This is a genomic window from Clostridium sp. D46t1_190503_E9 (genome assembly GCF_015555225.1).
Taxonomy (GTDB): domain Bacteria; phylum Bacillota; class Clostridia; order Clostridiales; family Clostridiaceae; genus Clostridium.
Map to the genome: position 1 here is coordinate 171,597 of NZ_JADNKB010000002.1, position 57,671 is coordinate 229,267.

The 57,671-nt window shown below is 27.5% G+C and carries 57 protein-coding genes, 1 pseudogene and 1 other annotated feature (1 of these 59 only partly in view); of the genes and pseudogenes, 11 read left to right on the plus strand and 47 right to left on the minus strand.

The window, feature by feature from the left end:
• The 6 genes and pseudogenes from I2E83_RS02715 to I2E83_RS02740 all read right to left on the minus strand — a co-directional run.
• Window positions 1–479: pseudogene (locus I2E83_RS02715) on the minus strand (DNA topoisomerase); the annotation flags it as partial.
• A 97-nt stretch (window positions 480–576) separates the two neighbouring features.
• Window positions 577–810, minus strand: a complete 234-nt coding sequence (locus I2E83_RS02720) for a hypothetical protein (protein WP_195428448.1) — start codon at window positions 808–810, stop codon at window positions 577–579.
• A 13-nt stretch (window positions 811–823) separates the two neighbouring features.
• Window positions 824–1,081 (minus strand): hypothetical protein, encoded by a 258-nt coding sequence (locus I2E83_RS02725; protein WP_195428450.1) that lies wholly within the window; start codon window positions 1,079–1,081, stop codon window positions 824–826.
• Between the two features lie 28 nt (window positions 1,082–1,109).
• Window positions 1,110–1,925, minus strand: a complete 816-nt coding sequence (locus I2E83_RS02730) for a radical SAM protein (RefSeq protein WP_195428452.1) — start codon at window positions 1,923–1,925, stop codon at window positions 1,110–1,112.
• A gap of 16 nt (window positions 1,926–1,941) precedes the next feature.
• Window positions 1,942–2,415 (minus strand): hypothetical protein, encoded by a 474-nt coding sequence (locus tag I2E83_RS02735; protein ID WP_195428454.1) that lies wholly within the window; start codon window positions 2,413–2,415, stop codon window positions 1,942–1,944.
• Between the two features lie 9 nt (window positions 2,416–2,424).
• Window positions 2,425–3,591, minus strand: coding sequence for an MFS transporter (locus tag I2E83_RS02740; RefSeq protein WP_195428456.1), 1,167 nt, complete (start codon window positions 3,589–3,591; stop codon window positions 2,425–2,427).
• A 379-nt stretch (window positions 3,592–3,970) separates the two neighbouring features.
• On the opposite strand from I2E83_RS02740, the gene I2E83_RS02745 reads away from it, so the two are divergent.
• Window positions 3,971–4,336, plus strand: coding sequence for an IS110 family transposase (locus I2E83_RS02745; RefSeq protein WP_243249536.1), 366 nt, complete (start codon window positions 3,971–3,973; stop codon window positions 4,334–4,336).
• On the opposite strand, the gene I2E83_RS17950 is transcribed toward I2E83_RS02745, so the two are convergent.
• Entirely contained in the window at window positions 4,302–4,595 is a 294-nt protein-coding gene (locus I2E83_RS17950) for a hypothetical protein (RefSeq protein WP_195428458.1), read from the minus strand. The genes I2E83_RS02745 and I2E83_RS17950 overlap by 35 nt on opposite strands.
• Window positions 4,596–5,293: 698 nt before the next feature.
• Entirely contained in the window at window positions 5,294–7,489 is a 2,196-nt protein-coding gene (locus tag I2E83_RS02755) for a DNA topoisomerase III (protein ID WP_195428459.1), read from the minus strand.
• A gap of 216 nt (window positions 7,490–7,705) precedes the next feature.
• On the opposite strand from I2E83_RS02755, the gene I2E83_RS02760 reads away from it, so the two are divergent.
• Window positions 7,706–8,104 carry a hypothetical protein gene (locus I2E83_RS02760; protein WP_195428460.1) on the plus strand — a complete coding sequence of 133 codons (399 nt, stop codon included), beginning with the start codon at window positions 7,706–7,708 and terminating at the stop codon, window positions 8,102–8,104.
• 239 nt (window positions 8,105–8,343) lie between these two features.
• Here I2E83_RS02760 and I2E83_RS02765 read toward each other — a convergent pair whose 3' ends face one another.
• From I2E83_RS02765 to I2E83_RS02775, 3 genes are read right to left on the minus strand one after another with little or no spacing between them, the layout of a single operon-like run.
• A complete protein-coding gene (locus I2E83_RS02765) occupies window positions 8,344–9,087 on the minus strand; it encodes an SDR family oxidoreductase (protein WP_195428461.1) in 744 nt (247 codons plus the stop codon).
• A gap of 26 nt (window positions 9,088–9,113) precedes the next feature.
• The gene (locus I2E83_RS02770) at window positions 9,114–10,046 is read right to left on the minus strand and encodes a dipeptidase (RefSeq protein WP_195265560.1); all 933 of its coding nucleotides are present in this window, start codon (window positions 10,044–10,046) and stop codon (window positions 9,114–9,116) included.
• Window positions 10,047–10,059: 13 nt separating this feature from the next.
• Complete coding sequence (locus tag I2E83_RS02775) at window positions 10,060–11,028, minus strand: metallophosphoesterase (protein ID WP_195428462.1); 969 nt, start codon at window positions 11,026–11,028, stop codon at window positions 10,060–10,062.
• A gap of 202 nt (window positions 11,029–11,230) precedes the next feature.
• Here I2E83_RS02775 and I2E83_RS02780 point away from each other — a divergent pair, with 202 nt between their 5' ends.
• Window positions 11,231–12,325, plus strand: coding sequence for an amidase domain-containing protein (locus I2E83_RS02780; protein ID WP_347708052.1), 1,095 nt, complete (start codon window positions 11,231–11,233; stop codon window positions 12,323–12,325).
• Window positions 12,326–12,488: 163 nt separating this feature from the next.
• Here the strand turns inward: I2E83_RS02780 and I2E83_RS02785 are convergent, their stop codons facing one another.
• From I2E83_RS02785 to glyA, 4 genes are all read right to left on the minus strand, one after another.
• Window positions 12,489–13,448, minus strand: a complete 960-nt coding sequence (locus I2E83_RS02785; protein WP_195265567.1) for an RsmB/NOP family class I SAM-dependent RNA methyltransferase — start codon at window positions 13,446–13,448, stop codon at window positions 12,489–12,491.
• Between the two features lie 53 nt (window positions 13,449–13,501).
• Window positions 13,502–14,314, minus strand: a complete 813-nt coding sequence (locus I2E83_RS02790; protein ID WP_195428464.1) for a cation transporter — start codon at window positions 14,312–14,314, stop codon at window positions 13,502–13,504.
• Between the two features lie 349 nt (window positions 14,315–14,663).
• Window positions 14,664–15,419 carry an exodeoxyribonuclease III gene (locus I2E83_RS02795; RefSeq protein ID WP_195428465.1) on the minus strand — a complete coding sequence of 252 codons (756 nt, stop codon included), beginning with the start codon at window positions 15,417–15,419 and terminating at the stop codon, window positions 14,664–14,666.
• A 223-nt stretch (window positions 15,420–15,642) separates the two neighbouring features.
• Window positions 15,643–16,878 carry a serine hydroxymethyltransferase gene (glyA, locus tag I2E83_RS02800; RefSeq protein ID WP_195265573.1) on the minus strand — a complete coding sequence of 412 codons (1,236 nt, stop codon included), beginning with the start codon at window positions 16,876–16,878 and terminating at the stop codon, window positions 15,643–15,645.
• Between the two features lie 217 nt (window positions 16,879–17,095).
• Here glyA and I2E83_RS02805 point away from each other — a divergent pair, with 217 nt between their 5' ends.
• On the plus strand, window positions 17,096–17,860 hold the full coding sequence (locus tag I2E83_RS02805; RefSeq protein ID WP_195265575.1) for a threonine/serine exporter family protein: 765 nt from the start codon (window positions 17,096–17,098) through the stop codon (window positions 17,858–17,860).
• A gap of 1 nt (window position 17,861) precedes the next feature.
• The gene (locus I2E83_RS02810) at window positions 17,862–18,335 is read left to right on the plus strand and encodes a threonine/serine exporter family protein (RefSeq protein WP_195265577.1); all 474 of its coding nucleotides are present in this window, start codon (window positions 17,862–17,864) and stop codon (window positions 18,333–18,335) included.
• A gap of 43 nt (window positions 18,336–18,378) precedes the next feature.
• On the opposite strand, the gene I2E83_RS02815 is transcribed toward I2E83_RS02810, so the two are convergent.
• The 3 genes from I2E83_RS02815 to I2E83_RS02825 all read right to left on the minus strand — a co-directional run bounded on the left by I2E83_RS02815 (window position 18,379) and on the right by I2E83_RS02825 (window position 20,448).
• Window positions 18,379–18,567 (minus strand): ferredoxin, encoded by a 189-nt coding sequence (locus tag I2E83_RS02815; protein WP_195265579.1) that lies wholly within the window; start codon window positions 18,565–18,567, stop codon window positions 18,379–18,381.
• 157 nt (window positions 18,568–18,724) lie between these two features.
• Complete coding sequence (gene asnA, locus I2E83_RS02820; RefSeq protein ID WP_195265581.1) at window positions 18,725–19,738, minus strand: aspartate--ammonia ligase; 1,014 nt, start codon at window positions 19,736–19,738, stop codon at window positions 18,725–18,727.
• Window positions 19,739–19,843: 105 nt separating this feature from the next.
• Window positions 19,844–20,103, minus strand: a binding site (T-box leader).
• 72 nt (window positions 20,104–20,175) lie between these two features.
• Entirely contained in the window at window positions 20,176–20,448 is a 273-nt protein-coding gene (locus I2E83_RS02825; RefSeq protein WP_195265583.1) for a metal-sensitive transcriptional regulator, read from the minus strand.
• 356 nt (window positions 20,449–20,804) lie between these two features.
• Here I2E83_RS02825 and I2E83_RS02830 point away from each other — a divergent pair, with 356 nt between their 5' ends.
• A complete protein-coding gene (locus I2E83_RS02830) occupies window positions 20,805–22,181 on the plus strand; it encodes an aldehyde dehydrogenase (protein WP_195428466.1) in 1,377 nt (458 codons plus the stop codon).
• 107 nt (window positions 22,182–22,288) lie between these two features.
• On the plus strand, window positions 22,289–23,455 hold the full coding sequence (locus I2E83_RS02835; protein WP_195428467.1) for an iron-containing alcohol dehydrogenase: 1,167 nt from the start codon (window positions 22,289–22,291) through the stop codon (window positions 23,453–23,455).
• A gap of 58 nt (window positions 23,456–23,513) precedes the next feature.
• Here I2E83_RS02835 and recQ read toward each other — a convergent pair whose 3' ends face one another.
• The 5 genes from recQ to I2E83_RS02860 all read right to left on the minus strand — a co-directional run bounded on the left by recQ (window position 23,514) and on the right by I2E83_RS02860 (window position 29,850).
• The gene (recQ, locus tag I2E83_RS02840) at window positions 23,514–25,946 is read right to left on the minus strand and encodes a DNA helicase RecQ (RefSeq protein ID WP_195428468.1); all 2,433 of its coding nucleotides are present in this window, start codon (window positions 25,944–25,946) and stop codon (window positions 23,514–23,516) included.
• 213 nt (window positions 25,947–26,159) lie between these two features.
• On the minus strand, window positions 26,160–26,846 hold the full coding sequence (locus I2E83_RS02845) for a TIGR01906 family membrane protein (RefSeq protein ID WP_195265591.1): 687 nt from the start codon (window positions 26,844–26,846) through the stop codon (window positions 26,160–26,162).
• Between the two features lie 271 nt (window positions 26,847–27,117).
• Window positions 27,118–27,468 carry a DUF1540 domain-containing protein gene (locus I2E83_RS02850; protein ID WP_195428470.1) on the minus strand — a complete coding sequence of 117 codons (351 nt, stop codon included), beginning with the start codon at window positions 27,466–27,468 and terminating at the stop codon, window positions 27,118–27,120.
• A 79-nt stretch (window positions 27,469–27,547) separates the two neighbouring features.
• Complete coding sequence (locus tag I2E83_RS02855; RefSeq protein WP_195428471.1) at window positions 27,548–28,327, minus strand: EFR1 family ferrodoxin; 780 nt, start codon at window positions 28,325–28,327, stop codon at window positions 27,548–27,550.
• A 185-nt stretch (window positions 28,328–28,512) separates the two neighbouring features.
• Complete coding sequence (locus tag I2E83_RS02860) at window positions 28,513–29,850, minus strand: APC family permease (protein ID WP_195265597.1); 1,338 nt, start codon at window positions 29,848–29,850, stop codon at window positions 28,513–28,515.
• 653 nt (window positions 29,851–30,503) lie between these two features.
• Between I2E83_RS02860 and I2E83_RS02865 the strand changes: the two genes are divergently transcribed.
• From I2E83_RS02865 to I2E83_RS02880, 4 genes are all read left to right on the plus strand, one after another.
• Window positions 30,504–31,790: an ABC transporter substrate-binding protein gene (locus I2E83_RS02865; RefSeq protein WP_195428472.1), complete on the plus strand. Its 1,287-nt coding sequence runs from the start codon at window positions 30,504–30,506 to the stop codon at window positions 31,788–31,790.
• Window positions 31,791–31,875: 85 nt separating this feature from the next.
• Window positions 31,876–32,742: a sugar ABC transporter permease gene (locus I2E83_RS02870; RefSeq protein WP_195428473.1), complete on the plus strand. Its 867-nt coding sequence runs from the start codon at window positions 31,876–31,878 to the stop codon at window positions 32,740–32,742.
• A complete protein-coding gene (locus I2E83_RS02875; protein WP_195428474.1) occupies window positions 32,742–33,617 on the plus strand; it encodes a carbohydrate ABC transporter permease in 876 nt (291 codons plus the stop codon). Before I2E83_RS02870 ends, I2E83_RS02875 begins: the two co-directional genes overlap by 1 nt.
• Window positions 33,618–33,689: 72 nt before the next feature.
• Window positions 33,690–33,962, plus strand: coding sequence for a DUF1294 domain-containing protein (locus tag I2E83_RS02880; protein ID WP_195265605.1), 273 nt, complete (start codon window positions 33,690–33,692; stop codon window positions 33,960–33,962).
• A gap of 21 nt (window positions 33,963–33,983) precedes the next feature.
• On the opposite strand, the gene I2E83_RS02885 is transcribed toward I2E83_RS02880, so the two are convergent.
• The 24 genes from I2E83_RS02885 to spoVE form a co-directional block, all read right to left on the minus strand.
• On the minus strand, window positions 33,984–34,940 hold the full coding sequence (locus I2E83_RS02885; protein WP_195428475.1) for a GNAT family N-acetyltransferase: 957 nt from the start codon (window positions 34,938–34,940) through the stop codon (window positions 33,984–33,986).
• A gap of 251 nt (window positions 34,941–35,191) precedes the next feature.
• Window positions 35,192–35,818 (minus strand): ABC-2 transporter permease, encoded by a 627-nt coding sequence (locus tag I2E83_RS02890; RefSeq protein WP_195265609.1) that lies wholly within the window; start codon window positions 35,816–35,818, stop codon window positions 35,192–35,194.
• A gap of 1 nt (window position 35,819) precedes the next feature.
• Complete coding sequence (locus tag I2E83_RS02895; RefSeq protein WP_195265611.1) at window positions 35,820–36,671, minus strand: ABC transporter ATP-binding protein; 852 nt, start codon at window positions 36,669–36,671, stop codon at window positions 35,820–35,822.
• A 2-nt stretch (window positions 36,672–36,673) separates the two neighbouring features.
• Window positions 36,674–37,048 carry a GntR family transcriptional regulator gene (locus I2E83_RS02900; protein ID WP_195428476.1) on the minus strand — a complete coding sequence of 125 codons (375 nt, stop codon included), beginning with the start codon at window positions 37,046–37,048 and terminating at the stop codon, window positions 36,674–36,676.
• 491 nt (window positions 37,049–37,539) lie between these two features.
• Window positions 37,540–39,324, minus strand: a complete 1,785-nt coding sequence (gene aspS, locus I2E83_RS02905; protein WP_195428477.1) for an aspartate--tRNA ligase — start codon at window positions 39,322–39,324, stop codon at window positions 37,540–37,542.
• A gap of 16 nt (window positions 39,325–39,340) precedes the next feature.
• Complete coding sequence (gene hisS, locus I2E83_RS02910; RefSeq protein ID WP_195428478.1) at window positions 39,341–40,588, minus strand: histidine--tRNA ligase; 1,248 nt, start codon at window positions 40,586–40,588, stop codon at window positions 39,341–39,343.
• Between the two features lie 13 nt (window positions 40,589–40,601).
• Window positions 40,602–42,026: a coproporphyrinogen III oxidase gene (locus I2E83_RS02915; RefSeq protein WP_195428480.1), complete on the minus strand. Its 1,425-nt coding sequence runs from the start codon at window positions 42,024–42,026 to the stop codon at window positions 40,602–40,604.
• 11 nt (window positions 42,027–42,037) lie between these two features.
• Window positions 42,038–42,640 (minus strand): MBL fold metallo-hydrolase, encoded by a 603-nt coding sequence (locus I2E83_RS02920; RefSeq protein WP_195265621.1) that lies wholly within the window; start codon window positions 42,638–42,640, stop codon window positions 42,038–42,040.
• A 14-nt stretch (window positions 42,641–42,654) separates the two neighbouring features.
• Window positions 42,655–43,104 (minus strand): D-aminoacyl-tRNA deacylase, encoded by a 450-nt coding sequence (dtd, locus tag I2E83_RS02925; protein WP_195265623.1) that lies wholly within the window; start codon window positions 43,102–43,104, stop codon window positions 42,655–42,657.
• Between the two features lie 12 nt (window positions 43,105–43,116).
• Window positions 43,117–45,309 (minus strand): bifunctional (p)ppGpp synthetase/guanosine-3',5'-bis(diphosphate) 3'-pyrophosphohydrolase, encoded by a 2,193-nt coding sequence (locus I2E83_RS02930; protein ID WP_195428481.1) that lies wholly within the window; start codon window positions 45,307–45,309, stop codon window positions 43,117–43,119.
• A gap of 100 nt (window positions 45,310–45,409) precedes the next feature.
• Window positions 45,410–45,928 (minus strand): adenine phosphoribosyltransferase, encoded by a 519-nt coding sequence (locus I2E83_RS02935; RefSeq protein WP_195265627.1) that lies wholly within the window; start codon window positions 45,926–45,928, stop codon window positions 45,410–45,412.
• A 92-nt stretch (window positions 45,929–46,020) separates the two neighbouring features.
• The gene (locus I2E83_RS02940) at window positions 46,021–46,872 is read right to left on the minus strand and encodes a DHH family phosphoesterase (RefSeq protein WP_195265629.1); all 852 of its coding nucleotides are present in this window, start codon (window positions 46,870–46,872) and stop codon (window positions 46,021–46,023) included.
• A 141-nt stretch (window positions 46,873–47,013) separates the two neighbouring features.
• Window positions 47,014–47,886 carry a protein translocase subunit SecF gene (gene secF, locus I2E83_RS02945; protein ID WP_195428483.1) on the minus strand — a complete coding sequence of 291 codons (873 nt, stop codon included), beginning with the start codon at window positions 47,884–47,886 and terminating at the stop codon, window positions 47,014–47,016.
• Complete coding sequence (secD, locus tag I2E83_RS02950; protein WP_195265633.1) at window positions 47,879–49,144, minus strand: protein translocase subunit SecD; 1,266 nt, start codon at window positions 49,142–49,144, stop codon at window positions 47,879–47,881. The genes secF and secD overlap by 8 nt, the downstream gene beginning before the upstream one ends.
• Before the next feature lie 402 nt (window positions 49,145–49,546).
• Entirely contained in the window at window positions 49,547–49,915 is a 369-nt protein-coding gene (locus I2E83_RS02955; RefSeq protein ID WP_195265635.1) for a TIGR04086 family membrane protein, read from the minus strand.
• A gap of 51 nt (window positions 49,916–49,966) precedes the next feature.
• Window positions 49,967–50,242 carry a preprotein translocase subunit YajC gene (gene yajC / locus I2E83_RS02960; protein WP_195265637.1) on the minus strand — a complete coding sequence of 92 codons (276 nt, stop codon included), beginning with the start codon at window positions 50,240–50,242 and terminating at the stop codon, window positions 49,967–49,969.
• Window positions 50,243–50,342: 100 nt separating this feature from the next.
• A complete protein-coding gene (gene tgt / locus I2E83_RS02965) occupies window positions 50,343–51,485 on the minus strand; it encodes a tRNA guanosine(34) transglycosylase Tgt (RefSeq protein WP_195265639.1) in 1,143 nt (380 codons plus the stop codon).
• Window positions 51,486–51,506: 21 nt separating this feature from the next.
• Window positions 51,507–52,535 carry a tRNA preQ1(34) S-adenosylmethionine ribosyltransferase-isomerase QueA gene (gene queA / locus I2E83_RS02970; protein WP_195428485.1) on the minus strand — a complete coding sequence of 343 codons (1,029 nt, stop codon included), beginning with the start codon at window positions 52,533–52,535 and terminating at the stop codon, window positions 51,507–51,509.
• A gap of 43 nt (window positions 52,536–52,578) precedes the next feature.
• Entirely contained in the window at window positions 52,579–53,604 is a 1,026-nt protein-coding gene (ruvB, locus tag I2E83_RS02975) for a Holliday junction branch migration DNA helicase RuvB (RefSeq protein WP_195265644.1), read from the minus strand.
• A 9-nt stretch (window positions 53,605–53,613) separates the two neighbouring features.
• Window positions 53,614–54,219, minus strand: a complete 606-nt coding sequence (ruvA, locus tag I2E83_RS02980; RefSeq protein ID WP_195265646.1) for a Holliday junction branch migration protein RuvA — start codon at window positions 54,217–54,219, stop codon at window positions 53,614–53,616.
• Between the two features lie 174 nt (window positions 54,220–54,393).
• A complete protein-coding gene (locus I2E83_RS02985; protein WP_195265648.1) occupies window positions 54,394–55,260 on the minus strand; it encodes a DegV family protein in 867 nt (288 codons plus the stop codon).
• A 99-nt stretch (window positions 55,261–55,359) separates the two neighbouring features.
• A complete protein-coding gene (locus I2E83_RS02990; protein WP_195265649.1) occupies window positions 55,360–55,662 on the minus strand; it encodes a Dabb family protein in 303 nt (100 codons plus the stop codon).
• The gene (locus I2E83_RS02995; RefSeq protein ID WP_195428487.1) at window positions 55,655–56,824 is read right to left on the minus strand and encodes a transglutaminase-like domain-containing protein; all 1,170 of its coding nucleotides are present in this window, start codon (window positions 56,822–56,824) and stop codon (window positions 55,655–55,657) included. The genes I2E83_RS02990 and I2E83_RS02995 overlap by 8 nt, the downstream gene beginning before the upstream one ends.
• Window positions 56,825–56,959: 135 nt before the next feature.
• Window positions 56,960–57,671 carry the 3' portion of a stage V sporulation protein E gene (gene spoVE / locus I2E83_RS03000; protein WP_195428489.1) on the minus strand. 461 nt of this gene lie beyond the right edge of the window, so only the last 712 of its 1,173 coding nucleotides appear in the window; its start codon lies off the right edge, out of view; its stop codon occupies window positions 56,960–56,962.

Genomic DNA, 57,671 nt, shown 5'->3' on the forward strand with positions numbered 1-57,671 from the left:
CCACAATTAGGACACTTCTTACCTGTTTTATTGTCATGAATAAATTTACTATCAGTTCCTTTTATAGATTCTATTAATGCTACAGCATAATTTCTCATTTCTTTTATAAATAAATTAGAATCTTCTTTTCCTTTACTTATTCCATCTAATCTCTTTTCCCACTTTGCAGTTAATAATGGTGATTTAAGCTCTTTTGGAACTAAATCTATAAGCTGTCTTCCCTTAGATGTAGGTATAATTTCTTTTCCCTTCTTTTCTATTACAAAAGAATTAAATAATTTTTCTATTATATCTGCTCTAGTTGCAACAGTTCCAAGCCCACCTGTTTCGTTTAATGTTTTAGCAGAATCTTTATCTACACTAATATATTTTTGAGGATTTTCCATGGCTGATAAAAGAGTTCCTTCATTAAATCTAGCTGGTGGCTTAGTTTGACCTTTACTTAAATCTACTGAATTTATCTTTATTAACTTATTTTTAATATTACAAAAATCCCCACAAGTTTTGTGATGATTTTGTAAGAAATCTTCTTCTCCTGTCTGGCTTATATGTCTTTTATAAATGATCTTAATAAGTTTATTGATTCCTGAGTATCACCTTTATCGAACGTCTGTATACACCACACAACATCCTTACAATTAACTCTTTTAATAAGTATGGGCTTTCATCCCAAACATTACAATATAAACAAATACCATTTTTCTTTTCTGCATATTCTATTATTTCTTTCCATAATTTCACATTTCTTTCTAGCCACATTTCAGAATAAAAATCAAACTTAACCAAATTATCAAAAGTAGTTGAAAACATTACATACTTTATATTATATTTTGATGCTAAATCTATTTACAGTTATTTGTCTTATTTTCGGATCGCCTGATTCTGGTTTAATATCACGAATAGGTCCCTCCAAACATTGAATATTTAATTTATTTTTTCTATTGAATGCTGATTCAAGTATCTTTTCTGCATCTAGTATTCTTTCAGGAAATATAAAATCTGATATTTCTACAAAATCATATTTTTCTAGTTTTTCTATACATTCAAAATCTTTTACATCATAATTTACACCTATCTTCATTATAATTATCCTTTCTATTATTTTATTATCATTGTTTTTTTATTTTGTCATGATAGAAATAATATTTACAATCTATTTCTAATGATTCTAAATAGTTATTTAAATCTTTCTGATAGTTCTCCCAATAGCTTAAATCCTTTTTAACATAAATATTATTATATAAATCCATTAAATCAGGATAATTCGTACTTATAAAATCTAAGACTACCTTTTTATGATTTCCTCTTAGATTCAAATTTTCAAAGCAAACATAATCAGCATATTCCTTAACACTATCCACTATCTTTTTACAATCTGTTATCCCTGGGAAAATTGGAGATATAAATGCATATGTATTTATATTATTCTCATGTAATACCTTTAAAGTATTAATTCTTTCATCAACTGAACTTGCACATGGTTCAATTTTTTCTCTAAACGTATCATCTATAGTATTCATAGAGATTCCTACTTTTATATTTTTAATTTTTTTTATTATCTTAATATCATCTAACATATTTTTAGACTTTGTTAATATTTCAATATTTGCCTCTGAATCTACTAACTGTTCTAGAACCATTCTTGTTTTTCTATATTTTTTCTCTATAGAATTATACGGATCAGTAACTGAACTAATTAGTATAGTTTTTTCTTCCATATCATTGCACTTAATATCCTTTTTAGCATCTTTTACTATTATATATTCTCCCCACTTTTCTGAACAACGAGCAAATCTATTCATAAACTCAGCATAACAATATATGCATTTATGCGTACATCCTATGTATGGATTAATTACATAATCAGCATCTGGCAATTTTGATTTTGTCAATAAATCATTTACTTCTCTATTATATAGTTTCACTTTACACCATTCTTTCTTAAACATACTTAAAATAATCTAATTGTATGTTTTCAACATAATCATATGGTTTAATTCTTTTATAATATTCTTCATTAAATATTATTTTTTCTCGATTCATACCACTTTTTCTATTATCGTACATCCACAATACTAAAGGAGTTACTTTATATAAATAATTATTCTTATCCCTTAAATATTCTCCATAGTAAGGAAACTTCTCTAAATATTCTGCTTTTATCTTTTCATATTCTAAACTATTCTTACCTATTTTTACACATCTTCCATGTATTTGTATATTTCCTATAGTTAATGCAACTAACTTATTAACATTTATAAATTTACATTTTGTAGTATAATTATATGCTCCAAAATAAATATTAAAATTTTGAGATAAATAAAACACTACCGCATTATCTATAAATACCCCATTAAATGTAGCAATCGAACATAACTTTTTCTTTTTTAATGTGTTAATTATATATTCATTCATGTATACTCCTTATTTATCTCCCTCTAAACAAATTTTATTTACGCTAATAGCTCCGCCTATAAAAATTACCACCATTAACGCTGCTAGTCCACAAACTCTGCTATATGAGAATATAAATCCTACAATTGATAACACTACAAAATTTAATGTTAATACTAAAAATGATATTATCGATAAATAAGTTGAACGTACTTCATCCTCAATTTCTTTATTCTTTATTAAAGTTAATGGTAAATTTCTTATAGGACCTACTATTGAAATTAATAATAATCCTAAAATTATCAAAATATTATTATTTGATATCATCAGCATTACTGAAAATACTAGAAGAATCATAGAATTTTTAAGCACAAATCTATTGTTAGTCTTTTCCAAAATCTTGTTAGCAAAAAATTGTGCTACTGCAGTTATTATTGTAATTAACGTGTATAAAACTCCAAATAACTTTATATCAAATCCATTTCTATTTAACATAGTTTGTGTAAGAACTGGTATATAATATTGTAGTCTCCCACATGCTTCATAAAAAACTATAAAAATTGATTCCTTCTCTAATAAAACCTTACGCAAACAAGAAAAAAATATTATTTTTGCTTCATTTGAGCCTTTACTTATATCACTTTTAAGTTTTAAAAATATTGTACAGATGAACGAACAAAACTTAAAAATAAATGTTAAGATTATTAACATCCTATATGTATCGCCATTTGCATTCTTAAGTATTGTGGAATTAAGCATCCCTGCTATTATTGGCGCAATACTAAAGCCTGCATAAAAGAAAGAAAACTGTGCTCCTAAATTAAGGTTAGTTCCCTTTACATCTTCTACTATTATTGCATCTGTATTTCCAGAAAAGAAACTCCATCCAACTGCTTCAACTAAATATATAATAAAATACATAGGAACACAGTTAGAAAAAATAAGTAAAAAACTTGAAAGAGCAAAACACCCCATTGCAACAGATAATGTTTTTTTCCTTCCAATGCAGTCACCTATTATTCCTGTTGGTATTTCTAATACTGCACATCCTATTGGAACTATTAAATTTAGTAAAGAAATAATCTGTACTGGAACCCCTTTTGTTGTGAAATATACGGTTTCTATTGGAGTAAATAAACTCAAATTCATAAATATCGATACAATTAATAACATTTTTACATTTCTTGAGTACTTCATTTGCTATTCTCCTTGTATGATATAGATATAACATTTTATAGAAAACTTAATGTATTTCTAACGAACATTAATTCATATCATTATTTTAATATTCATATTTTTAAATATATCTCGTCTAGCATCTTCAGATGCAGAACGCATATATTTTGTAATAATGGTTTTCTATTTAAATCCATTTTGGGGCCTAACCAAATTAAATATATTTTAGTATAATACTTCTAAATATATGATAGATGTAATCCTCCTGGGAAGCTTTATGAGCCTATACCCGCAAATTAGCGTATCTTTCCATCAGGTAGATTTCTATGTTTAGCTCTGGTTGGGTTTCCCTTTGGGAATTACCCATGTCACAAACAACGTTATAGGCTAACTGATAGATTTGAATTTCTATTCTATCTCTAAACTAAATTTAAAGGAGATATTTACAATATCTAAATTTTTTAATAGTCCTACAGTAGGAATTGATGTTTCAGCAGATTTTTTTTATGTTGCAATACTTGCACCCAACGGAGATGTTTTCAAGAAGCCATTTAGAATAAAGAATGATGTTAATGGCTTCAACCACTTATTAAAAGAAATAAAAAAAGTGGAAGAAGAGTTTAATATGAAAACGGCCATTTTCATGGAGTCCACAGGTGTGTACCATTTATCTCTTTTCCACTTTCTTAATAAAAACTTCGATAACACATTTGTTATCAATCCACTTGTTACTAAGTGTAACAAAATGTGGATATACGAAAAATGAATTTTCCTTTTAGTTTTTCAATCATTTCTTCATCTACAAATCTACCTGAAATACTAATTCCAACATTTTCACTACCAAGTTTTTCTGATGCATATTCAATTACATCAAGGTTAAGAGGATCTATCAATAAATCTCCTCCTGAAAAGTCTATTCTATATTTTCCATATTCTAATTGATCTATTATTTTTATTTTTTCTTCATATGATAGTTCATTATCATACTTGAATTTAGGATCTTTATTTACATTTACTTTTTCCATTCCTCCTGTGCATTTTGCGCAACACAACAGAATCTACAATTCCAAACACAGCTCCTTGTTAAATTCCATATTATAGATTCTTTACATTTTATTCATATTATCCCTCTTTTCTAACATTTATTACAATTTTTTCTTGATTCCTATTTATTATATAATTGATTTATTTATTTGCAAACTAGAACTTTCTTTCATATTTTTAAATAAATATTAATTTTTTCAATATTTATTTAATTTAATTAAAAAGTCATTGTTCTTTTATACTTTTTTTACTCCTTAATGCATTATTAATTCAGATATTGAAAGATAAAAGATAAAATAAACGATATTATATTAAAATAATGACCAAAATAGAAAAATTAAAATCTGAAAAAAGACGTACAGAAATCGAGTCATCTTCTTTTTAAAACTCGCAGAAATAGAAAGGATGCGGTGCTAAATTTAGTTCGTCACGAATATATTTAGCAAAGAATATTTTAATAATAATATATATCATTATGTTATCTATATATGCAGAACTAAATAATTTTGAATATTTTTAATTATATTTATTTTATTAAATTACATACTATTTTTCATTTCATCACTTTATTAAATTTGTTAAAAATCCAATTTATAAATGATTAATAAATCTTCATAATTTAAAAATGCCATAAATAAACATTTGAATGTTCATTTATAGCATTTAATTAAAGTTTTATCTATTTAATTTTTCCAAGTAAAGCTGAAAATGGATTATCCTCAACAGAAGTCTGTTCAGCTTCCTTTTTCATCTTCTTCATTATGTTGTTTACTTCTTTTTTATTTACCTTATCAGACTTAGAGTTAAATCTTTTATTAAATACTGAAGCCTTTTCTCTAAATGTACAATTAGTATTAGGACAAACATAAATTTGACCTTCTCCTTGTCCTCTAAGTTCTAATTTCTTTTTACATTCTGGACATCTAGCATTAGTAGTTCTACTTACATTTTCTCTATATCCACATTCTCTATCTTGGCAAACATTCATGACTCCATTCTTACCTTTTACCTCTAAAAGGTATTTGCCACAATTAGGACACTTCTTACCTGTTTTATTGTCATGAATAAATTTACTATCAGTTCCTTTTATAGATTCTATTAATGCTACAGCATAATTTCTCATTTCTTTTATAAATAAATTAGAATCTTCTTTTCCTTTACTTATTCCATCTAATCTCTTTTCCCACTTTGCAGTTAATAATGGTGATTTAAGCTCTTTTGGAACTAAATCTATAAGCTGTCTTCCTTTAGATGTAGGTATTATTTCTTTACCTTTCTTTTCTATTACAAAAGAATTGAATAATTTCTCTATTATATCTGCTCTAGTTGCAACAGTTCCAAGCCCACCTGTTTCGTTTAATGTTTTAGCAGAATCTTTATCTACACTAATATATTTTTGAGGATTTTCCATAGCTGATAAAAGAGTTCCTTCATTAAATCTAGCTGGTGGTTTAGTTTGCCCTTTATTTAAATCTACTGAATTTATCTTTAATATATCTCCTGTATTAAGCTTTGGAAGCACCTGCTCTTTTAAATCATCTTCTTTTGAATTATCATCTATTATTTCTTTATCATATAAAGCTTTCCAGCCTTTTGATTTTATAACTTGCCCCTTTGCAACAAGATTTTCTCCATTTATTTCTGCTTTAATGTTTGTTTGTATATATTCAAATGGAGGCATTAAAACACTTAGAAATCTTTTAACTACAAGGTCATATATATGTCTTTCCTCTGAACTTAAATTACTTAAGTTTGGCTTTTGTTCAGTCGGTATAATTGCATGGTGATCGCTAACTTTGCTATTATCTACAAAGCTTTTATTAGCACTTATTTTTCCCTTTAATATTTCAGATGCTGCCATTCTATATTCACCAATAGATATTGCTTTTAATCTCTCTGGAATAGTTGAAACAACATCTGTAGATATATATCTAGAATCAGTTCTTGGATATGTTAATATCTTATGATTTTCATAAAGCCTTTGCATTATTGATAAAGTTTGCTTTGCTGAATATCCCCATATTTTATTTGCATCTCTTTGAAGCTCTGTTAAATCATATAAAGCTGGTGAAAACTTCTTTTTAGGAGTTTCTGTTATAGATGTTACTTTAGCATCATGTCCCTTTAAGTTATTTAAAATCTTATTTGCTACTTCTTCATTGAAAATCCTTAAATTATTATCACTATTCATCCACTGAAGGGATATTCCATTTGCTTTTGCAGATATAGTATAAAAGTCTTTTGGTTTAAAATTCTTTATTTCATCTTCTCTATCAACTATCATAGCTAAAGTTGGAGATTGTACTCTTCCTGCTGAAAGTTGCGCATTATATTTGCATGTCAAAGCTCTTGTTGCATTAAGTCCAACTATCCAATCAGCTTCTGCTCTACATACTGCTGCCTTATATAGGTTTTCATAGTGGCTTCCAGGCTTTAAGTTCTTGAAACCATCTAATATCGCCTTATCAGTTTGAGATGATATCCATAGTCTTTTTATAGGCTTTTTAACTCCTGCCTTTTCTATAATCCATCTTGCTACAAGCTCACCTTCTCTACCAGCATCTGTAGCTATTACTATTTCTTCAATATCATTTCTATTTAAAAGCTTTTTCACTTCATAAAATTGCTTAGATGTCTTTTTTAAAACTGTTAGCTTCATATACTTAGGTAACATTGGAAGGGTTTCCATTCTCCAAGTTTTATATTTTTCATCATAACCTTCTGGATCTTGAAGACCAACCAAATGGCCTAACGCCCAAGTTATTACATACTTACTTCCTTCAATATATGATCCCTTATTTTGATTACTTTTTAGAACCTTTGCTATATCTCTACCAACAGAAGGCTTTTCTGCTAGTACTAATACTTTTCCCATATTATTAAGTCCTTTCTCTTTTAAGAGTTCTATTTTAACTCTTAACAAAATCTCTATTTATTTTCTTTTATCTAATTAAACTATATCTAATTTATAATATTCTGTAAACCTTCTTTAGTTAAACATTAGATATTCAAAGTATATTTATTATACAAAATTAGTAAATTGTTATATTTAATGATATAATAAATGATAAAAAACATAGGGGGAATATCTATGGTAGAAATATTGAAATTAATAGCTAGCATTATTAATGACTTACATGATAAAGTTTTAGATATTGTTAGCATAGCTGGATATCCATTAAATGACAAACAACTCCACTTTATATTCATGGCTTTAATAGGAATTATCATATTTGGAATAACACAAATTTTATTTAAAAAACTTGCTAGATATAGCATTACAGCAATATCTTTTATATATACATTAACAGTAATGATAGTTATAGTTTTTGCTATAGAAATACAACAAAAACTAACAAATAGAGGTAATATGGAATTTGCTGATATTGCTTATGGCTTATATGGTTTTATTTATATATTCTTTGTCTATTTACTTGTAAAACTTATTGTAATATCAATAAAGAAAATATTTAAGAAATATAAAAAATAATTATAGGCTTTTTCATACTAACTTATAGTATTGAATATCACTTTAACATATTATTTTTATTTAAAATGAATTTATTCAATTTCAAATAGGCTTTATTGCCTTTATAAAGTTAATCTCTTATTTTTATAAAGGGCGTCGCGTTTCGCGACATCCTTTTTAACCATTGATTTTACTTACTTAAAGAAGCTTTTAAACTTAAATAGAAGTTTATGTCTATTATCAATTACCTAATATTAATTCTAAATAAGTCCTCCATCAACTTTTATGATTTGTCCAGTTAAATATTTGCATGAATCATTACATATAAAGGCTACCAATTTTCCAATTTCGTCCGTCTCACCAAATCTCCCCATTGGTATCTCCTCTTCTAATTCACTTCTTTCATCTTCTGATAAAAATGCATTCATTTCTGTATTAATTACTCCTGGCGCAATTGCATTGACTCTTATTCCCATTGGCGCAACTTCCTTAGCAAGTGATTTAGTAAATAAATTTATTGCACCTTTTGAAGTAGAATATATTACTTCACATGAAGCTCCAACATCACCCCATATAGAAGATATATTAATTATATTTCCTTTCCCTTTTGAAATCATATGTGGAAGTACATGTTTACTTAAGTACATAGCTCCAAGAATATTTATTCCCATTACATTATCTATATCCTCTTTTGAAGAATCCATAAATAATCCTATAGTAGATATTCCTGCATTATTTACTAATATATCTATTTTCCCAAAGGATTCTATAACATAGTCAATCATTTCTTTGCTCATATCATAATCAGATATGTTACACTTATATAATTTACCATATCCTCCCAATGCAATTATTTCTGCTAATGTAGTTTCTGCACCATCATCATCTTTTGAGTAATTTATAATTACTGTTGCTCCTTCTTTAGCTAATTCAACGGCGATTGCCTTTCCAATACCACGTGATGCACCTGTAACTAATGCTATTTTTCCTTGTAAGTTTTCCATCTTTTTCTCCTAAATTTTAATTTATATTATAAACACTCTTTAATCACTCTTTTTACATTTTTAAAGAATATCTTATCAATTTCTGAGTTTGTGAAATTTTCTTTTATTAAGGCATCTCTAAGTTTTCCTATTTCTCCAATATTTCTAATTTCTACTTCATTTTCAATTCCATCAAAATCTGTTCCAAGTGAAAGTACATCTATTCCTCCAATATTTCTTATATGTTTAATATGTGCTATCATGGATTCAATTGTTGGAACCTTGTTTCTTCCTAAAAATGGTGCACAAAAGTTTAATCCCATCACACCACCCTTATTAGCTAATTTTACTATCATATCATCTGTTAAATTTCTTGAATGATTAGTGATTTCTCTAGAATTAGAATGAGTTGCAATAAAAGGCTTTCTGCATATATCTACTAAATCGTAAAATCCACCATCTGATAAATGAGAACAATCAGGTATTATTCCAACTCTTTCCATTTCATTAACTATTTCTTTTCCTTTAGCAGTCAAACCATTATCTTTATATTTATACCCTGCATTTGGATAGCCTATGCTATTAGGAAAATTCCATGTTAAAGTTATAAATCTTATTCCCATATCATAAACTTCTTTTACTCTTTCTACTTTTCCTTCTAACACTTCACCTTCTTCTATTGATAGAAAAGCTCCTAGTTTCCCTTTATTATTAACGCTTTCTAATTCCTTTAAATTCGTTACAATTTCAATATCATTATAATTTTCTTTTAATTCTTTCATTAAAATTTCATGCATTCTTTTAAATTCTAAATATGGATTATCTACTATATTTAGTTCTATAAAATGTGCAAAAACCTGTGCTAATGCTTTTGCTTCCTTCAATTTTTTTATATCAACTTTACAAATACTTTCCTTTAGCTTTAGGTTTTCATATAATAATCTACTAGCTGTATCACAATGTAAGTCAATTGAGTTCATATATATCTCTCCTTTATTTTGTATTTTTTATTTTAATTCCTTCTTCTTCTTTAGCATCATTTATAATTCTAATTCTCTCGTTTCTAGCCCATAATAAATAATCTTCTAGATTTTCTGGACCAGTAATAACTTTTCTTCTTGCCCAAAGAACTCCTGATTCTTGAGATTCCACGCTCCATTTTATAAGAGATATTTTTCCACTTTCTATTTCTATTGCTGTCATTGCATATGGTAACACACAACATCCATCATTAAAATATGGTGGTTCAAGACTTCCTGGCATTCTACTATTATGAGTATGTCCACATAGCAACATTTTACCATTTTCTTTTGTCCATTTTTCAAGCTTTCTATCAACTTTGCTTCCTTTTTTATTATTTTTAGCAGGGCTTGTTGGATCATTAAATCCTGCTAATCCATTTAAAAATTTCCATACATATCTTACCAAAAATCGTGATATCATCCAATAATCACAATTTATTAGATCTGCTTGATGTCCATGAGTAACTAAAAATTTTTCATTAACTGGAGTAAATTTAAAATTAATACCTTCATAAAATTTAATATCTTTAATGAACTTTAAAAAGTTTTTTCCATAATCAGCTCCAACTTTTCTTAATGCCCTATATTGTGCATAATAAAAATTTTCCCTGTTTTTTATTATATCATGATTTCCATAAATCATATAAATTCTATTTTCTTCTTTTAACCTATTAAACAATTTAAATATATCACTATAGCAATATGCAATATCATTAAAATTTCTATTCTTCCAAAGTTCATCTCCATCTCCAACTTCAACATAAGTGAAACCCTTTCTATAATAATAAGCAAGCGCCGTCTTATAAATATTTCTGTTTGGAAGAAGAGAATCATAAAAAGTTCCATCACCTCTGTGGATATCTGAAATAAACACAATATTATCTCCATCATCAAATTTTACTTCCATTGCATTATCATAAAGATAGTTTAGTCTTTTCATAAATTTCCCCTTACTTAATTTATAATATTTTATTATATGTTTTCATTACTTATTTGCTAAAAACCTCCATACAAAATACTAATAACTTATAGATAAATTTAACGTCTTTTGTATAAACTACTTATATAATTTAAAGAGGAAAGAGGCGAAATTTGTGAAGCTTAAATATAAATTTATTTTTTTTATTTTGATTTCACTATTTATTTTCAATACACTACACTTTTCTACTATTTTTGCCGAAGATTTAAATGAAGACGAGGAAGCTATTAATTTTTTAAATAATGATTTATCATCTGAAGAAATGAAACAAGAGTTCAAAGGTTTACTAGAAGATTTATTTGAACAAAGAAATGCTGCAATAGTTTCAGGAGATTGTGAACTATTAAAGGGATTTTATGATTTAAATATAAAAGTAAGTTTATGGGCATATGAAAGTGAAGCTAAAAAAACTAACTATTTAATAAATTGGTCAGAAAAACAAGCAGTTAAATTTAGAGATTTAAAATCTATTGTAAGGATAAGAAAAGTAGCTGAAAAAGAACCTGGTTTGTATGGAGTAATTTGTGATGTTGCAACAGATTTTAATTATTATTATATAGATACTCCAGATATTATTAATCATTTTAGACTTGGAACTAATCATTACCTAAACTTAAAGAAAGAAAATGATAGATATATTATCACTAAGGAATGGTATACTGACCCTTTTGCAGACTCACTTGATATAAAAAATATAAAATCTGATGAAATAAAAAATTATATATTATCTCAAAAACAACCAGAGTTTGTACCAAGTGAAAGAGTAACAAAGGCAATAGAGTACGCTCATAAATATTGTGGAGTATCTGAAGATGAAGAGTTTACTTTTAAGTATAATTCAAAATATAAAGATCATAATCCTGATGGTGGGGATTGTGCAAATTTTGCTTCACAAATTCTTTTTGAAGGTGGTGGATTCAAGAAAAATAGTTTATGGAATTACTCAGGAAAAGAAGGGACTAAGGCTTGGTTAAATGCGCAAGGATTTAAAAATTATATGGTTGGAAGTGGCAGAGCTTCATATATTGCCAAAGGCTCCTATCAGCAAACATATAAAGCTGCATTTAATATGAGACCTGGAGATTTTGTTGCATATGAAAAGAAAGGCAGAATAACTCATATATCAACAGTTACTGGATTTGACTCAAAAGGCTATCCATTAGTTACATGTCATAACACCAATAGATTACTTGTTCCTTATGACTTAGGTTGGAGTAATGATAATATAAGATTTCATTTAATTCATGTTCATTACTAAAATCTCAATCACAAAATACCACTACAAGCTTGATTTCAAATTTTGTAGTGGTATTTTTATTTATATAAACTTATTTTATTCCTTATATTTATCTAAAGAATTTACAACTATATTCATAAACTTAAATTGATAATTTGCATCACATAGCATTTTATCATCAAAACTATTCTTTATTTTTGACTAATTTAGCTATAAAAAAGCCTTCCATATTTTCATTTGGAATTATTCTTATTGATTTTGTAATTTCTTCACTATATATTTTTTCTTTATATTTGCTTAAACCTCTTATTACATTTGGTAACTCTAAATTAATTTTTTCTAAGCTCAAGTCTGGATATTTCTTTAATGCATATTCTATCACTTCTTCATTTTCAAAAGGATTTAAAGTACATGTTGAATATACCATTATCCCTCCAGGTTTAAGAGCATTATAAGCACTATCAAATAATTTTTTTTGCAATTTTGAGCATAGTGCAACTTTTTTTTCATTCCACCCCTTATATGCCTTACTACTTTTTAATGTTATTATTCCTTCTCCAGAGCAAGGAACATCTAAAAGGACCCTATCAAAGTATTTATTTAACCGTTTACCTATAGAACATCCATCAGCTCCTAAAACTATTATAGAATTTGCACCTTGTTTTTCTATATTATAATTTAATCTCTCTCTTCTTATTTCATTTACATCATTTGCTAAAATAGTAGCTTTATTTTTAGTTATATCAGCCATGTAAAGACTCTTTCCTCCTGGTGCTGCACACATATCCAAAACAACTAAATCTTCTTTTAAATCTAAAAATAAAGGAGGTAACATTGAAGATAGATTTTGTAAATATATTTTACCATATTTATAAATCTCTAATCTTCTTAAGTTACTCTCCTTAATGTCTTTTGCAATAAATGCATTTTTCAATAACGGATGATTTACAGCTTTTATTCTATTCATGCTTAATTCATCCATTACTTCCTTAGTATTACCTTTTAAAGTATTAATTCTAAATGTAGTATTTCTTCCTCTATAATAACTTTTATAAATAAGATCTAATTGCCTATCTGTAAATATATTTTCTAAAATTTCTATAAGTTCTTTTGGTAAGCTATTTTTAACTTCCTTAATTGACACTACATCACCCCTATAGTTTATTCATAATATATATTACTTTTCAATTGTATAAATTATGCTGTGATTAAATTATTTTTATTTGTTGTAAATATAATTTGCATATCTTTAAAATAATTTTCACTGTCTATTCCAATATATAATTCATTTTTTATAATTTCTTCTTCTTCTTTAGTTATTAACTGGTTATTTTCTCCTATAATAAAGTTAACTTCAATTTTAACACTTCTACCAATTTTCAATACTCTTGTTACTGCTTGTATAAAATTATACTCATTTTTTATAACTTCAACTTGCTTTTCAACTTCTACACTTATTCTTTCTGGAACCCTTACTCCAATAACTTCTTTAAAGCTATTTATAAATATCTTTAAAGGAGCTTTTAAAAATAAAATTGATGTTATTATAACCATAGTTGGATCAATATATTTTGTTATAAATGAAAATGCAGTTTTTGATATTATTGCAGATAAAATAAATCCAAATAAAACTGTAGCACTTAATATTCCATCCATTAGCCATTGTATACTTTCGGCATCTATAAGTTCAGAATTTATCTTCTTTCCTGCTTTTTTTATTCTATCGTAGAAAATAAATGAACCCAAAGTTGATACTATTGCATATACTATTGCTGATGATGTATTTACGCTATTACCTCCAAGCAATAAAGCATTTATAGCATCATATAATGACAATAAGCACATTATTATTAATATAATTGAATTTATAGATACAACTAATGGCTCCAAAACATACTTTCCAAATGGAAAATCTTCATTATCTTTTACTTCTATAACTTTACATACAACCAAAGAAGCTGACGATAATATAACACTTATAAATGAATATAGTCCATCAAAAATAATCATTTCTGATTTTATCAGTCATCCCCAAGCTAATCCAAATACTGCAAAAAATATTGTACCTAATACAGAAAATCTTAAAATATTACTTTCATTTTTGTCCATAATTTCACCTCTAACTTTTTGTAATATTCTATATTTATATATTACTCATTTCAAAAGTAATTTGTAATTTCTAATTATGCTGAAATTAATATCATAGAGGTTTTGATATTATTTCACATAAAAATATTTTAATAACACAAATGTACTTATAATTACTTATATAAGTACTCATATTGGTAATTTCTATAATGAAAAAAGCTACTTTACTATTTATTATATAAGTAGTAAAGTAGCTTAATTGTTTATTTGATTAAAGATTAATTCTAAGTTCAACTGGACAATGATCAGATCCTAAAATTTCTGAATGAATTTTAGCATCTTCTAATTTATCCTTTATTGAATCTGATACTAAGAAGTAATCAATTCTCCATCCTGCATTCTTTGCTCTTGCATTAAATCTATATGACCACCAAGAATAAGCTCCAACTTCATCAGGATAAAAATATCTAAATGTATCAACAAAACCAGCATTTAATAACTCAGTAAATTTACTTCTTTCCTCTTCTGTAAACCCTGCATTTCTTAAATTAGTCTTAGGATTTTTTAAATCTATTTCCTTATGTGCAACATTTAAATCCCCACAAACTATAACAGGCTTTTTTGTATCTAATTCCTTTAAATAATCTCTAAATGCATCTTCCCAAATCATTCTATAATCTAGCCTTGCAAGTTCATTCTTTGAATTTGGAGTATATACTGTTACCATATAAAAATTTTCAAATTCTAAAGTAATAACTCTTCCTTCTTTATCATGCTCTTCTATTCCTAGTCCATATCTTACACTTAATGGCTTTTCTTTAGTAAATATAGCTGTTCCTGAATATCCTTTTTTCTCAGCATAATTCCAATATTGATTATACCCTTCTAGCTCTAAATCTATTTGTCCTTCTTGTAATTTGCTTTCTTGAATACAAAAAATATCTGCATCCATTTCTTTAAAATATTCTAAAAAGCCTTTTGTAACACAGGCTCTTATTCCATTAACATTCCATGATATTAACTTCATATCTTCTTCTCCTTTTTGCTATAATATTATATTAATTATATTATAACACGTTTTTATTTTTATATCATTGACTACATTTTCTTATATAATTCAACTAATCAATTATGTTTTAAATAAAAAATAGTAGAAATATGTATTAAATCATTCTTATTAAAATAATACATATCTCCACTATTCTTAATTTTTATATTTTCTATGAATTAATAACTACCTATAAACTTTATTACTCATATAAAGGATGCTTTTCACATAAGGCTTTAACTCTTGATTTTAATAATTCTAAATCATTATCTTTTTTAGAAAGTGCATCATTTATAATAGACGCTACTTCCTTCATATCTTCTTCATTAAATCCTCTTGTTGTTACAGCTGGAGTACCTATTCTAATTCCAGATGTAATAAATGGACTTTTAGTTTCATTCGGTACAGTATTTTTGTTTACTGTTATTCCTATACTATCTAAAAGAATTTCTGCATCTTTTCCTGTAACATCTTTATTAGTTAAATCAACAAGTATTAAATGATTATCTGTTCCACCTGAAACTATTTTAAAATCATATTTAGTTAATTCATTTGCTAAAACATTGCAATTATTAACTACGTTTTTTATATATTCTTTATAACTTGGATCTAATGCTTCTTTAAAACATACTGCTTTTGCTGCTATAGTATGTATAAGTGGTCCTCCTTGTATCCCTGGGAATATGGTTTTATCTATTTGCTTTGCGTATTTTTCTTTACAAAGAATTAATCCACCTCTTGGTCCTCTTAATGTTTTATGTGTTGTTGAAGTTACAAAATCGGCATATGGTACTGGAGAAGGATGTACTCCTGCTGCAACAAGCCCTGCAATATGAGCCATATCTACCATGAATAAAGCTCCTACTTCATCACATATATCTTTAAAAGCTTTAAAATCAATTAGTCTTGCATATGCACTTGCACCTGCTACAATAAGTTTTGGCTTATGCTTAAGTGCTAATTCTCTAACTATATTATAATCAATAGTTTCAGTTTCTTTATCAACACCATAAGAAACAAAGTTAAATAACTTTCCTGAGAAATTTACTGGTGAACCATGAGTTAAATGTCCTCCATGGTTTAAATCCATTCCTAAAACAGTATCCCCTGGCTCTAATACTGAGAAATAAACAGCCATGTTAGCTTGTGAACCTGAATGTGGTTGAACATTTGCATGTTCAGCACCAAATAGTTCTTTTGCCCTTTCTCTTGCTATATCTTCTACTTCATCAACTATATGACAACCACCATAATATCTTTTATTTGGGTATCCTTCAGCATATTTGTTTGTAAGAAATGAGCCCATAGCTTCCATTACTGCTTTTGATGCAAAATTCTCTGATGCAATTAGTTCAATTCCATCTTGCTGCCTTTTTAATTCTTTTTCTATTAATTCATAAATTGCTTTATCTTCTTTTGAAATATTTTCAAAATTCATTTTATCACCCCAAATCCTTTTTTACTAAATTATAAATATAATTCAAATAATAATCAATTAATATTTCTAAATTATTCTTGTTTTTTTATAAATTTATAAAGTAGTTCCTTATTAATATGATATATATTATTAATTCTGAAAAGTAGTATATACTATATATAAAGCTATTGTGTTATAATACCTTAAGAAAATTTTTAGATTATAAGGAGCATACAATATGGATATGAATGAAATACTTCACGTTGCAACTTTCGCTGGAAAAATAATGCTTGAGTCTGGTGGAGAAACATATAGAGCTGAAGAAATAATATGGAGAATTTGTAAAATCTATGGAGTAGAAGAAGCAGAAAGCTTTGTTACTACAACTGGTATTATGGTTTCAGTATGTCATGAAGGAAAAACTTATTCATTAATTAGAAGAGTTTCAACAAGAACTATTGATTTAGATAAGGTTGATAAGGTAAATGATTTATCTAGAAATATTATAAGTCGAGGTTTATCTGTATCCGAATTAAAAAATCAACTTCAAATAATAAATAATGGAGAAAGATACAATAATAAAACTGCAATATTAATTTCTGCATTAGGTGCCTTTTGCTTTGTATTTCTTTTTGGTGGTAAAATAAAAGAAGCTATTGCTGCTTTTTTCATCGGACTTGTTATAAAATCTGTATCCATAAAATTTTCTAGCCTTGAAATAAATCAGTTCTTTATAAATAGCATTTCAGCAGGAATTGCTGCTATAATGGCTATTATATTTTTAAAGTTAGGCTTTATAAATGACATAGACAAAACTATAATCGGCTCCATAATGCTATTAGTTCCAGGCCTCGCTATTACAAATGCAATAAGGGATACTATATCTGGAGATTTACTAGCTGGACTTACAAGAGCAGCAGAGGCTTTTTTAGTTGCTATATCAATAGCTGTAGGTACAGGAGCTGTACTTAGTTTTTGGATTTCTACTTTTGGAGGACTATAATATGCTAATACAATCATTATTTGCATTTTTTTCTACTCTTGGTTTTGGTATATTATTTAATATAAAAGGTCAAAAATTATTTTATGCTGCTTTAGGTGGTGGATTAAGTTGGTTTATAAGCATATATTGTGAGAGCTTAGGATTTAATACTACTTCATCATTTTTTATTTCATCAATTATATTTAGTATTTACTCAGAAGTTCTTGCAAGAATATTAAAAACCCCTGTTACAACACTTATAATTTGTGCCTTAATTCCATTAGTTCCTGGCGGAGGAATGTATTATACTATGTATGAAGCTATAAATGGGGATATAATGAAGTCTTTAGAAATAGGTTTAACTACACTAGCAAATGCTGGTTCACTTTCTCTTGGCGTTATATTTGTATCAACAGTTACTAGACTTTTAATGTCTGCTAGAAAAAAGAGAGAATTTAGAGAATTAGAAAGACGTGCAAAAAGAAAATTTAAATAATAAAGCCATACACTATAATATCCTTTAGTGTATGGCTTTTAAATTATTCTTCTATTGAAATAGCTGTTACTGGACAGCTTTCACAAGCTTCTCTTGTTGCATCTTCAAATTCTGCTGCAACAGTTCCTTCTATAGCAACTGAAACTCCTGTTTCTAATGAAAATACTTCTGGACAGACTCCTTCGCAAAGTCCACAAGATATACATGTATTTTCGTCAACAAATGCCTTCATGCAATTCGCCTCCTTTACTCACATTATCTTATATCTTCAAAAGTTAATGTGCATTTATAAGTTAATATACCATAATTATAAATAATTATTTTCATTTGTCAATATTATTAGACAAGCATTATTACTAATAAATATTAATTATTCCTTATTTAATAGATTATAATAAGTTTATGTCGTTTTCTCTACATACTTTTAAATTTTTTTCATCCCATGTACTTGCTTGTACTTCTCCTATATGAGCTTTATTTAAGAAATACATACAAATTCTAGATTGTCCTATTCCTCCCCCTATTGTATAAGGTAATTCTCCATTCAATAGCATCCTATGAAAATCTAAACTTCTTCTATCATCATTTCCAGAAACTCTAAGTTGATAATCTAATGCTTTTTCATCTACTCTTATTCCCATTGAAGATAGCTCTACAGCTCTATCTAAAAGAGGATACCAGAATAATATATCTCCATTTAAGTTCCAATCATCATAGTCAGGGCTTCTTCCATCATGCTTTTCTCCTGAACTTAAAACACCTCCGACCTTCATTAAAAATACTGCTTTATGTTCTTTGCATATAGCATCTTCTCTTTCTTTTGGAGTGTATTCTGGATACTTATCTTCTAACTCTTGAGTAGTTATAAAAAATATTTCTTCTGGCAACTTATCTTCACCTTTGATTAAATCTTTATGGACATAATTTTCAGTTTCCTTAAAAACATCATAAATACTTCTTACTACTTCTTTTAGTTTTTCTTCAGTTCTATCTTTTTTATCTATAACTTTTTCCCAATCCCATTGGTCTACATAAATAGAATGTAAATTATCTAATTCTTCATCTCTTCTTATTGCATTCATATCAGTATATAATCCTTCTGATACTTTAAATCCATATCTATGAAGGCTTAATCTTTTCCATTTAGCTAATGAATGAACTATTTCCACATCATTTCCAGTTGCTAATACATCAAACTTTACTGGTCTTTCTACTCCATTTAGATTATCATTAACACCGCTTTTAGAATCAACAAATAATGGTGCTGAAACCCTTGTTAAATTTAAGCTTTCTGCTAGTTTCTTTTCAAAGAAGTCTTTTATTTTTTTAATATGAACCTCTGTTTCAATTAATGTTGTACTACTTTTGTAACCTTCTGGTATTATTATTCCTTCTACTTTCATTTTAAATTTCCCCCTTCAAATAAGTAATTAATTAAATTTAAATAATCAAATCCCCAAGAGTAAAACAGTTTTATTACAATAAAAAAAGCTTTCATCCTTTATATATAAAAGGATGAAAGCTATAATTCCATGTTGCCACCTTAATTCACTATTACTTCACAATAATAGACTCTTCAAGTACGTAAGTAAAACTTAGATACTCTAGCACTATAACGGGTGCAACCCGGTTACCGCCTACTAGTTGTTATCTTTCGGGGTACGGCTCAGAGATGTTATTCAAATTAACTTTCTTATTCTACTCACAGCAAATGTAGAACTCTCTGAAAAGATACATCAATTTTACTTCTTCTCATCATAGCCTGTAATTCAATTATTTATAAAGAATATTATCACTTTATTAATATCTTGTAAATATCTATTTAAAATTTTTTCAATATTTATTTTACAAATGTATTTATAGTTTTTATTAATTGTTTTAAAGTTTCTTGCTCACATGAGCCCTCTTCAATACCTAAGCAATTATTTGCATAATACTCAATAGTTAATCCACCTACTCTGTTTATTGCTGATCTAATAGCTGATATTTGTACTAATATATCAGAGCAACACACATTTTTCTCCATCATTCCTTGAATTCCTTTTACTTGGCCTTCAATTCTTTTTAATCTATTTACTATATCTTTTCTTAGCTTTTCATTTTCCTCTTCCATACTTAAAACCTCCATAATACTATACCTCTATAGGGTATATATATTTTAACATTTATATATCTATCTTTCAATTAAGAATGTACATAATTATTAATGATTCAGTAAACCAATATAAATAAAATTTATTTTTTAACTATCTTATTTACTCTTATATAAATTGGTATAATTAGTTTTATTAAGTATTATTTATAAATTTAAATTAATTATATTCACTATAGTTCTTATATTATTAAAAATATAGCTACTACTGCTTTTTATATAATTTAATTTATTATTATTTTAAGTGCTATAATAAGCTTATATATAAATAGTATTATGTTAATTTCAATTTTATATGATAAATCATGGAGGTTCTTATGGAGAAAATTTTAAATATATTTAATAATCAAAAAGAGTTTTTTTATTCTAATAAAACAAAAGATATTAACTTTAGAATTAATAATTTAAAAAAACTTAAAAATATAATAAAAGAAAATGAAAAAGATATTATGGATGCATTATACAAAGATTTAAGAAAATCAAATTTTGAAAGTTATGCTACTGAAATTGGACTAGTTTATGATGAATTAAATCTTCATATAAAAAATTTAAGAAAATGGTCCAAAAGAGAAAGAAAGAAAAGCCCTATTGTTCACTTTCCTGCTAAAAGTTATATTTATAAAGATCCTTATGGTGTTACTTTAATAATAGGCCCTTTTAACTATCCATTTCAATTGGTTATAGCCCCATTAATAGGTGCTATATCCGCTGGAAACTGTGCTATTATTAAGCCTTCAGAAAATACTCAAAATACAGCTTTACTGCTTGAAAAAATAATAAACGAAAATTTTGATGAACATTATATAAGCGTTGTTAATCCATTAGGTGGAAAAGACACGGTTTCTTACTTATTAGATTTAAAGTTTGATTATATTTTCTTTACTGGAAGCGTTAGAGTTGGAAAAATAGTTATGGAAAAAGCCTCAAAAAATCTTATTCCAGTTACTTTAGAACTTGGGGGAAAAAGCCCTTGTATAGTAGATGATTCAGCAAAGTTAGATTTAGCTGCTAAAAGGATAGTTTGGGGAAAATTTTTAAATGCTGGTCAAACCTGTGTTGCTCCAGATTATATATTAGTTCAAAAAGACGTTAAAGAAAAATTACTACTAGAATTAAAAAAAGAATTATTACTACAATTTGGAACTGATATAAAATCTAGTTCTGATTTTCCACGCATAGTAAACAAACATTCATTATTAAGATTAAAAAACTATTTAAATGATGGTGAAATATATTTTGGAGGATCAGTTGACGAAAAAGATTTATATTTAGAACCAACTATTTTAACAAACATCAAAGAAAACAACTTGATTATGGAAGAAGAAATTTTTGGACCTATTCTTCCTATTTTAGAATATTCAAATTTGGATGAAGCTTTAAGTTATGTAATAAATAAAGATAAGCCCCTTGCATTATATTATTTTTCGGAGGATTCCACTTCTATAGAAAAAGTATTAAATTCAACTACATCTGGTGGCGTTACAATAAATGACACTATAATTCATGTTGCTTCTTCCTATTTACCTTTTGGAGGCGTTGGTCCAAGTGGCATGGGGGCATACCATGGCAAAGCAAGCTTTGATATATTCACTCATAAAAAATCTGTAATTAAAAGAGGAACTTTCATTGAATTTCCAATTAAATTTGCACCATATAATAATAAAATGAAATTATTAAAAAAGGTTATGAAATAAATATTCAAATGTAAATTATATCTTATATAATTTACCTCTCTTGAAACCTTTTCATTATTAGAGTATTATATACTTATATTTTAATATTCAAATATAAGGAGGACTTTATGAAAAATTTTAATTATAAAAATGGTACTGAAATCATATTTGGAAAAGATACTGAAAATAATGTTGGTGCAGAGGTAAAAAAATATGCTAATAAAATATTACTTCACTTTGGTGGTGGTAGTATAAAATCTACTGGATTATATGATAAAGTTATAAATTCATTAAAGAAAGAAAATATAGAAGTAGTTGAACTTTCTGGAGTTAAACCTAATCCAAGAGTATCCCTTGTAAGAGAAGGTATAGAACTTTGTAGAAAAAATGATATAGATTTTATCTTAGCTGTTGGTGGCGGTAGTGTTATCGATTCAGCTAAAGCAATAGCTGCTGGTGTTAATTATAATGGAGATGTTTGGGACTTATTTTTAGGCACACCTATAAATCATAAATGTCTACAAGTAGCAACTATATTAACAATACCTGCTGCTGGTAGTGAAACAAGCTCTGGTTGTGTTATAACAAATGAAGATGGATTATATAAAAGAAGTGCTGGACACCCTACACTAAGACCTGTATTTTCTATTTTAAATCCGGAACTTACATTTACTTTACCTAAATATCAAACTTCTTGTGGTATTGCAGATATGTTTGCTCATATACTTGAAAGATACTTTACTAATGAGCAATATGTTGATTTAACTGATAGATTATGTGAAGGTTCTTTAAAAGCTATAATAAATAATGCATTAAGATTAAATATAAATCCTAATGACTACAATGCAAGAGCAGAAATCATGTTATCAGGTATGGTTGCTCATAATGATTCTTTAAGTATGGGTAGAGTTGGAGATTGGGCAACACATGATATAGAACATGAATTAAGTGGAATATATGATATTGCTCATGGTGCTGGACTTGCAATTATATTCCCTGCTTGGATGAAATACGTTTATAAACATGATGTAAATAGATTTGCTCAATTTGCAAATAGAGTTTTTGATATTGATATAAATATGAATGATCCTGAAGAAACAGCTCTTCGTGGTATTGAAGCTTTAGAAAACTTCTTTACTAAAATTGAACTTCCAACTAGATTAAGTCATGTAAATATTAGCGATGAACATATAGATGAAATGGCAAGAAAATTAGTTGCTCATTGCGATCATGTAGGAAACTTTGTAGAAATACGTTATCCTGAAGCTTTAGAAATTTTTAAATTAGCTCTTTAATCTATAGAATGAAAAAGGTGTTACTGCTGAGTAACACCTTTTTTCCTTCTAACTTTATCTAAGATACTTTAAAATATTCCTCTAAAATTACAGCCCTTATTGACTCATACTTTATACTATCAGGTAAATATTTTTTCAAAATACTTACCTTTTCATACCCATTTACCTCACAAGCTTTTAATATTTTTTCTTTATCTTCATTATTATAATACTTATTTAAATTTAAACTAATAGAAAATTCTCCATTTTCCTTTATATAATCTGTTACATACCCTAATATTGTAGAAACAGATACTTCAATATCTTCCGAAATTAATTCTAAACTAACTCCATCTTTTATCATATCTATAGCTATTTCTTCATTTGATCTCTTTTCTCCATCAATTATCACTTTTCTTTTTCCTTTTTCTTCGAAAAGTATATTTAAGTTTTTCTCTACTACAAACCTTCTTACTTCTTCTATTATTTCATTTCCATACTTAGTTATTTTTTTAGGTCCTATTCCAGATATATCTTTTAGTTCATCTAGATTCAAAGGATATCTTCCACTTATTTCTTTCAAAGTATTTAAAGATAAAATAGCTTGTGGTAGAGAGTTTTCTTTATTTGCAAATTCTCTTCTAATTACTTTTAACCTTGATAACAACTCTATATTACTATCAACATTCAAATAAACTTCTTCATTTTTCTTCTTATATTCATTATTAACTAGTTTTATATTATTTTCATCAACATACTCTTTAATTGTATTAATAAATTTCTCTCCATATTTATTTAGTTTTACTTCTCCAACTCCACTAATATTCATAAGTTCATCTAAATTAAGTGGATATTTTGTACTCATTTCTCTTAGCGTATTATCACCAAATATAATATAAGGAGGAACCCCTTCTTCGTTTGCAATATTAAATCTAAGCTCTCTTAAAATTTCAAATAATGTATTATTATCATTTGAAGTACTCTTAATTTTAACTTCCTTAAATTGAACTTTTTCTTCTCCCTTTATAACTTTAATTGATCTATTATTAAGCTTTATAACTGGATATGTACCCTCCACATAATCCATATATCCATGAGAAATTAAAGTGTTTATAAATACCTTAAGTTCATCACTAGAATAATCCTTCATTATTCCGTAGGTTGATAATTCATTAAATTTTAAATTGATAACTTTACTATTTTTAGAACCTCTTAGCACATCTACTACCATTGTTACTCCAAAAGACTTTTTCATTCTATAAATACATGATAATACCTTTTGTGCATCTATGGTTTTATCTACTAATTCGCCTTCACTTAAACAACTACTACAGTTATTACAATTTTCACTAACAACTTCTCCAAAGTAGTTTAAAATATATTTTCTATAACAGTCATTACTATAAATTAAATCTACCATTTGCTTAAGTTTAAAATATTGATTATTCTTTCTCTCTATATTTTCAGTACTAACTTCTATTAGATATTTTTGTGTATGAATATCACTTGGAGAAAATAATAGTATACACTCACTTTTTTCGCCATCTCTTCCTGCTCTACCTATTTCTTGATAATAGCCTTCTATATTTTTAGGCATATTATAATGAATTACAAATCTAATATTAGGTTTATCTATTCCCATTCCAAAAGCATTGGTGGCAACCATTATATTAATTTTATCTTTAATAAAATCTTCTTGGTTTTCTTTTCTTAATTCATCATTTAACCCTGCATGATATCTACCTGCTTTATAACCATTAGAAGTTAATAGTTCATAAATATAATCAACTTCTTTTCTTGTTGATGCATATATTATTCCTGAACTGTCTTTATTTTGTTCTATATATTTTAATATATAGCTCTTTTTATCATTTCCTTTTTCTATATTAATAAATAAGTTTTCTCTATCAAACCCAGTTACAAATAAACTTGGTCTTCTAAGTCCAAGTAAATTTATTATATCCTCTTTTACTTCTTCTGTTGCTGTTGCAGTAAAAGCTGTTATGATTGGTCTTATACTAAGCATTTCAATAAAATTTTTTATTCTTCTATAACTTGATCTAAAATCATGCCCCCATTGAGATACACAATGTGCCTCATCTATTGCAATTTGACTTATTCTACATTCCGTTATAGCCATAATAAACTCATATGATTCTAATCTTTCAGGAGCTACATATATTATTTTGTATTTATTTTCTTTAACATTAGTTATTATTTCTTCAAATTCTCTAGAAGTTAATGAACTGTTTATATATGCAGATTCTATTCCCATCTCTTTTATTGCATCAACTTGATCCTTCATTAAAGATATAAGCGGAGAAATTACTATAGTTACTCCATCTAATAATAATGCAGGTATTTGATAACAAATCGATTTTCCTCCACCAGTTGGCATTATAGCTAATACATCATTTCCGCTTAAAATGCTATTTATAATATTTTCTTGCCCTCTTCTAAAGCTTTTATATCCATAATATTTTTCTAATATTTCTAAGCCTCTATTTTTCACACAAAACACTCCTTAAAACTATCTACCATTTATTTAACTATTATAATTATCGACACAAACATACGTTCTTAATCATATATAATAGTTAAATAAGTTATCTAGAAATCGTACAATTATTTTTTCAACTAATGCTCTTCATAATTAACACTTCTAGTTAGTACATTTAACATTTGTTGTAACTTACATATTTAAAAGAAAAGTGAAGGGACTCCTTCACTTTTTCATAATAATTTCATTCTTAACTAATTTATTTTTATTCTTTTCTTTATAATAAAATATCTTGTAAAAAGTTATAAATCCCAAAACAAATACTATTACTATTATAGCATATAATTTAAATACTTCTTCTGGTAATACATCAATAATTGGATCTGTTTTTGAATCAAAAACCCAATAATCATTATTGAAAAATATCTTATGAAATATTACAAAAGCCTTTGAAAAATCTATAAATATTGAAGTAAGTAATATTGTGATTATACTTATAAGTGTATTAGCTCCATAATTAAGAATTTTAAAGACCTCAAATTTTTTATTGTGTCGATTTAAAATAAATTTAATTATTAAAAAGGCTAGTACTATAACTATAATAATTAAGTAAATATTCAAAAATATTTTTTTCACTTCATAAAAATGAAATTCTCCATTAGTACTCATTATAAAATTATTAAATTTTAGCTTTTTTATAAATGGATTTTGTAAGTAATTTAATAATAAATTATAATCATTCATTAACGCTTCTTTTGAAAGTTGACCTAATTTTGTTAAATTATATTTATCTATTGAATAACTATAAATAATCCTCAAATTTAAAGATATGATTACGCTTAATCCAATTGTAAACAATGCTACCATTATTCCTTGAATAATCTTGGATATTGAAATTAACAACCTCTTCATAGTTTACCTCTTTTATTTTTCAACATTATTAATAAGTATTAATTATATGAATATTTAGCAAAATATAAAATATCTATTTTAACTTATATACATAATAACATAATAATTATAATTTTGAATAGAAAAAATAAAACAAATACTCTATGTATAAAACAATTTAATTTTAGTTACATTGAAACTAATTGAAATACAAAAAAATATAAGATAGTTAGTAGAAATTCATACTAAATATCTTATATCCATAGTATTATCTTTAATTTTTACTACTTTTTCAGTCTACTTTAAAACATTCACATCTTCTTTCAAATTTACCATTTTCTTTTATAGATTTTATCATAACGTAGTTAGAATAACATGTTTTTTCTTTATTGTAAAAACACTTTTCTGCATTACACTCTATATGTGGAAAAAGTAATTTATCATTTATTTTATATAATTTATCTATATATAAATCTGTCTTCCCCATCATGAATACCCTTTTAGAAATTTTATATTTTTCAAATGTTACACAAGATGTTTTTATTTCATCATTTAGCTTATTGACAATTTTAATTTTATCATTATCACATATTCCAAAAAAATTATAATTGCACTTTCTAACATTACAGGCTAATCTATTCATTTGATCATCCTTTCTATAAGAGATTTTCCTCCTATAGAAAGTTTTTGCATTATATCATATATTTATTCTTATATATAAATTAACCTATTATTAAATCTATATTTTCTTTGTACTGTGGATATTTTTTATTTTTATACAATATTGCGTTTTTTGGGCAACAGCTCATGCACCTACAACACATAATGCAATTGTCTCTAAATTTAATATCATCTCCTATATATTCTATATTCCTTGTAGGGCAAACCTTTACACACAAATTACATTTATCACAACTAGAATTTATAGAAAACTTATAAGAATTTTTATATAGATCTTTAGTTTTAAATTTATATAACCTCTTCATTATTGTTGCTTTAAAATTATTTATTTCTTCTTTACTATAATTTTCAATTAAAAAATTTGCAACTGTATCTTTTATTTCATTGGATGAGCTCTGATAAATTCTATCTAAATCATTATTTTTAACATTTCTATAATTTTTACTTATAATAAAACTATCTGGCATTTTAAAATTCTTAGTCACTATAACTTTATATTTTTTTTCTAATAAAATTTTTTCTAATTCATTAAAGCATATTTTATTTTTATCCTTCCCTGTAGTAAATATCATTGTTTTTACTTCTTTATACGACATACCTAAATTATCGTTTATATATTCCATAAAATTTTGAGGAATATATTCAAAATATTTAGGAAATCCAAGTATTAAATAATCATATTCAAAACTTTTAATATTTATCTTTTCTTCTATAGAATGATTTTCTATATCACAACCATTTTTTACAAATTCTTCTTCTATTTTATTTGCAATAAACTTTGTATTTCCACTGCCACTAAAATATAAGATCAACCCCTTCAATATAACCCTCTCCTTTTATTACAATTAAAATTTAGCTAGGCTACAATAATAAGCTTATGTTAATAATTATATATTATATGCATAATATTGGAAATTATTTTAATTTTACATATATATATCTTATTTACTCTTTTTCATCAAAATAAAAAAAGATAGGACTTTTTCCTATCTTTTTCACTCATTTTTTATTCTATAATTATTGCATCTGATTCATTAAATTTCCAAAATAAAATTGCTGATACTAATATGGCTCCACATATTAATGCATATACAAGGAATAATGAATTTCCAAGCCCTCCAAATAGTATTATAAGAGAACCAATTGTTGCAAGAATAGGATTTATCTTACCCTTCCATAATCCCTTAACCTCGCCACTTAATCCCATTTTAAATACCTTAAAATATAATAATATATACAGTACATAATTTACTGTAATAGAAATTTCTGATATATCACTATTTGGTAAAAGATTATACCTTTGTGTTAAATAATGAATAAATAAGCAAGTTATTGAAATTATAAATGCCACTAATGAAGAAAAAATTGGCATTCCTAATTTTTCATTAACAATTTTTACTTTATTTGATTTTGGAAACATTCCTCTTATAGCTAAGGAATATGGTAATCTAGTATGTCCCATTATTAAGCCATTCACAGTTCCTAAAATAGAAATAACTACAAATGTTAATATAATTTTAGCTCCCCAAGCTCCAAACAATTTATTAGCCGCTAAATCAACATGTGCATCTCCTAAACTCATAATTGTTTCAGGACCAACATACATACTTATACCAACAAAATATAATACATAAATAATTAATATAAATAATGGAGCAACTACTAAAGCTTTTGGTAAATTTCTCTTTGAATCTTTTATTTCATGTCCAATAGATGTTGCTATAATCCATCCATCAAAAGAAAACGCTATAGGTGCAATTGCAGCTATCCATGTTGCTGACTTCATTTGCGTAATATCATTTATTGAAATTTCACTAGGATTTCCAAAGAAAACTCCTGCTAAAGCTATTAATATTAATGGAATAACTTTAATAACAGTTGAAGCATTTTGAAAATACCCTCCTAATTTTGCTGATAAAATGTTTAATATATAAAATAATACAATAACTGCAAAACCAATAAATATTTGAAGTTCTAACCCACCGCTAACTCCAAATAACATACATATATATATACCTGATACCCATGCAACTACAGCAATAAGTGTAGGGTAATATAAGAATGTATGAAACCATCCAAATGCACAAGCTATTGATTTATTATATGAGAATTCAGCATAAGTTATTATTCCTCCTGCAGTTGATTCTCTAGATGCCAATTCTGAAATAGTTAAGCTTCCAAATATAATTCCCATAGCAGCAATACAGAAAACAAGTACTCCTAAGCTTATACTTCCATTAGTTGCTACTAAGATATTATCACTCTTGAAAAATATTCCAGATCCTATTACAATTCCTACTATCATACCTATGGCAGTAAATAAGCCATATTCATTTTTCTTCATATTTCCACCTCTTCTTGTTAAGTTTTATTAATAATGACAAATAACTATGTCCACTATATCACAAAAAAGCAAAAATAAGAATATAAAATTAACAATTTTTAAGTATAATTTAAATATTTAATTCATTTTATCAATAAAACCCAATTTAATTTTCTATATTTGTTTTTAATAACTCCATTGGTATTTTTAATAATTACACTATTTCTATTTCTATATAATCTCTAAAATCTACTTACCCTTCTTATTATCAATTACCAAAATAATTATATATAACATTAATCAATTGTAAAATTAGCCAAATTTAATATTTTATTTTTTCTTTTACTTCTCAATATCTTAACACTAAACTTATAAAAATATTGCCACTATTCTCCACTTTATCTATATAATATTTATAATTTTTCTAAATATATTATTGATATATTTAAAAATGTAAAATTTTAAGCTTTATTTAATTTATATAGAAAAAAAATTTGTATATATTTTAAAATTATCTCAATCTTAAATATGTTATTTAGTGCAAAAATCCAAATTTTATATTTTATTAATATTCTTATTGAATAATTTTTTCTTTAAATGTAAGATATTTGTAGAGAGTGCAATCGTTTGCTCTTTCTTATTAAATTTTAACATATATATGGAGGGGTTAAAAAATGAAAAAAGTATTAGCAACTGTTTTAGCTGCATCTTTGATGGCTGGTGTATTTGTTGGATGTTCTTCTAATTCTGGCAAAACAGAAAACGATACCAATAAGAGTGATGAAAATAAAGTAGTTAAAGTATTTCAACTTAAAGTTGAAATTAATGATGCTTTACAACAACTAGCAAAAAAATATGAAGAAGAAACTGGAGTCAAAGTTGAAGTTACTTCAGTTGGTGGTGGGGCTGACTATGGTGCAGCTTTAAAGGCTGAATTCCAAAAAGGTACTGAGCCAGATATTTTCATGGTTCAAGGGGCTGGTGACTTAGAAGTATGGTCTCATAAAGTTGATGATTTATCTTCTGAAAAATGGGTTTCAAATGCTGTTAAAGGTACATTAGACACAGTAACAAAGGATGGTAAAATCTATGGTATGCCAGTTGCAACTGAAGGATACGGACTAATATATAATAAAGAAATTTTAGATAAGGCATCTATAGACCCAAAATCAATTGACACTTTCGATAAATTAAAAGCTGCTGTTGAACAATTAGATTCCAAGAAAGCTGATTTAGGTTTAGAAAATGTTATATCCTATACCACAAAAGAATTTTGGGTAACTGGAAATCATACTTTTAATATTGGACTAGCTGCACAAAATACTCCTGCACAATTTACCAAAGATTATATTGATGGTAAAGCAGACATTGTAAATAATCAAGGATTTAAAGATTGGATGAACCTTGTTGACTTACTTTGTAAATACGGTGGAGGAGCTTCTTTAGACACAATAGACTATAGTACTCAAGTTGGTAACTTTGCTTTAGGTAAGACTGCTTTCTTACATCAAGGAAACTGGGTTGCTGGAGATTTAGCAGGACTAGGTGCAGATTTTGATATGGGATTCATTCCATTATCTATTAATAATGACACTAAAATAAGTGGAAGCATTCCTGTTGGAGTTCCAATGTACTGGACAGTTAACAAAGATTCTGCTGCAAATGCTGAAGCTAAAGCATTCCTTGATTGGATGGTTACTAGTGAAACTGGTCAAAAAGCTTTAATAGAAGATATGAATATGATACCAGCATTTACTAATTTTAAAGTTGAAACCGAAGATAAATTAGCTAAGTCAATAATCGAATATAACAATGCTGGAAAAACTCTTCCTTGGGCATTTACTAATCTTCCTGATGGATTCAACAAAGAAAAATTAGCACCTATTTTCTCTAAATATGCTAAAGGAGAAATTGATCAAACTAAGATGCTTGAAGAAATTCAGGCTGCAACAAAAAAATAAGCCATAATATTTTCTTGTATCCGCAAGGGATTATAGTACCTTGTGGATACTTCTATTATAGATAAGTTTTATAGGAGATGATAATATGAAGAAAAAACGTAAATCTAATAAGGGGTTCTGGCTTTTTCTAGCTCCCTCTTTATTTGCACTAACTATGGTAGTAATAATTCCATTTTTGATAGGAATATATTATACATTTACTAATTGGAATGGTGCTAATCCCAATTACAATTTTGTAGGTCTCTCTAATTATAGTAATCTTTTTAAAGATACTCAATTTATTTATTCCTTCAAAATTACAATAGTTTATACTATCGCAAGTGTTATCTCTATAAATTTAATAGGCTTTGGACTAGCTTATTTTGTTACTAGAAATCTGAAAACAAAGAATTTCCTTAGAACTGGTTTCTTTATGCCAAATTTAATCGGTGGACTTATTTTAGGATTTATATGGCAATTTTTATTCAACTCAGTGTTTACATCTGTAGGCGCTAAATTGGGAACAGATTTTCTAGCAACATCTCTTCTTCAAGAAAGAAATACTGCCATTTTAGCCATGCTTATAGTTTCAGCCTGGCAATATGCTGGCTATATAATGGTTATTTATGTAGCTGCACTTGAAAATGTACCTACTGACTTAATTGAAGCAAGTCATATTGATGGTGCTAATGGGCTACAAGCCTTTAAACATATTACTTTACCTATGGTTGCCCCATCAATAACAATATGTTTATTTTTAACTCTTGCAAATTCTTTTAAATTATTTGACTTAAACTTCTCTTTAACACCTTTAAAGCCAACTGAAATGTTATCTTTAAATATATATAATGAAGCATTTTCATCAAATAATATGGGTATTGGCCAAGCCAAAGCTATAATATTCTTTATATTTGTTACGGCAATTTCCTTAACCCAAGTTTACTTTACTAAGAAAAAGGAGGTTGAAATGTAATGAGTAATAAAAAACATAATAAATTAAAAACATTAAATAGCTATAATTATAAATTAGGAATATTAGAATTTCTTGGATGGATATTGCTTATAGTTTATATGATTCCATTTTATCTTATGATTATGAACTCTTTTAAAACTAGAAGAGAAATTTTTGCTAATACTACTGGTTTACCTTCAGAATGGAATTTTAGTAACTATTCAGCTGCAATTGAAAGAATGAACATGAGCAGTGCATTTATTAACTCATTTATAATAACTGCATTAAGTATAATATTAATAGTTTTATTTTCCTCAATGGCTGCTTGGACTTTAGCTAGAACTAAAACAAAAACAAGTAAAGCAATATTTTATTTGTTTGTAGCAGCAATGATAGTTCCTTTTCAGGCTGTAATGCTTCCATTAGTAAAATGGATGGGTATGATGCGTATTGATGCTATAAACTTTAGTATGCTTGGAACACATTATGGACTTATTTTTATGTATATAGGATTTGGATCAAGTATGAGTATATTCTTATATCATGGATTTATAAATAATATTCCTTTAGAAGTTGAAGAAGCTGCTATAATAGATGGTTGTAACAAATGGCAAATATACCATAAAATCGTATTTCCCCTTTTAAAGCCAATTACTGTAACAGTTATGGTTTTAAACGGTATATGGATATGGAATGACTTTTTATTACCTTTCTTAACTATAAACGGTAAAATTAATACTATTCCGCTTGCCATGAATACTTTCTTCGGTGCATTTTCCAAGCAATGGGAACTAGCTATGGCAGCGCTAATTTTAGCTGTAATTCCAATTATTATCTTCTACTTCTTTGTTCAGAAATATATAATTAAAGGAATAGTTCAAGGTTCAATTAAATAATAACTTTATTTCCTATATTAAGTTTTATAGTTTATACTTAGTATATACTACGAAACTTTTAAAGGAGATTTTATGGAAAATATTATTATTTCTTATCTCTTAATTGTTAACATTATAGCTTTTATAACAGTTTATATAGACAAGCAAAAAGCTATAAAAAAACAATGGAGAATTAAAGAATCTACTATCATTTTTATTGCATCAATTGGTGGAAGTATAGGAACTTATATAGGAATGTATTTTTTTAGACATAAAACGAGACATCTTAAGTTCACCTTAGGGATACCACTAATAATTTTAATACAGCTCTCAATTTTTATATTTATAAAAAATAGAATTGGATAATTTATAATAAATTATCCAATTCTATTTTAAACTATCTTTGAAATCACTCATTTGTATAAACCAATTTTTAAAATCATCAATTTTATTATCCAAGTAATTTATTCTTTTTACAGTAAAATATGTTATAGGCTTATCATTTTTAAAACCTAATTCCTCTAAAACTCTGTGGTCTTTATTATAAATAGAACAACAAATTTCTATATTTTCAATTGCCTCTTCTATACTATCTCTAAATAGTTTGCATAATAAAATTTTAGTGTATTCTTTATCTATTGAATTTAATTCTAATATTTCAATTTTATTTTTACCTTTTTTAAATACAATTGAAGCTAATACTAATTTATTTTTGCTAACAACATAATTATTATATTTCTCCATAGGATTTTCTCTAAATAACCATCTTAAATAATTTGCATCTTTATAAATTTTTATTTTATTAGAATCATTTTTTAATACTAATGAATAATTGAAATTATACTCATTATCTATATATACTTTTTGAATATCACATCTATTTATATGATAAATATCCTTATCCTTAATTTCTAACTTAAGTGTTGGTATCTCATATATATCCTCAAACCCAAACTTTTTTACTAAATTATAATGGCATATCTCATTTGGAAATCCTAATAATAACTTATAGTCTCTTTCTTTTAGCTTTTCATAAACTTTTATTGCAAGTTCACAAGATAATCCATTATTCCGAAAATCAGGCCTAACTAATATTGGCATAGATATTCCTGATTTAATTATCTCATCATCTACTACTAAATTAATAGGTAAAACTAAATAACTTGCAATCATTTTATTATTTTCTCTTGCAATACAAAGAATAAAATCATCTATTGGGTTATTTAAATATCTCCATAAAAAATAATCCCTACTTATGTCTTTATTAAGACAAACTTTATTTAAGTCCTTTAATTCATCTACTATTTTACTAAAATCTTCTTTATCTACAAACTCTAATTTCATAATTACACCTACTAGTTTTTCTTCTAATAAAATATATGAATCTTAAATTCATTACGTTCTAAAAAAAGAGGATATATGTAATTTTTATTATTCTGTAGCCATATTAATATTAAAATTAAATTATATTAACTTAAAGATTAAAATAGGGTTATAAAAAAACTATCCATAGAATAGACTTCATATTACTTACTAAAGAGTAGCTAAAGTAAATTGGAATAGAATTTATATAACATAAATTCTATTCCAATTTATTAAATATCTTTTTTAGAATATACGTTAGATGTAATAAAATATGATGCTAAAACCAATGTAAATACGCATAGACCAACCAGTATTTTAACTATTAACATATCAAAATTTATCTTTGGCAAATACTTTATTAATTCAGTTGAAAACACCATTGGAAAAACTGCTAAAAATACAAGTGCTATTCTACCTTTCTCAAATCCTAATATTAATTCGAACGGAATCAATATGGACATCATAAAAATACCTATGCCTATCATTATATAAATCAATGACCATAATGGACCAATTTCACTTATTGTAACTATATTAAAAGAAGTTAATCCTGTATATAATACTGATGATATTATAATAGCTATTAGTGTATTAATAGCTACAAATATATATCTTGATAATATATATTCTTTTGGCTTTATTGGCAGAGAATATATTAAATAATTCATTTTACTTTTTTCTTCATAAAATGCAGTGCTGTAGCATGTAGCCATTATATATAATGCTCCACTAAAGGTTATCATTTGAGGACTTATAAAGCCTAAAAATATTCCCATAGCAATTACTAGAGCCATATATTTTTTTAGCGACAATACTGTTTGAAATTGCAAAAATAATAAATTTAGTATTCTGTTCATATTAATCCCTCCTAGTATAATAAAGCATAATATCTTCTAAAGTTGGTTTTTCATAAATAACTTCACTTCCAAATATCTCAAATACTTCTTTTTTATTTGATGCTAATCCTTCAAACCCAAACTCATTAGTTTTAATAGAAATAAGATATTTTCTTGTTTCATTATCTAAAAGTTCTTTTTTTCCTTTTATTATAGAATGCTGTTCTAAAATTTCGTCTTTCTCTCCATATAAAATGATTTTACCTTTATATATAAATATAATATAATCAGCACATTTTTCTAAATCACTAGTTACATGAGTTGAGTAAAAAATTGTAAGGTTTTCTTTTTCCATTTCTTCTTGCAATATTTCTAAAAACTCATTTCTTACAATTGGATCTAAACTAGCAGTAGGCTCATCCATTATTATAATTTTAGGCTTTATGGATAATGCCATAGTTAATTCAAATTGCTTCTTTTGCCCTTTTGATAATTTTCCATAAACCGCTGACTCCTTTATATTGAATTTATTAATTAAATTATTATATAAATTTTCATCCCAGTTACTATAAAATCTAGATACAGAAGCCTTTATATTTTTTAATTTACTTTCTTCTAAAAAACCACATACATCACCAACAAATCCTATTTGTTCTTTAGCCTTAGGTTCTTCCGAAATATTTTCTCCTAGAACTAATATTTCTCCTTCATCACATTTAATCATATTCATTATAGCTTTTATAGTAGTTGTTTTTCCTGAACCATTGGGGCCAATAAATCCTGTTATGAAGCCCTCCTTTACTTTTAATTCTTCTATATTTAATTTAAAATTCTTATACTCTTTTTTTAAATTTTTAATTTCAATTGCCTCCACTATTATACCTCCTCATATAAACTCTTAAATATTTCTAACGCCTCATCTAATGTTAATCCAATAGCTTTTGCAGAAATTATTGCTTCTTCTAATTTATTTTCAATTTCAAACATAGCCACTTCTTTAAGTCGTTCATTATTTGCTTCGGCTACAAAAGTTCCTTTCCCTACAACAGTTTTAATAAATCCTTCTTTTTCAAGTTCTTCATACGCTCTTTTAGTAGTAATTATGCTTACTTTCAACTCTTTAGCTAAAGTTCTTATTGAAGGTAGTGCTTCGCCAGGCTTTAAAGTTAAATTAATAATTTGATTCTTTATTTGATTTTCAATTTGCTCATATAAAGGCACTTGTGAGGAATTGCTAATCACTATATCCACTTTTTCACCTCCAATTGTATATGAAGTGTATATACTATCTATATACATATATTAATTCATATATACACTATTGTCAATAGAATTAAAAATTTAACAGTCTAATAAACATATTTAACGTAAAATTTAATTTACTTTTTCAAGTAAGCTTTATTACCTTGAAAAAGTAAATTTATTATTTTTATATAAGGGGGCGTGTTTCATCACCACCTTATATACTTTTCTATTAATTCTTTCTAAAGGGGCTCGCGAAACGCGAGGTCCTTTTAACCCATTGATTCTGCTTAATTTGAATAGTAATCTTACTGAATCATCTTCCTTATGTATAAAAGAAAATTAAATAAAGAAACCTGATGCTTACATAGGTTTCACATTTTCACGAAAATCTTTCATAATGATATTAATATACTAAAAAAGGGAAGTTCTAATTCGAACTTCCCTTTCTCTAGACTAGTATCAAAGTTTATTTTGATACATCCTCTTTTTAATATATTTTAGTCTTCTTTTACATTTATTGAAATACCTAATTCTTGTAATTGCTTTTCATCTGCTATATTAGGTGCTTCACTTAAATAACAATAAGCATTTTGGTTTTTAGGGAATGCAATAACATCCTTTATATTTTCTGTTCCAGCTAAGAACATTACCATTCTATCAAGTCCAAAAGCTAATCCGCCGTGTGGTGGTGGTCCAAACTTAAATGCATCTATTAAGAATCCAAATCTTTCTTGTGCTGATTCTTCTGTGAATCCTAATGCTTTAAACATTCTTTGTTGAAGCTTTGAATCATGTATTCTTATAGATCCTCCACCTAATTCTTCACCATTTAAAACTAAATCATATGCTTTTGATCTTACTGCACCTGGATTAGTTTCTAGCATATCTAAATCTTCATCCATAGGTGATGTAAATGGGTGATGTGCTGCATGATATCTTCCTTCTTCCTCATCATATTCGAATAATGGGAATTCTGTTATCCAAGTAAAATTAAATTCGTTTTTATCTTTTATTAAGTCAAATTGTTTAGCAAGCTCTAATCTTAATGCTCCTAAACTTTGGAATACTACTGAATTCTTGTCTGCAACTATAAAGATAGCATCTCCAACCTCTGCTCCCATAGTTTTAACTATTGAGTTTGTAACATCATCAGTTAAGAACTTAGAAATAGAAGATTTAACTCCATCTTCTTTTAATTGAATCCATGCAAGACCTTTAGCTTTATAAGTCTTAACAAATTCACCTAATTTATCTATTGGCTTTCTTCCAAGCTCTGCTCCACCTTTTAAACATAATGCTCTTACTGAACCACCAGCTTCTATTGCTGATTTAAACACTACAAAATCCATATCCTTTACGTCTTCTGTAATATTAGTTATTTCCATTCCAAATCTTAAATCTGGTTTATCTGAACCATACTTTTCCATAGCATCTTTAAATGTCATTCTCTTTATTGGTAATTTAACATCTACTCCTGCTACTTCTTTAAACACATGAGCTATTAAACCTTCATTCATTTTAATAACGTCTTCTTGTTCAACAAAACTCATTTCTAAATCTATTTGAGTAAATTCTGGTTGTCTATTTGCTCTTAAATCTTCATCTCTAAAGCATTTTACAATTTGATAGTATCTATCAAATCCTGAAACCATTAATAGTTGTTTAAAAATTTGTGGTGATTGTGGAAGCGCATAGAACATTCCAGGATAATTTCTAGAAGGTACAAGATAATCTCTAGCTCCTTCTGGTGTACTCTTTGTAAGCATTGGAGTTTCTACTTCTAAAAAGTTATTATCATCTAAATAGTCACGAACTGATTTAGAGATTCTATTTCTAATCATGAATATTCTTTGCATATCTGGTCTTCTAAGATCTAAATATCTATATTTTAATCTTATACTTTCAGCAGCATCTAAGCCTTCCTTTATATATATTGGAGGTGTATCTGATTCTGAAAGAATTTTTAAACTTTCACACTTAAGCTCTACTAATCCTGTTGGCATATTATGATTAGGAGCTTCTCTTAAAACTACTTCTCCAGTAACTGCTATACAATATTCAGGTCTAACATCTTTAGCTTTTTCAAAAGCTTCAGCATTTATCTCTTCACCAAATACTATTTGCATTATTCCTGTTCTATCTCTAAGGTCAATAAATTGTAGACCTCCTAATTTTCTATTTCTTTGCACCCAACCCATTAATGTGATTTTTTGTGATACATTACTTTCTCTAACTTCCCCACACATTAGGGTTCTTTTTAAGCCACCTAAAGCTTCACCCATTTTTTCTTCCTCCTAACTATTTTACAAGCTTTGCTATTTCTTCTATATTATCTAAACTTACTTCAAATTGCTCACCATCACTCATTCTTTTAAGCTTTAGTGTCTTATTTTGAAGTTCGTCATCACCTAAAATTGTAGTAAAGGCAGAACCTATTTTATTTGCATATTTCATTTCTGCTTTAATACTTCTTCCCATATGATTTATTTCTGTCTTTATACCAACTGCTCTAAGTTTATTAGCTAATACAAAAGCACTTGTCTTAGCATCTTCCCCTCTAGCACCTATATAAAAGTCAACTAATCCTTCATTTGGAATTTCTATACCTTCTTTTTCTAAAGTCATTATAAGTCTTTCTAAACCTAATCCAAATCCTACAGCTGGCATTTCTGGTCCACCAATTTCTTCTATAAGCTTATCGTATCTTCCGCCACCACAAACTGTAAAATCATCATTTAATATTTCAAATATAGTCTTTGTATAATAATCTAATCCTCTAACTATACCTGGATCTACTTTATATTGTATTTTTAAAGCATCTAAATAATTTTTAACTTCAGTAAAGTGAGAATCACACTCTTCACATATATAATCTAATATAATTGGAGCATGCTTAGTTATTTCATTACAACTTTTTTCTTTGCAATCAAGAATTCTCATTGGATTTTTTTCAAATCTAGTTTTACAAATTCCACAAAGATTATCGTAATTTTCTTCAAGATATTTCTTTAGAGCTTCATTATATTTAGGCCTACATTTAGGACACCCTAAGTTGTTTATATTTAAACTTAAGCTTTTAAGTCCTAGCTTCTTTAGTGATTCCATAGCTAATGAAATTACTTCAGCATCAATTGAAGCTTCTTTTGACCCAAAAACTTCAACTCCATATTGATGGAATTGTCTAAGCCTACCTTTTTGAACATTTTCATATCTAAAACAAGGTATTATGTAATATAACTTTGTTGGTTGAGCTTCATTAAATAATCTATTTTCTATAAAAGCTCTTACTGTTGGTGCAGTACCTTCTGGTTTTAAGGTAATGCTTCTATCACCTTTATCATTAAAAGTGTACATTTCTTTTTGCACTATATCAGTTGTTTCTCCAACACCTCTTAAAAATAATTCTGTATGTTCAAACATTGGCGTTCTTATTTCTCTTACTCCATATGCTTTTGAAACTTCTCTTAAAACTCCCTCTACATAATGCCACTTATATGCATCTTGAGGTAGCATATCCTTAGTACCCTTAGGTGCTTGGATTTCCATAAAATATCTCCTCCTATTTAAGGTAAAGTGTATCTAAAAGTTTTATCTTTTCCTCTACCATTTCCTTAATTCTACTTGTGTACTCTCTAATATCTTTAACATTTCCAAATCTTTCAATTCTATTTTCTTCTAGAAAGACTACTTTTGATACGGCATCTGCTCCTAAAGCTATTATAGTTTGCTTATCTTCTATCATCTGTATATTATATAAGCATTCTTTGCCTTCTTTAGAATAGCCTAAATTCTCCATATTGCCAACCATATTTTTTTGTCTATACATATAATATGGCTCTATATTTAAACTTTTAGCTAAACTTCTACTTACTTCATACATTGATGAAAGTTCATCTTGCTTCTTTATTTGTATTCCTTTTTTTAAAATGAAGTTTTCATAAAGAATTGATGCTCTTTTTAAGGATAATCCATGGACAGTTAAGCTATCTGGTCTTAACTTTAAGATTTCATTTGCAGTATATTCTGCTTCTTTTATCCCTTCTCCTGGCAAGCCAATTATCATATCCATATTTATATCATCAAATCCTAAATTTCTAGCTAAGTTAAATTTATCTATAACATCTTTTGATGTATGTCCTCTACCAATCATTTTTAATGTATCATCGTTCATTGTTTGAGGGTTAATACTTATTCTAGTAGTGTTATATTTTTTCATAGTTTGAAGCTTTTCTAAAGTTATACTATCTGGTCTTCCACATTCTACAGTAAATTCAACTATATCTTTATCTAATACAAAGGCATTATAAATTTCTTCCATAATATCTTCAAACTCTTCATTATTTACTGCTGTTGGAGTTCCTCCACCAAAATATACACTTTCTATTTTTAAATTTCTCTCATTAACATATTCTTTCATTTCTCTTATTTCATATGTTAATGCTTCTAAATAAGGATTTACTAATTTTTTATTTCCACCTATAGGATTAGCTGTAAAGGAACAATAAAAACATCTTGTTGGACAAAATGCCATTCCAATGTAGATAGCAATACTCTTTTCATCTTTATTTACAAGTTCTTGCTCTTTTTTAGCTACTTTTATGCAAAGCTTAGCTTTTTCTTCTGAAGCTAAGTACTTCTTTGCAAATATATCTATTATTTCCTTTTCACTTTTTCCTTCTTCTAAGTATTTCAACGCTATTTTAGATGGCCTTATTCCTACAAGTATTCCCCATGGATAGTAATCTCCTGTTATTTCTTTCAATGAAGAAAAAATTAATCTCTTAATATCCTCTTTTATATTTTCTAAAACAGTACATTCTCTATAAAACTCATTAAATGAAAATGATATTTTATCTTCTTCTATGTTTATTATATAGTTACCATCTTCTTCAAACTTAATTTCATCAAGCGCATAATATATATTAAACATTTGATATACGTCATATCTATATTTTAAATTATTTAAACTAATTTTTAATTCCATTTATTCTCCTCTTATGCTAGAAATGGATTTTTCATCCTTTCAAATATAATAGTAGATTTTGGTCCATGACCTGGGTAAACTTCTACATCATTATCAAGTACCATAAGCTTAGTTTCTATACTTTCTATAAGCTCATTATAACTACCACCTAAGAAGTCTGTTCTACCTATTGAACCATTAAATAAAGTATCTCCAGTAAATACCTTATCTTCTACTAAGTAACAAGTTCCACCTTTTGTATGCCCTGGGGTAAATATTGCTTTAAAAGTTAATTCTCCAACCTTTATTTCATCACCCTCATTTATATATTTATAAATGTTAGGTAGCTTTCCAAATATTCCTGAAGAATCCATTTCCATATATTCTTCTTCTGCTTTATTAAGATAAACATCTACTTTATATTTATCTTTTAATTCTTCTACAGCTCCATTGTGGTCAAAATGGCAATGTGTTAAAAGTATTACTTCTATTTCAATTCCTAGAGCTTCAATTTCTTTCATTAAATAACTAGCCTCTGCACCTGGGTCTATTACAGCAGCTTTATTTGTCTTTTCATCTATTACTAAATAACAATTTGTTTGCAATGATCCAAGCGGATATGTTTTTACTATCATACTTATCCTCCTTTTTAAAAGTTCTTTTTGCTATCTAACATTAAAGTCACAGGTCCATCATTTTGGATATCTACTTTCATATGTGCTCCAAACTCACCAGTTTCAACTTTCAAATTTGATTCCTTTAATAATTCAACAAACCTTTCATATAAAACTTTTGCTTTTTCCCCACCTTCTGCTTCCATGAAGTTTGGTCTTCTACCCTTTCTACAATCTCCATAAAGAGTAAATTGAGAAATCACTAAAATTTCACCTTTTACATCTAAAACTGATAAATTCATTTTATCAGCTTCATCTTCAAATATTCTTAAATTAACTAGCTTCTCTTTAATATATAATAAATCTTCCTCAGTATCATCCTTTGAGATGCCTATTAATACATTCAGTCCTTTATTTATTGACCCAATAATATTTTCTTCTACTGTAACTTTAGAAGATGTTACTCTTTGAACAACGGCTCTCATATAATCACCTCTTTAGTTATTCATTCTATATACATCCATTACACCTTTTAGTCTTCTTATCTTTCTCATAAGCTCTCTTAGCTGTTCAATGGAATCAATTTTTACCTTTATATTTATTATGGCAATATTGCCTTTTGATGATTTAGCATTTAATGCATTTAATGGTAATTTAGCTTCAGTTATTATCATCATTATATCCGATAATATTCCTATTCTATCTTCTGCTCTAACTTGTATTTCAGCTACATAGGCTGTTCCCTTTGAAGAACCCCATGAAACTTCTACAACTTTTCCATTATCATAATCAATTAAAGCTTTTAAATTACTGCAATCACTTCTATGAACTGAAATTCCTCTTCCTTTAGTTATATATCCAAGTATCTCATCTCCCGGAACTGGATTGCAACATCTAGCAAACCTTACCATAAGATTATTAACGCCTTTTACTGTTACTCCATAATCATTAGAAGATGTTTTCTTATTTGTATTTGCCTTATCTGATTTAGAAATATGATCATCAATTGACTTATTTATGCTTTCTAAACTTTGTTTTTCAGTAATATTTTCTTCTTTTAACTTAGCTATATATGATGAAGCTGAAATCTGCCCCACTCCTATTGAAGCATATAAATCTTCCATACTGTGAATATTGTATCTTTTAACTGACTTTTCGTATGCTTCACCTTTGGCAATTTCTGAGTAAATTACCCCTTGTTTCTTTAGTTCTTTTTCAAAAACTTCTTTCCCTTTATCTATATTTTCTTCTTTTTTAATTTTCTTAAACCATTGTCTTATTTTACTTTTAGCTTGATTACTTTTAGCCATATTTAGCCAATCCATATTAGGTCCCTTAGCATTATTAGATGTTAATACTTCTACTATTTCACCTGTTTTTAGATTATAATCAAGAGGTACTATTTTACCATTTACCTTTGCTCCAATACATCTATTTCCTATATCTGTATGTATTCTATATGCAAAGTCTATTGGAGTAGCTCCACTTGGTAAATTTATCACAACGCCTTTTGGAGTAAATACAAAAATTTCATCTGTAAATAAATCTATCTTAAAACCTTCAATAAATTCTTCTGCATCTGATGTTTCTTTTTGCCACTCAAGCATATCTCTTAACCATGCAAGCTTATTTTCAAAGGATTTTTCCTTATCTTCTTGCGTATCACCCTCTTTATACTTCCAATGGGCTGCTATACCATATTCTGCAGTTTTATGCATCTCAAAGGTTCTAATTTGTATTTCAAATGTTTTCCCTTGAGGCCCTATTACAGTAGTATGAAGAGATTGATACATATTAGGCTTTGGCATTGCTATATAATCCTTAAATCTACCAGGAATAGGTTTATATATAGTATGAACTATCCCTAATACACCATAACAATCTTTAACTGTATTTACTAAAATTCTTATTGCTGTTAAATCGAATATTTGCTCAATACTTTTATTTTTATTTATCATCTTTTTATAGATACTATAAAAATGCTTTGGTCTTCCATCTATATCAGAATCTATTTCAGATTCCTCCAATTTATTATGTAAATCTTCTATTATTTCAGCAATATAAGTTTCTCTTTCAGCTCTTTTTTCTGCTATTTGTTTTACTAAATCATAATACTCTTCTTCATGCAAATATCTAAAAGATAAATCTTCAAGTTCCCACTTAATTTTAGAAATACCTAATCTATGAGCTAATGGAGCATAAATATCTAAAGTTTCTTTAGCCTTTTGCTTTTGTTTTTCTTTAGGCATAAATTTTAAAGTTCTAAGATTATGTAATCTATCCGCTAGCTTTATAATTATTACTCTAATATCCTTTGCCATAGCTAAAAGCATTTTTCTAACATTATCGGCTTGTTGCTCTTCTTTTGTCTTATATTCTATTTTTCCAAGCTTAGTTACACCTTGAACTAAATCTGCAATTTCTTCATTAAATATGTTTTTTATATCATCATATGTATAGTGTGTATCTTCTATAACATCGTGTAAAAGTCCAGCTACGATTGTACTAGTATCCATACCCATTTCAGCAAGTATTTCAGCCACATCTATTGGATGTGTTACATAGGGCTCACCTGACTCTCTCTTTTGGTTCTTATGAGCATCACATGCTAAATCATATGCTTTTTTTACGATATCTGTATCTATATTGTTACAATTTTCATTTATTTTTCGTAATAGGCTTTCATACATATGGGTAATCTCCTTTGATTAAGTCTAAAATAATTGGCTGGTTTTAACAACCAGCCATTTTCTTTTATTATATAATATTTGATTTGATATTTCAACAATATTAAAATTCGTAATCAACTAAAGACATAACTTCATATTTTCCTAATTTATCTCTTCCATGTAAACCTGTAAGCTCAATTGCGAAATCTAAACAAACTACTTCTCCACCAGCTAATTCTACAAGCTTAGCTACTGCATCTATTGTACCACCTGTTGCTAGTAAATCATCAACTATTGCAACTCTTTGTCCTTTTTTTATAGCATCTTTGTGTATTTGTAATGTATCGCTACCATATTCTAAATCATAAGTTATTGATATTGTTTCACCAGGTAACTTTCCTGGCTTTCTTACTGGTACAAAACCTATACCCATTGCATAAGCTACAGGAACTCCATAAATAAACCCTCTTGCTTCTGGCCCAACTATTAAATCTATATTTTTATCCTTAAGATGTTCAACCATTTTATCAATTGAATATCTTAGTGCTTCTCCGTCTCCAATTACTGTTGTTATATCCTTGAAGCTTATTCCTTCCTTTGGGAAATTTTCAATTACTCGTATCTTTTCTTTTAGATTCATGATAAATCCTCCATTACTAAAAATTACAAACTATATAATCATTTTTCTTACTAAAAACCATCAATATAATTTTACAGTAATTATCTAATTAATTATATAGTTATCTTTGATTTGTTTAAATATTTTGTTATTTGTTCAGCTCTATCTTTCTTAGTAGTAGTCAAAAGTTCTATAATTATACGTGCATTATCCATCATTGTAACTGCATTTATAGTTGGTGTAATGACATCTATAATTTTCAATATGCACTCTTCATCCATTTCAACAATACTATAATAATTCATTATAGACCTTAAGCCATAATTATTAGTATTTATTAAAAATTTTCTTCCTTCCTTTAAAATAACACCATTTTCTCCTTTTAAAGGAACTTCTGCCCACTGCTCTCCTATAAGTATCAAATCCAAATACTTATTTATGCTCTTTATGTTATAGTATATAGCAATTGCTTGCATTAATTTAAAGGTTAATCCACTAATAGATAAATTTTTATATCTATACTGGCATCCCCTTTGATTTGGATTTATGTATATGTAATTTCTCTCATTATTAACTTCTTTATTTTCCAAAACTATCAAATCTATCCCAAGATCCCTACAAAGCTTTTCTTCTTTTTCTGAACTCAAATCTATACCTAAGGTTATCAAAAGTTGACCCCCTAGAAAACTAACATTATTCTTTATATCTTCTGATGTTATTCCAGAACTAGAAGTTTCATCATGAATTATATATTCTATATCTGCATTTAAATATTTTAATACCAATATTAAAGATGATATAGCACATATTCCATCTACATTAGGTACTCCATAAATAACTATCTTTTTTCTATTATTTATAGCTTCTACCATATGTTCAATAGCTTTATTCATATTTTTAAGTATAAAGGGATTATATCCAGTAATATAATTTGGACTATAAATACTCTCCCAAAACTTACGCATTATAAACTCCTCCATAAAACTTAAGAAAACACATATATTATAATGTAAAATCTCCAATATTACAAATGTTTTCTAAGGAAAAAAATAATAAACCTCCAAAATATTTCGGAGGTTTAACTTTTTTTGTTATTTTTTAAAAGATTAAGCCAATTCAGCTTTACTTTTTTTACCTCTTTTATCTTTTAATATAACCCATACTGGTGAAGCTATACATATAGAAGAATATGCCCCCGTTGCAATACCTATTATTAATGGGAATGTAAACTCCCTAACTGTTGGAACAAATATATTTACGGCTATAATTGTAATTAATGTCGTTAATGTTGTATTTATTGATCTTGACATAGTTTGAGTTAAACTCTTATTTGCAATTTCAGTAGCTGATGCTCTTCTCATGTTTTTAGAATTTTCTCTTATTCTATCAAAAATTACTATTGTATCATTTATAGAATAACCCACAATTGTTAATATGGCTGCTATAAATGGTGTATTAACAGGTATGTTGAAAATTGCAAATACGCTAATTGTAATAAATAAATCATGTACAAGTGCTATGATAGCAGCTATACCATAATTCATTTCAAATCTCATTGCAATATATGCAAGCATTGCTACACAAGCTACTAATAATGCAACAACTGAATTTCTTGTAAGTTCTTTTCCTACTGAAGCTCCAATTTCATTCTGTGATAATAAATCGTCATCTTCTAGATTATATTTATCTTGTAAGGCTTTAAAAACTTCTGAAACTTTTTTACTATCTAAATCTTTTGCTTTAATTTCGTATTGTGTTCCATTTGCCTCATTTGTAACTGCATCTGGAACTATCCCTTTAACTATTTCATCTGCTTCAGGTTTATTAAATCCTTCACCTAATTCAATAACAACTTTAGTACCACCTAAAAAGTCTATACCAAAATTTAATCCTCTTGAAATAGTAAATCCTACTCCAACTACTATAACTATTATTGATAAGGCGAACCAAAGCTTAGTTTTTTCTATAATTTTAAGCATTATTAGCCCCCCTCTTTACTCTAAACTGCCATAAACTCTTTAAAAGTCCCATATCTACTGCAAAATTTATTAAAATTTTAGTAACTACTAAAGCAGTAATTAAACTTAAAACTATTCCTATCATTAGTGTCACCGCAAATCCCTTTACAGTTCCTGAACCTATAAAATACAATATAAGTGCAGCAATAAATGTTGTAGCATTTGAATCCACTATTGATGACATTGCATTTTCAAATCCACTTTTTACTGCGCTTTTAACAGATATTCCTCTAGAAAGTTCTTCTCTAATTCTTTCAAAAATTAAGATATTTGCATCTACCGCCATACCTACTGTTAGCAATAATGCTGCAATTCCTGGTAGCGTTAGTGCTACACCCATCTCTACAAATACTAAAAGTACTAATGTTATATATAATGTTAATGCTATACTTGCCAAAATTCCTGGAACTCTATACCAAAGTATCATGAATATAAATATTAATGATATACCAATAACACCAGCCTTGACTGCATTTGGAAATGCTTCTGCACCTAATTGAGCTCCTACATTATTAATAGATACTGCTTTAACTGTTACTGGAAGCGCACCTGAACTTATAATTCCTGATAATTTTGTTGCTTCTTCCATTGAAGACATTCCATTAATAACAGCTTTCCCATCAGTAATAGCACTTTGAACTACTGGCTGAGATACTACTTCATCATCCATTGATATACTTATAGTCTTTCCTATATTATCAGCTGTAGCTTCAGCAAATTTTCTTTGCCCTTCCTCATTTAATTCTAATGATACAACTGGTCTTGATGTATCATCAAGAATAGCCGTTGCTTCTTTAACATCTTTACCTGTTAAAACAACATTACCTTCTGGGTCCTTAAATTCTAAGTTACCAGTTTTACTTAATCCATCAACTATTTCACTTGAGTTATATGCTCCAGGTATATCTACCCTTATTCTTTTTTCACCTTCTTCAGTTACTACTGTTTCAGATACTCCAATTTTATTAACTCTAAGTTCTAATAATTGCTTTGTTCTTTGGCGAACATCTGATGGGACATCATCTTCTTGAATCTCCATCAAAACTGATACTCCACCTTGAAGATCAAGTCCTTTAGTTATTGCTTTATTAAAAGACTTAAACTCCCATCCTGCTATTTCAAACCCTTTAAAACCTGTAAATGCTAATGAGAAAATAGCAACGATACAGAGTATAAATAATATTGAACTTTTACTCTTGCTTTTGCTTCTCGCTTTCATGTTCTTCCCCCTCTGGTAAGTTTTCAATTAAAATTATATTACTTATGTTAAGTAATATCAACTACTTTTTACTTAATTGGAGTCGTTTTCCATCCTTTTTATTCCAAATTCTCTTAATAAATATTATTTAGCACACTTATATAAATAAGTATAACTATTATTTTGTAAATTTATACAATAATTACATATAATTTAGATTAATCTCATATTTCATAGAATATTAGTAACTTTAGTTTTGATCATATATTCATTAAATTTAATATTAATCAATTATATATTTTTATTAAATAAAAAAATAAGAGAACACGAAATCCTCTTATTTTTTAATATATTATATAATTATTATGAATTGATTGAAAGAATCTTTAGTTTTACAAATAAATTTTTATTGTATTAATAACGTTATAGATTTACGCCTAGCATTCCAGAAAAAAGGCCAATAAATACACATAATGTAAATTTAATAAAATCATACATGCCTAATGTTGGTTCTGCGCCGAATATAATACCAATTATATATAGAGCTATGTAAAACATACATCCTACTGCTAAACCAACAATCCACCCTTTACTTCCATGTGCTTTTACTGCAACTAGTGAGCCTACAACTAAAGCTAGACAAGAAATAACTACATAAATAATATTAAAAACACCTTCTCCAAGAGTAACACTATTCATTACTAGAGAAAGTATTGCTGTTACTAAAAATGTAATCATAATTGCCCAAACAACACCTTTTAGAACACTTTTAAAATAATTTGACCAGTCCATAAACATTTCACCCCCTAGTATTAATTTATGAAATACTAGGGGGTATTATTCTTATTCTGTTACTTTATTTACTTTTGATGCAATACCATTTTTAGAAATTTTTAATTTTGTTCTTTCAGCGCTAGTTTCGATAATAACATAGTCTTCTTCTACTATTATTATCTTTCCCATTATTCCGCCTCTAGTTACTATTTCATCGTTTTTTTCTAATGCTGATAACATTTCATTGTATTTTTTTGTTCTCTTCTTTTCAGGTAAAATTAGTAAAAAGTACATAAGACCAAACATTAATGCGAATGGTACTACAAGTGATAATATTTGTGCCATTTATATTCATTCCCTTCATTAAATAACTAATATGTTTCATAATAAAAACTATATCTTATTTATATGGTATTGTCAATTATATTAACAGATACTTAATACTTTAAGCTTTTCCATTCCATTCTTTTAATTTTTCTTCTTTAAAGGCTTTAAAGTATCCACCATCTATAGCAGCTCTTATATCCTCCATAAGCTTATTATAGAAATAAAGATTATGTAATACGCATAGTCTCATTGCAAGCATTTCCTTAGCTTTAAATAAGTGCCTTATATATGCTCTTGTATAGCTTTTACAAGCTGGACATTGACACCCTTCATCTATCGGTCTTGTATCTAACTCAAATTTTGCATTCATTAGATTTATCTTTCCTTCTTTTGTGAATACATGACCATGTCTACCATTTCTTGCTGGAAGTACACAATCAAAGAAATCTACTCCTCTGTCAACTGCTTCTAATATATTACTTGGCGTTCCTACTCCCATTAAATATATAGGTTTATCTTCTGGTAAATATGGTACTACAGCATCTATAATTCTATACATTTCTTCATGGGTTTCACCAACTGCTAAACCACCTATTGCATATCCATCTAAATCCATCTTTGTTATAGTCTTTGCATGCTCGATTCTTATATCTTCATAACATCCACCTTGATTTATTCCAAATAGCATTTGGTCTTTATTTATAGTTTCAGGAAGTGAATTTAATCTATCCATTTCCTTTTTACATCTTTCAAGCCATCTTGTTGTTCTTGCAACTGACTTTTCTACATACTCTCTTGTAGATGGATTTGGAATACATTCATCAAATGCCATTGCTATAGTTGAAGCTAAATTACTTTGAATTTGCATTGACTCCTCTGGTCCCATAAATATCTTTTTACCATCTATATGTGATGAGAAATAAACACCTTCTTCTTTTATCTTTCTCATTCCTGATAATGAAAATACTTGGAATCCACCTGAATCTGTAAGTATTGGTCTATCCCAATTCATAAATTCATGCAGTCCACCAAGTTTTGCTACAACTTTATCTGATGGTCTTAAATGTAAATGATATGTATTTGATAACTCCACTTGACATCCTATCTCTTTTAAATCCATTGTTGATACTGCGCCTTTTATTACAGCAAGCGTGCCAACATTCATAAATACAGGAGTTTCTATAGTTCCATGTGGAGTTTCAAATCTCCCTCTTCTTGCGTTTCCATCCTTTTTTAGTAAAGTATATCTTTTCTTACTCAAAATCTCACTTCCTCTTCTTGTTTATTCTTTTATTAGCATAGAATCTCCAAAGGAGAAAAATCTATATTTTTCTTTAACAGCTTCATTATAAGCATTCATTACATTTTCTTTTCCTGCTAAAGCTGAAACTAACATTATTAAAGTAGATTCAGGCAAATGGAAATTAGTTATTAATTCATCAATAACTTTATATTTATATCCTGGATAAATAAATATATCAGTCCATCCACTTTGCTCTCTTACAAATCCACTCTCATCGCCAATGGTCTCTAAAGTCCTTGTGGAAGTAGTACCAACTGCTATTACTTTATTTCCTCTTTTTTTAGTTTCATTTATTAAATCTGCATTTTCCTTATCTAAGTGATAATATTCGGAATGCATTATATGTTCATTAATATCTTCAACTTTTACAGGTCTAAAGGTTCCTAGGCCAACATGAAGAGTTAAATATGCAATATTAACTCCTTTAGCCTTGATTTCTTTTAATAATTCTTCTGTAAAGTGTAATCCTGCTGTTGGAGCTGCTGCTGATCCCTTTTCTTTTGAATATACAGTTTGATATCTTTCTTTATCTTCAAGTTTTTCAGTAATATATGGTGGAAGTGGCATTTCTCCTAACTCATCTAATACTTGTTCGAAAATTCCCTCATATGAAAACTCTATTATTCTATTTCCTTCTTCTACAACATCCACTACAGTACATGTTAATTTACCTTCACCAAATGTAAATTTTTGACCAACCTTTGCTCTTTTACCTGGCTTAGCTAAACATTCCCATTTATCGCCCTCAATTCTTTTTAATAACAAGAACTCAATTTTTCCACCAGTTCCTTCTTTTTCACCTATTAATCTTGCTGGCATTACTCTTGTATTATTTAAAACTAAGGTATCTCCTTCATTTAAATACTCTATTACATCATGAAAAGATCTATGTTCTATATCTCCACTTTTTTTATCTAAAACCATTAGCTTTGAAGAATCTCTTCTTTCTAAAGGATGTTGTGCAATTAATTCTTCTGGCAAATCAAAATCAAAATCGCTTACTTTCATTTTCTCGTCTCCTAATCTTTATCGTTAATAATTTAAATTTTCTCTAAAACAGCTTTTGCTGCTCCCCTGTTACTTTTCTCTTGCCCTTACTTCTACCTAAATGTTCATAGGCTTTATCGGTTGCAACCCTTCCTCTTGAAGTTCTAACTATAAATCCCGTTTGTAATAAGTAAGGTTCATATACGTCTTCTATTGTGCCAAGCTCTTCTCCTATAAAATAGGAAAGTGTTTCTATTCCTACCGGTCCACCATTAAAGTTATCTATTATTGCTTCTAATATCTTATTATCAACTCTATCAAAACCTTTATCATCTACTTCTAAAAGTTCAAGTGCAGCTTTTGCTTCTTTATAACTTATAAGAGAATCTGAATAAACTTGAGCATAATCTCTAACTCTTTTTAATAATCTATTTGCAATTCTAGGGGTACCTCTTGATCTTCTTGCAAGCTCATAAGCACCTTCTTCTGTTATATTACATTCAAATACAAATGCAGATCTAATTATAATTTCTTTAAGTTGCTCTTCTGTGTAATATTGCATATCACAAAGAACTCCAAATCTATCTCTTAATGGAGATGTTAACATACCTATTCTTGTTGTTGCTCCTATTAAAGTAAACTTAGGTAAATCTAATCTTATAGATTTAGCTGCTGCTCCTTTTCCAATAACGATATCAAGAACATAATCCTCCATTGCTGGATATAATATTTCTTCTACATTTCTATTTAATCTATGTATTTCATCTATAAATAAAACATCATTATCTTTAAGTGTTGTTAATATTGCAGCTAAATCACCAGCTCTTTCTATTGCTGGCCCAGAAGTTATTTTAAGCTCTCCATCCATTTCCTTTGCTATAATATTAGCCAATGTAGTTTTACCAAGACCTGGTGGTCCATATAATAGTACATGATCCAAAGCTTCATCCCTATTTTGTGCCGCCTTTATAAATATATTTAATCTTTCTTTAACTTTATCTTGGCCTATATACTCATTTAAACTCTGTGGCCTTAAACTCAAAGAATTTCCATCTTCAAATATTTCTTGTGGTGTTATTATTCTTTCCATAATTCACCTCTATCCCATAAGAACCTTTAAACAATTTTTAATTATATTTTCTAGAGTATCTGTCTTATCTACTTTTTTAAGTGCAGCCTCTGCTTCTTTTTCTGAATATCCAAGAGCTAAAAGTGCACCTAAAGCCTCTGCTATATTGCTTGCATTATTTGGCATTAAATCTTCAAATTCACCTGATCCCTCTATTACTTCAGCTATATCTTCTTTTTTAATTTTATCTTTTAACTCTAATATAATTCTTCCTGCAGTTTTTTTCCCAATTCCAGGAGCTTTACATAAATGTTTTTCATCTCCCATCATTATTGCATATCTTAAATTATTAATTCTACTAATTGATAATAATGATAATGCAGCTTTTGCACCAACCCCATTAATAGATAGTAATAATTTAAACATTTCAAGTTCTTCTCTAGAATCAAATCCATATAACCCTAAAAAATCTTCTCTTACTATTTGCTCAAGATATAACTTAACTTCTTCGTCAATTCTTGGCATAGATGACATAGTTGCTCCTGATGTAAATATCTTGTAACCTATCCCATTATTTTCTACAATTATATAATCTCTATTTATACCTTTATATTTTCCTCTTATGTATTCGTACATACAACTAACCCCCTCATATGCCAACTAAATACTCTTCTTTATTTAGTTTCTAACCTACACTATACTTTATCATTATAAATAAAATAATTCAAGGTAGAAACATTATCATAGAGATGCAAAAGGAGTAAGATTAATTTCATCTTACTCCTTTCTATAAAATAATTATTAAAAAACTTATCTATTATTACCTATAAAAAATAATGCCAATGTTCCTGGACCTGAATGTGCTCCAATAACTGGTCCTACGTTATTTATAATAACTTCTTTTACTTTTGTTTCTTTTAGAATCAAATCTCTCAAATGCTCTGCTTCAGCTAAACAATCACCATGGCTTATAAATATTGTTTGATCTTCTGGACTCACAATTTTTTCTTTTAATTTTTCTTGTAATTCCTTAATTGATTTTTTTCTACCCTTTACTTTAGAAACTGGGGTTAGCTTTCCTTCATCATCTACATGCATTATTGGTTTTATGCTAAGCATTGTTCCAACTATAGCAACTGTACTTGATACTCTACCGCCTCTTTTTAAATGATTTAAATCATCTACAGTAAACCAATGATTAACTTTCAATTTATTTTCTTCTATCCAGTTTACTATTTCTTCCTTCGTTGATCCATTTTTAAGCATATTAGCAGCATAATAAACTATAAGTCCTAGTCCTAGTGATGCACTTTTTGTATCAATCACTGTAATATCTGCAGATTTAATTTCATCTTCTACTGCTTCCTTAGCTATTCTTGCACTATTTACACAACCACTAAGTGCTGATGAAAATCCTATATAAATTATTGAATAACCTTCACTAGAATATTTTTTAAATGCTTCTGCAAATGTATATGAGTTAACCTGAGATGTAGAAGGCATTTCACCTGATCTAATCATATCATAAAACTCTTTATACTTTATGCTTTGTCCTAGATCATCTGGAATGTCATCACCCTTTATATTAACTCTAAGCTGCATTATTTCTATATTATTTTCTTTAACAAAGCTTATAGGTAAATCACAACAAGAATCTGTTAAAATAACTGTCTTCATAGTCATCTCCTCCCAAAATATCTTTTATAATTATAATATGCTTTTTATTATACATCTATATTCAAAGTTTTTCTATGAAGTTTACAAAGTAATTTAATATTATACTTCATAATCCACTACAACTCTTGATTCAATTACCCTTTTTATAAAATTAACTACCTTTAAATGTTTTTCATGATTTTGATAATAATTTAAATCTTCTTTTGATTGGAATGTTGAATATAGAACTACGTCATAAGCTTGAATAGACTCTTCAAAATTTATTCCTACTTCTAATTCTAATACTTTATCTATACTTTCTTTCAAACTTTCTATCTGTCTTTTTATTTCTATAGCATTAATTTCCTTAGTATTCCCTTCTGCACTATCTTTTAACTTCCACATAACTATATGCTTAATCATAAACTTCCTCCTTATTTAATATTTTTAAATCTATGTCTAAATTATATAATTTTACGTTTATATCTTCAAAATCAACACCTTCATAAATTTTTATATGTTTATTTGTAATTCCAAAATAGGCCTTGCTTACGTCTACTGGGATATTTATTCTTGTTTCTACTGGTATCCACCCAACGCCCTGAATGTATACTTCTGCCCATGTATGATATAAATTTTTAGAAGTTTTTCCTAAAATAAATTTTGCTGGTATATTAGATGCCCTACATAATGCAATGAATACGTTAGTACATTCACTATAACTTCCTTTCATAATACTTATCGTCTTTAAAGCACTTTGAGTATCTTCGCCTTCATATATTCTTGTAGATAACTCATCATCAAATTCTATATTTCTGGTAAATTCTAATATCTTATTTATTATCATTAGTTTATTTTTCTCATTACCAATCAAATTCTTAGCAAAATCTTTGATATATTTAGAATCACATTCTATACTTTTGGTTGGCATTAAGTATTTTTCTAATCTTTCTATATTTAATTCTTGTTGAATAATTAGAGGATGAGTTTCTAATATAATTTCATAGTTTGGTTTTTTCCTATATAAATTTTTTACACTTTGATGAGAAGAATTTAAAAGATTTACATCTATTTTGCTTCCTTTAATGACATAAGTTTTATTGATTAAAAATTCATTATTTAAAAAGTCACTCCTTAAAACCTTCATTTTACCTATTATTACTGATTTAATATTTTCATTAATTTCATTAATTTTATTATTTATATTAATATTATAATAGCCTTCTTCCTCATCCTTTTCAGCATACTCTTTACTATTAGTAATATTAAAAACATAAATTTCACTATCTATATTAACAAAGCTATGTTTTAATAATATAAGATTTTCTAAATTTTCAACATTTATAGGTATAATTAAATGCTTGCCATACTGATTTTGAATTTCCTTAGCAGTTTCAACTACTAGCCTATTCCAAATATCCAAGCCCTCAAAGTTTTCCTTTATATTGTTATTTAATATATTATCTAACATCAAGGCTACTTCATACGGATTATAAACTATGCTATTTTCAATTTCTTCACAAACTTTTTTTGAAATACCAATATTATCGTTATTATTCATTACATCATTTATAATAACTATCAAGTTAACCCCTCCAATACCCATTGTAAATATTTTACTATTTATTCTATATTATTTTAACATAATATAAGTTATTTTATAAGTTGTAATATATATTTAAATAATTTTATTAAAAGAAAAAGCACTATAATAGTGCTTTTAAATCTCTTCCTTACTTTGTCTTGAAATATTCAGTAATATGCCTATTGCAGATAAATTAAACACAAGAGAAGTCCCTCCATAACTTATTAACGGCATTGGAACACCCGTTACTGGCATTGAACCTGTTACAACTGCAATATTTATTACTGCTTGTATAGCAATTACTGATATTATTCCTATAGCTAATAGATATCCATAATTATCTCTCGCCTTAACTGCAACAGAAGTACCTTTAATAACTATAAATATAAATATTGAAATTATAGCTACACATCCTATAAGACCAAGTTCTTCTCCTATTATTGCAAATATAAAATCATTGTGCGGTTCTGGCATAAATAATGCCTTTTGTCTTGAATTCCCAAGTCCAACTCCAAAAAAACCTCCTGAACCTAATGCATAAAGTGATTGTATAAGTTGATAACTATCTCCTGTTGGATCTGCCCATGGATTTAAAAAGCTAGTAAGTCTTTGCAGTCTATAAGGCTCCATAACAATCAACCCAAGACCCGCCGCTAACCCCATTGGAATAAGTGATAACAAATGGCTTATTTTAGCTCCACCAACTAATATCATTATGAATGCAACCATCATAACAATTGCAGTAATACTTAAGTTTTTCTCTAAAATTATTAATCCTGCAAATACGGCTGCTATAGCTAAATAATATAATGTTCCTGCTTTAAATTCTTTAATTTTACCTCTTCTT

Coding starts and splice junctions, on each gene's coding strand:
- I2E83_RS02720 (WP_195428448.1), bottom strand. CDS start 810: ATGTTTTCAACTACTTTTGATAATTTGGTTAAGTTTGATTTTTATTCT.
- I2E83_RS02725 (WP_195428450.1), bottom strand. CDS start 1,081: ATGAAGATAGGTGTAAATTATGATGTAAAAGATTTTGAATGTATAGAA.
- I2E83_RS02735 (WP_195428454.1), bottom strand. CDS start 2,415: ATGAATGAATATATAATTAACACATTAAAAAAGAAAAAGTTATGTTCG.
- I2E83_RS02740 (WP_195428456.1), bottom strand. CDS start 3,591: ATGAAGTACTCAAGAAATGTAAAAATGTTATTAATTGTATCGATATTT.
- I2E83_RS17950 (WP_195428458.1), bottom strand. CDS start 4,595: ATGGAAAAAGTAAATGTAAATAAAGATCCTAAATTCAAGTATGATAAT.
- I2E83_RS02755 (WP_195428459.1), bottom strand. CDS start 7,489: ATGGGAAAAGTATTAGTACTAGCAGAAAAGCCTTCTGTTGGTAGAGAT.
- I2E83_RS02760 (WP_195428460.1), top strand. CDS start 7,706: ATGGTAGAAATATTGAAATTAATAGCTAGCATTATTAATGACTTACAT.
- I2E83_RS02765 (WP_195428461.1), bottom strand. CDS start 9,087: ATGGAAAACTTACAAGGAAAAATAGCATTAGTTACAGGTGCATCACGT.
- I2E83_RS02770 (WP_195265560.1), bottom strand. CDS start 10,046: ATGAACTCAATTGACTTACATTGTGATACAGCTAGTAGATTATTATAT.
- I2E83_RS02775 (WP_195428462.1), bottom strand. CDS start 11,028: ATGAAAAGACTAAACTATCTTTATGATAATGCAATGGAAGTAAAATTT.
- I2E83_RS02790 (WP_195428464.1), bottom strand. CDS start 14,314: ATGATTATTTTTGATGGACTATATTCATTTATAAGTGTTATATTATCG.
- I2E83_RS02795 (WP_195428465.1), bottom strand. CDS start 15,419: ATGAAGTTAATATCATGGAATGTTAATGGAATAAGAGCCTGTGTTACA.
- glyA (WP_195265573.1), bottom strand. CDS start 16,878: ATGAATTTTGAAAATATTTCAAAAGAAGATAAAGCAATTTATGAATTA.
- I2E83_RS02805 (WP_195265575.1), top strand. CDS start 17,096: ATGGATATGAATGAAATACTTCACGTTGCAACTTTCGCTGGAAAAATA.
- I2E83_RS02810 (WP_195265577.1), top strand. CDS start 17,862: ATGCTAATACAATCATTATTTGCATTTTTTTCTACTCTTGGTTTTGGT.
- I2E83_RS02815 (WP_195265579.1), bottom strand. CDS start 18,567: ATGAAGGCATTTGTTGACGAAAATACATGTATATCTTGTGGACTTTGC.
- asnA (WP_195265581.1), bottom strand. CDS start 19,738: ATGAAAGTAGAAGGAATAATAATACCAGAAGGTTACAAAAGTAGTACA.
- I2E83_RS02825 (WP_195265583.1), bottom strand. CDS start 20,448: ATGGAAGAGGAAAATGAAAAGCTAAGAAAAGATATAGTAAATAGATTA.
- I2E83_RS02830 (WP_195428466.1), top strand. CDS start 20,805: ATGGAGAAAATTTTAAATATATTTAATAATCAAAAAGAGTTTTTTTAT.
- I2E83_RS02835 (WP_195428467.1), top strand. CDS start 22,289: ATGAAAAATTTTAATTATAAAAATGGTACTGAAATCATATTTGGAAAA.
- I2E83_RS02845 (WP_195265591.1), bottom strand. CDS start 26,846: ATGAAGAGGTTGTTAATTTCAATATCCAAGATTATTCAAGGAATAATG.
- I2E83_RS02850 (WP_195428470.1), bottom strand. CDS start 27,468: ATGAATAGATTAGCCTGTAATGTTAGAAAGTGCAATTATAATTTTTTT.
- I2E83_RS02860 (WP_195265597.1), bottom strand. CDS start 29,850: ATGAAGAAAAATGAATATGGCTTATTTACTGCCATAGGTATGATAGTA.
- I2E83_RS02865 (WP_195428472.1), top strand. CDS start 30,504: ATGAAAAAAGTATTAGCAACTGTTTTAGCTGCATCTTTGATGGCTGGT.
- I2E83_RS02870 (WP_195428473.1), top strand. CDS start 31,876: ATGAAGAAAAAACGTAAATCTAATAAGGGGTTCTGGCTTTTTCTAGCT.
- I2E83_RS02875 (WP_195428474.1), top strand. CDS start 32,742: ATGAGTAATAAAAAACATAATAAATTAAAAACATTAAATAGCTATAAT.
- I2E83_RS02880 (WP_195265605.1), top strand. CDS start 33,690: ATGGAAAATATTATTATTTCTTATCTCTTAATTGTTAACATTATAGCT.
- I2E83_RS02885 (WP_195428475.1), bottom strand. CDS start 34,940: ATGAAATTAGAGTTTGTAGATAAAGAAGATTTTAGTAAAATAGTAGAT.
- I2E83_RS02890 (WP_195265609.1), bottom strand. CDS start 35,818: ATGAACAGAATACTAAATTTATTATTTTTGCAATTTCAAACAGTATTG.
- aspS (WP_195428477.1), bottom strand. CDS start 39,324: ATGGGTGAAGCTTTAGGTGGCTTAAAAAGAACCCTAATGTGTGGGGAA.
- hisS (WP_195428478.1), bottom strand. CDS start 40,588: ATGGAAATCCAAGCACCTAAGGGTACTAAGGATATGCTACCTCAAGAT.
- I2E83_RS02915 (WP_195428480.1), bottom strand. CDS start 42,026: ATGGAATTAAAAATTAGTTTAAATAATTTAAAATATAGATATGACGTA.
- I2E83_RS02920 (WP_195265621.1), bottom strand. CDS start 42,640: ATGATAGTAAAAACATATCCGCTTGGATCATTGCAAACAAATTGTTAT.
- dtd (WP_195265623.1), bottom strand. CDS start 43,104: ATGAGAGCCGTTGTTCAAAGAGTAACATCTTCTAAAGTTACAGTAGAA.
- I2E83_RS02930 (WP_195428481.1), bottom strand. CDS start 45,309: ATGTATGAAAGCCTATTACGAAAAATAAATGAAAATTGTAACAATATA.
- I2E83_RS02935 (WP_195265627.1), bottom strand. CDS start 45,928: ATGAATCTAAAAGAAAAGATACGAGTAATTGAAAATTTCCCAAAGGAA.
- I2E83_RS02940 (WP_195265629.1), bottom strand. CDS start 46,872: ATGCGTAAGTTTTGGGAGAGTATTTATAGTCCAAATTATATTACTGGA.
- secF (WP_195428483.1), bottom strand. CDS start 47,886: ATGCTTAAAATTATAGAAAAAACTAAGCTTTGGTTCGCCTTATCAATA.
- secD (WP_195265633.1), bottom strand. CDS start 49,144: ATGAAAGCGAGAAGCAAAAGCAAGAGTAAAAGTTCAATATTATTTATA.
- I2E83_RS02955 (WP_195265635.1), bottom strand. CDS start 49,915: ATGGACTGGTCAAATTATTTTAAAAGTGTTCTAAAAGGTGTTGTTTGG.
- yajC (WP_195265637.1), bottom strand. CDS start 50,242: ATGGCACAAATATTATCACTTGTAGTACCATTCGCATTAATGTTTGGT.
- queA (WP_195428485.1), bottom strand. CDS start 52,535: ATGAAAGTAAGCGATTTTGATTTTGATTTGCCAGAAGAATTAATTGCA.
- ruvB (WP_195265644.1), bottom strand. CDS start 53,604: ATGGAAAGAATAATAACACCACAAGAAATATTTGAAGATGGAAATTCT.
- ruvA (WP_195265646.1), bottom strand. CDS start 54,219: ATGTACGAATACATAAGAGGAAAATATAAAGGTATAAATAGAGATTAT.
- I2E83_RS02985 (WP_195265648.1), bottom strand. CDS start 55,260: ATGAAGACAGTTATTTTAACAGATTCTTGTTGTGATTTACCTATAAGC.
- I2E83_RS02990 (WP_195265649.1), bottom strand. CDS start 55,662: ATGATTAAGCATATAGTTATGTGGAAGTTAAAAGATAGTGCAGAAGGG.